The organism is Pedobacter sp. NO84, assembly GCF_059703915.1.
The window spans coordinates 1,672,472-1,730,142 of record NZ_AP046575.1 but is presented as its reverse complement, the minus strand read 5'-3'; the positions used below and the strand labels follow the sequence as shown (position 1 = coordinate 1,730,142).

The 57,671-nt window shown below is 40.9% G+C and carries 40 protein-coding genes (1 of these 40 cut by a window edge); 26 read left to right on the top strand and 14 right to left on the bottom strand.

The genetic code is table 11. The features are described from left to right. Positions 1–201: 201 nt before the first annotated feature. From AC6H0V_RS07420 to AC6H0V_RS07405, 4 genes are all read left to right on the top strand, one after another. Entirely contained in the window at positions 202–1,032 is an 831-nt protein-coding gene (locus tag AC6H0V_RS07420) for a LiaF transmembrane domain-containing protein (protein ID WP_497563088.1), read from the top strand. A 139-nt stretch (positions 1,033–1,171) separates the two neighbouring features. Further along, positions 1,172–2,233, top strand: coding sequence for a sensor histidine kinase (locus tag AC6H0V_RS07415; protein ID WP_497563087.1), 1,062 nt, complete (start codon positions 1,172–1,174; stop codon positions 2,231–2,233). Next, entirely contained in the window at positions 2,211–2,945 is a 735-nt protein-coding gene (locus AC6H0V_RS07410; protein ID WP_497563086.1) for a LytR/AlgR family response regulator transcription factor, read from the top strand. The genes AC6H0V_RS07415 and AC6H0V_RS07410 overlap by 23 nt, the downstream gene beginning before the upstream one ends. Before the next feature lie 200 nt (positions 2,946–3,145). Then, entirely contained in the window at positions 3,146–3,841 is a 696-nt protein-coding gene (locus tag AC6H0V_RS07405) for a DUF421 domain-containing protein (RefSeq protein ID WP_497563085.1), read from the top strand. A 44-nt stretch (positions 3,842–3,885) separates the two neighbouring features. Here AC6H0V_RS07405 and AC6H0V_RS07400 read toward each other — a convergent pair whose 3' ends face one another. The 4 genes from AC6H0V_RS07400 to AC6H0V_RS07385 all read right to left on the bottom strand — a co-directional run bounded on the left by AC6H0V_RS07400 (position 3,886) and on the right by AC6H0V_RS07385 (position 10,659). Next, entirely contained in the window at positions 3,886–7,116 is a 3,231-nt protein-coding gene (locus tag AC6H0V_RS07400) for an error-prone DNA polymerase (protein ID WP_497563084.1), read from the bottom strand. An 8-nt stretch (positions 7,117–7,124) separates the two neighbouring features. After that, complete coding sequence (locus AC6H0V_RS07395; protein WP_497563083.1) at positions 7,125–8,621, bottom strand: Y-family DNA polymerase; 1,497 nt, start codon at positions 8,619–8,621, stop codon at positions 7,125–7,127. Further along, entirely contained in the window at positions 8,621–9,355 is a 735-nt protein-coding gene (locus AC6H0V_RS07390; RefSeq protein WP_497563082.1) for an ImuA family protein, read from the bottom strand. The genes AC6H0V_RS07395 and AC6H0V_RS07390 overlap by 1 nt, the downstream gene beginning before the upstream one ends. Before the next feature lie 218 nt (positions 9,356–9,573). Beyond that, entirely contained in the window at positions 9,574–10,659 is a 1,086-nt protein-coding gene (locus tag AC6H0V_RS07385) for a PAS domain-containing sensor histidine kinase (RefSeq protein WP_497563081.1), read from the bottom strand. Between the two features lie 341 nt (positions 10,660–11,000). On the opposite strand from AC6H0V_RS07385, the gene AC6H0V_RS07380 reads away from it, so the two are divergent. The 6 genes from AC6H0V_RS07380 (at position 11,001) to AC6H0V_RS07355 (ending at position 15,580) form a co-directional block, all read left to right on the top strand. Then, positions 11,001–11,864 carry an STAS domain-containing protein gene (locus AC6H0V_RS07380; RefSeq protein ID WP_497563080.1) on the top strand — a complete coding sequence of 288 codons (864 nt, stop codon included), beginning with the start codon at positions 11,001–11,003 and terminating at the stop codon, positions 11,862–11,864. Between the two features lie 12 nt (positions 11,865–11,876). After that, positions 11,877–12,284, top strand: coding sequence for an STAS domain-containing protein (locus tag AC6H0V_RS07375; protein WP_497563079.1), 408 nt, complete (start codon positions 11,877–11,879; stop codon positions 12,282–12,284). After that, the gene (locus AC6H0V_RS07370; protein ID WP_497563078.1) at positions 12,265–12,678 is read left to right on the top strand and encodes an anti-sigma regulatory factor; all 414 of its coding nucleotides are present in this window, start codon (positions 12,265–12,267) and stop codon (positions 12,676–12,678) included. Before AC6H0V_RS07375 ends, AC6H0V_RS07370 begins: the two co-directional genes overlap by 20 nt. Continuing rightward, complete coding sequence (locus tag AC6H0V_RS07365) at positions 12,671–13,681, top strand: ATP-binding protein (protein WP_497563077.1); 1,011 nt, start codon at positions 12,671–12,673, stop codon at positions 13,679–13,681. Before AC6H0V_RS07370 ends, AC6H0V_RS07365 begins: the two co-directional genes overlap by 8 nt. Next, positions 13,678–14,889 carry an ATP-binding protein gene (locus AC6H0V_RS07360; RefSeq protein ID WP_497563076.1) on the top strand — a complete coding sequence of 404 codons (1,212 nt, stop codon included), beginning with the start codon at positions 13,678–13,680 and terminating at the stop codon, positions 14,887–14,889. Before AC6H0V_RS07365 ends, AC6H0V_RS07360 begins: the two co-directional genes overlap by 4 nt. 268 nt (positions 14,890–15,157) lie before the next feature. Beyond that, positions 15,158–15,580: a WecB/TagA/CpsF family glycosyltransferase gene (locus AC6H0V_RS07355; RefSeq protein WP_497563075.1), complete on the top strand. Its 423-nt coding sequence runs from the start codon at positions 15,158–15,160 to the stop codon at positions 15,578–15,580. A gap of 66 nt (positions 15,581–15,646) precedes the next feature. Here the strand turns inward: AC6H0V_RS07355 and AC6H0V_RS07350 are convergent, their stop codons facing one another. The 6 genes from AC6H0V_RS07350 to AC6H0V_RS07325 all read right to left on the bottom strand — a co-directional run bounded on the left by AC6H0V_RS07350 (position 15,647) and on the right by AC6H0V_RS07325 (position 23,268). Then, positions 15,647–16,027, bottom strand: coding sequence for a response regulator (locus AC6H0V_RS07350; RefSeq protein ID WP_497563074.1), 381 nt, complete (start codon positions 16,025–16,027; stop codon positions 15,647–15,649). Positions 16,028–16,169: 142 nt separating this feature from the next. Beyond that, positions 16,170–17,534: a GH1 family beta-glucosidase gene (locus tag AC6H0V_RS07345; protein ID WP_497563073.1), complete on the bottom strand. Its 1,365-nt coding sequence runs from the start codon at positions 17,532–17,534 to the stop codon at positions 16,170–16,172. Positions 17,535–17,639: 105 nt separating this feature from the next. Beyond that, a complete protein-coding gene (locus AC6H0V_RS07340) occupies positions 17,640–17,924 on the bottom strand; it encodes a hypothetical protein (protein ID WP_497563072.1) in 285 nt (94 codons plus the stop codon). 75 nt (positions 17,925–17,999) lie between these two features. Continuing rightward, a complete protein-coding gene (locus AC6H0V_RS07335; protein WP_497563071.1) occupies positions 18,000–18,185 on the bottom strand; it encodes a hypothetical protein in 186 nt (61 codons plus the stop codon). 169 nt (positions 18,186–18,354) lie between these two features. Next, the gene (locus AC6H0V_RS07330; protein ID WP_497563070.1) at positions 18,355–20,202 is read right to left on the bottom strand and encodes a Xaa-Pro dipeptidyl-peptidase; all 1,848 of its coding nucleotides are present in this window, start codon (positions 20,200–20,202) and stop codon (positions 18,355–18,357) included. A 165-nt stretch (positions 20,203–20,367) separates the two neighbouring features. After that, entirely contained in the window at positions 20,368–23,268 is a 2,901-nt protein-coding gene (locus AC6H0V_RS07325; RefSeq protein ID WP_497563069.1) for a hypothetical protein, read from the bottom strand. 508 nt (positions 23,269–23,776) lie between these two features. On the opposite strand from AC6H0V_RS07325, the gene AC6H0V_RS07320 reads away from it, so the two are divergent. Beyond that, positions 23,777–26,599 (top strand): hypothetical protein, encoded by a 2,823-nt coding sequence (locus tag AC6H0V_RS07320; protein ID WP_497563068.1) that lies wholly within the window; start codon positions 23,777–23,779, stop codon positions 26,597–26,599. Positions 26,600–26,601: 2 nt separating this feature from the next. Beyond that, positions 26,602–27,435 (top strand): sugar phosphate isomerase/epimerase family protein, encoded by an 834-nt coding sequence (locus AC6H0V_RS07315; RefSeq protein ID WP_497563067.1) that lies wholly within the window; start codon positions 26,602–26,604, stop codon positions 27,433–27,435. Positions 27,436–27,861: 426 nt separating this feature from the next. Here AC6H0V_RS07315 and AC6H0V_RS07310 read toward each other — a convergent pair whose 3' ends face one another. Next, entirely contained in the window at positions 27,862–29,040 is a 1,179-nt protein-coding gene (locus AC6H0V_RS07310) for a LacI family DNA-binding transcriptional regulator (protein ID WP_497563066.1), read from the bottom strand. Positions 29,041–29,536: 496 nt separating this feature from the next. Between AC6H0V_RS07310 and AC6H0V_RS07305 the strand changes: the two genes are divergently transcribed. From AC6H0V_RS07305 to AC6H0V_RS07240, 14 genes are all read left to right on the top strand, one after another. Further along, positions 29,537–31,969 (top strand): hypothetical protein, encoded by a 2,433-nt coding sequence (locus tag AC6H0V_RS07305; RefSeq protein WP_497563065.1) that lies wholly within the window; start codon positions 29,537–29,539, stop codon positions 31,967–31,969. Between the two features lie 49 nt (positions 31,970–32,018). Further along, positions 32,019–35,081, top strand: coding sequence for a SusC/RagA family TonB-linked outer membrane protein (locus AC6H0V_RS07300; RefSeq protein WP_497563064.1), 3,063 nt, complete (start codon positions 32,019–32,021; stop codon positions 35,079–35,081). 9 nt (positions 35,082–35,090) lie between these two features. After that, positions 35,091–36,875, top strand: a complete 1,785-nt coding sequence (locus AC6H0V_RS07295) for a RagB/SusD family nutrient uptake outer membrane protein (protein ID WP_497563063.1) — start codon at positions 35,091–35,093, stop codon at positions 36,873–36,875. A 23-nt stretch (positions 36,876–36,898) separates the two neighbouring features. Further along, positions 36,899–39,703, top strand: coding sequence for a SusC/RagA family TonB-linked outer membrane protein (locus AC6H0V_RS07290; protein ID WP_497563062.1), 2,805 nt, complete (start codon positions 36,899–36,901; stop codon positions 39,701–39,703). A gap of 10 nt (positions 39,704–39,713) precedes the next feature. Next, a complete protein-coding gene (locus AC6H0V_RS07285) occupies positions 39,714–41,426 on the top strand; it encodes a RagB/SusD family nutrient uptake outer membrane protein (protein ID WP_497563061.1) in 1,713 nt (570 codons plus the stop codon). A 35-nt stretch (positions 41,427–41,461) separates the two neighbouring features. Further along, on the top strand, positions 41,462–42,688 hold the full coding sequence (locus AC6H0V_RS07280) for a M14 family zinc carboxypeptidase (protein ID WP_497563060.1): 1,227 nt from the start codon (positions 41,462–41,464) through the stop codon (positions 42,686–42,688). After that, positions 42,685–44,394, top strand: coding sequence for a sodium:solute symporter family protein (locus AC6H0V_RS07275; RefSeq protein ID WP_497563059.1), 1,710 nt, complete (start codon positions 42,685–42,687; stop codon positions 44,392–44,394). The genes AC6H0V_RS07280 and AC6H0V_RS07275 overlap by 4 nt, the downstream gene beginning before the upstream one ends. Before the next feature lie 22 nt (positions 44,395–44,416). Continuing rightward, on the top strand, positions 44,417–46,693 hold the full coding sequence (locus AC6H0V_RS07270; RefSeq protein ID WP_497563058.1) for an FAD-dependent oxidoreductase: 2,277 nt from the start codon (positions 44,417–44,419) through the stop codon (positions 46,691–46,693). 26 nt (positions 46,694–46,719) lie between these two features. Further along, the gene (locus AC6H0V_RS07265; RefSeq protein ID WP_497563057.1) at positions 46,720–49,593 is read left to right on the top strand and encodes a hypothetical protein; all 2,874 of its coding nucleotides are present in this window, start codon (positions 46,720–46,722) and stop codon (positions 49,591–49,593) included. A gap of 82 nt (positions 49,594–49,675) precedes the next feature. Beyond that, positions 49,676–51,736 carry a hypothetical protein gene (locus tag AC6H0V_RS07260; protein ID WP_497563056.1) on the top strand — a complete coding sequence of 687 codons (2,061 nt, stop codon included), beginning with the start codon at positions 49,676–49,678 and terminating at the stop codon, positions 51,734–51,736. A gap of 74 nt (positions 51,737–51,810) precedes the next feature. After that, entirely contained in the window at positions 51,811–52,632 is an 822-nt protein-coding gene (locus tag AC6H0V_RS07255) for a phytanoyl-CoA dioxygenase family protein (RefSeq protein ID WP_497563055.1), read from the top strand. Between the two features lie 49 nt (positions 52,633–52,681). Further along, a complete protein-coding gene (locus AC6H0V_RS07250; protein ID WP_497563054.1) occupies positions 52,682–54,103 on the top strand; it encodes a sialate O-acetylesterase in 1,422 nt (473 codons plus the stop codon). A gap of 246 nt (positions 54,104–54,349) precedes the next feature. After that, positions 54,350–54,754, top strand: a complete 405-nt coding sequence (locus AC6H0V_RS07245; RefSeq protein WP_497563053.1) for a hypothetical protein — start codon at positions 54,350–54,352, stop codon at positions 54,752–54,754. Continuing rightward, complete coding sequence (locus tag AC6H0V_RS07240; RefSeq protein ID WP_497563052.1) at positions 54,751–56,043, top strand: acetyl-CoA hydrolase/transferase family protein; 1,293 nt, start codon at positions 54,751–54,753, stop codon at positions 56,041–56,043. Before AC6H0V_RS07245 ends, AC6H0V_RS07240 begins: the two co-directional genes overlap by 4 nt. Before the next feature lie 88 nt (positions 56,044–56,131). Here AC6H0V_RS07240 and AC6H0V_RS07235 read toward each other — a convergent pair whose 3' ends face one another. The 3 genes from AC6H0V_RS07235 to AC6H0V_RS07225 form a co-directional block, all read right to left on the bottom strand. Beyond that, the gene (locus AC6H0V_RS07235; protein WP_497563051.1) at positions 56,132–56,668 is read right to left on the bottom strand and encodes a DUF892 family protein; all 537 of its coding nucleotides are present in this window, start codon (positions 56,666–56,668) and stop codon (positions 56,132–56,134) included. Positions 56,669–56,677: 9 nt separating this feature from the next. Beyond that, positions 56,678–57,040 carry a response regulator gene (locus AC6H0V_RS07230; protein WP_497563050.1) on the bottom strand — a complete coding sequence of 121 codons (363 nt, stop codon included), beginning with the start codon at positions 57,038–57,040 and terminating at the stop codon, positions 56,678–56,680. An 88-nt stretch (positions 57,041–57,128) separates the two neighbouring features. After that, positions 57,129–57,671, bottom strand: partial view of a universal stress protein gene (locus AC6H0V_RS07225; RefSeq protein WP_497563049.1) — the 3' portion only. It continues 336 nt past the right edge of the window; the window shows 543 of its 879 coding nt (coding positions 337–879); the start codon falls outside the window, past its right edge; its stop codon occupies positions 57,129–57,131.

Below are 57,671 nucleotides of genomic sequence, written 5' to 3'. Positions count from 1 at the left end.
CCACAGGGTGATGGGAAATGCTGATGGTTCATCCAATCGTAATTGTGTCGGTAAATGTACCTCATTTCTGTTCCTCAAATTAACAAATAATTTTACCGATTAATTAATGCCCTTTACCGATTATTAACTTACACACAGCATAGTTTCATTTGTGAACCTAAAAGTTAAGCTTACATTTGATTATACAAATTGAAAAAGACAATGGAAAATAATAATATGGATAATAATAATATGGTAAATCGCTCGGGCAAGGTTTGGGCAGGTTTGTTTATCATAGGGGTGGGAATAGTATTGCTGCTCAGCAATATTGGCCTTGATTTCCCGCACTGGTTGTTTAGCTGGAGCACCTTGCTTATCGTAATTGGTGTTTTTGTTGGACTTAAACATCGCTTTCAGCACAATGGATGGATTATAATGGTGCTTATCGGCTCTTTCTTTACACTACAAGATGCGTTTAACCAACAGTTTGATTTCTGGCGAATTACTTTACCGATCATTTTTGTAGGTTTAGGATTACTGCTCATTTTTAGACCAAAAAGCCGTTTTAACCACGAGAGACGTTGGAAACGTAGGAACGAACGTTGGAACAGAAGATTTGGTGCCGAACCTTTTCAAGATCCTATAGCTCCACAACCACAGTATACCACAGAGCAAAAAGACTCAACTAGTAGCGAATACACGGCCACGAATAGTAGCGATTACTTGGATTCCGTAAATGTTTTTGGCGGAAGTCACCAAACCATCTATTCTAAAAATTTTAGGGGCGGAGAAGTGGTTGCCGTTTTTGGTGGATGCGATCTAAATTTAACCCAAGCAGATTTTGAAGGGGAAATAGAAATAGACATTACCGCCATATTTGGTGGCTGTAAAATTATCATCCCCCCAGGATGGCAGGTTAAATCTGAAGTAACCGCCATATTTGGTGGATTAGATGATAAAAGAAGTATCCAACCAGCGGTTGAAGGTCAGCGAAAATTGGTGGTAATAAGAGGTATTGCCATGTTTGGCGGTGTAGATATACGAAATTACTAACTACTAGGATTAATAGGATTTAAGGATATAAGATCATAGTTTACCGAATGCCTCACGACCTTGTAGTCCTAATCTTTTAATCCTATTAATCTTAGTCCTTTAATCCTAAAATCATATAATCCTATAAATCTTAGTACTAGTGACGACAACGCCCTTATCAGTAAAGCAGATAAAAATTGTTTCCAGCCTCATTTTAGGATGTTGGATAGCTGGTTGTGCGCTGTTGATTTACTATGCCTTAAATTTTAATTGGCAAATTGCTTTGGCCGATAGCTTCATTAGTAATGGACTGTTGGCCATTGGCTGTATTATATTGAGTAATATGTTAGGGTATTATCAGCCTAAGAACGAAAAGATGTTATTTATTCTTCTTTTAACCGCTGTACTTACCCTTATTATCGTGTTTTCAGCAAATTATGGCTTAAATTTTCTCTTTTCAAGACATAAAGCTTATGCCTTATTTCTCGATTTTTCGACGCCATTTCGAATAATAATCGCCTTTTTATGTTTAACCTGGTGTGCCTTGGCAAATATTTTATGGTACCGATTGGAAGAACAGTCTGAAACCCAAAAAAGATTATTAGCAGCCCAAAACCTGGCCAAAGAAGCCGAGCTTAATAAGTTGCGCCATCAGTTGCAGCCCCATTTCTTGTTTAACAGTCTTAATTCTGTTTACGCACTAACCATTGTTAACCCAACCGAAGCGGGGACCATGATTACCAAGCTTGCTGCTTTTTTGCGTGGAACCTTAAAGCGCGATGATGAAGTTTGGGTAAATGTTGCCGAAGAAATGGAGTACATCCAGTTGTATCTCGATATAGAAAAAGTAAGGTTTAGTCACCGGTTAAATATTGATGTTAAAATTGATGAAAACACGCTTGGCCTTTGTTTGCCCGGAACATTGCTACAGCCTATTGTAGAAAATGCAATTAAATTTGGGCTCTACAATACATCTGCTGCTATAACCATCACCCTTAGGGTTAAATTAGAGCATAATACATTGGTGATCTGTGTAGCAAATCCTTACGACCCCGAAATGAAAGCCAGTAAAGGAACAGGTTTCGGACTAACTGCTATCAGGAGGAGATTATATCTCTTGTTTGCCGATAGCAACCTCCTACAGACCGAAACGCAAAACAATAATTTGTATATTACAACGCTTAAAATACCGCAGAAAGATGATCAAAACCATACTAATTGATGATGAAGCCTTGGCTAGGGATGTGGTTAAACATTATTTAAAATCCTATCCTGAAATTGAAATCGTTGCTGAGTGCAGTGATGGTTTTGAGGGCTTGAAAGCGATTACCCAACATCAGCCAGATTTTATCTTTCTGGATATCCAAATGCCTAAAATAAGTGGTTTCGAAATGCTCGAATTAGTAGAAAAGCATCCGGCAGTAATATTTACTACCGCGTTTGACGAGTATGCAATTAAGGCCTTTGAAGTAAACGCAGTTGATTATCTGTTAAAGCCCATAGAGAAAACACGGTTTGATCAAGCGATGCAAAAGCTTCCCTCTAAATTAGCAAAGGATGAAAGCAGTAATCAATTGTTAGAAACCGCCGCACTTTCGCCCGCCCAAAACAGCAGGATCGTTGTAAAAAATGCAGGAGTGATCAAGATTATACCGGTTACCGAACTGCAGTATATCGAGGCTGATGATGATTATGTAAAACTGAGCACCACAGAAGGCAACTTCCATAAGAACAAAACGATGAGCTTTTTTGAGCAAACGCTTGATCCAGGTCAGTTTATTCGCATCCATCGTTCTTATATCATTAATTTGGCCGAAGTAACCAAAATAGAATTGAAAGAAAAAGACAGCTATGTAGTATTGTTAAAATCGAACATTTGGCTTCCGGTAAGTAAAACTGGGTATGTGAAACTTAAAGCGGCGTTGGGCTTGTAACGATTAGTGAAAAGGTTGTTTTGAACGAAGCTCAGCAATACCAACATTCTGTTGCTACAGCTTGACTTTATTTTTAGCACAGGTTAGGCCGTACCACGCCCAACATACAAAATGATTGAGGTTACGGTTTTTGCTACCAGTCCACCAAACAAATACCTTAAAATGGAGGTTTGATAGTTAACTTAACTAATCAACAATTCATGTTATTATCTATAGATTGGGGTGCATTTTTTCTGGGTTCAGAAGACTGGGAGTTTCTGTTTGAAATCGGACTGCGTACTTTTATCATGTACATTATTATCCTCGTGGGCTTACGCCTATTAGGTAAACGTGGGGTTAAACAGCTTTCGATCTTTGAATTGGTTGTGATCATTTCGCTCGGTTCGGCCGCAGGCGATCCGATGTTCTACAAAGAAGTAGGTTTAACCGTGCCCATGGTTATATTCGGCGTTATTGTTGGTTGTTATAGACTTACTACCTACCTCACTGCAAAAAGCACCAAAATAGATGATCTGGTAGAAGGAAAAGCAACCTATCTAATAGAGGATGGCGAATTTTCTATCGAAAACTTTGGGAAGGAAGGCCTAGCGCACGATGAGTTTTTTTCAGAACTCAGGCAACAGGGAGTTTCTCATTTAGGTCAAATCGAAACGGCAATATTAGAGACATCTGGAAATTTAAGTATCTTTTTTGCAGCGGATGAAGATGTGAAATATGGCTTGCCTATTCTGCCTAAAACATTCGAATCAGGCACCTGCGAAATTGAAAAAGTGGGGAAATATGCCTGTTGCTTTTGCGGAAATGTAGAACAGGTTAGCCCTAAGAAAAAGCATGTATGCCAAAAATGTGAACATGATGAATGGGTGCAAGCAATCAAATCGCTGAGGATAAAGTGATGGCCACAGATGCACAGATTACCTGATTACCCTACATAAGAATCTTATTTAAAATTCCTTCCTCCATGGAAAACTTCCTTTGATGTGGCTTCGCGTAGCTGAGAACGTTTATTTTCACTTGGATAGGGTGCAGATTTTTCATCAGCCCTTGCTAAGGTTAAAATTGGCAACTGATCATCGTTTGTTGAAGTAAGCCCTTTAAGCAGTCCTGTAAAATCAAAACATTTCTGCACGATCACGTGTACCACTTCGCCCTCCCGCTGAAGCTTGCCCTCAACCATCAATAATTTTGAACGGAGGATCTCCTTTCGGTAAGTTTCGAACAGCTTTTCGAAGACAACAAGATTCGAAAATCCGGTTTCATCTTCTATTGTGATAAAACAGACCCCACCGGCGGTTCCAGGGCGCTGGCGGACCAGTACCAGACCTGCCACCTTAACCAGCTTCCCATTTTCAGTTTCCATTATCTCTTTCGACGATTTTACGTTGAACATTTTCAGCTTTTCACGTACAAAACTAACCGGATGTGCCTTTAGTGATAGGGAAGTGGCAGCATAATCTTGCACCACGTGCTCGCCTTTGCTCATTAAGGGCAACTCAATTTGGGATTCCTTATCGCTTTCTGAGGGTTGGCCTTCAAAAAGTGCAATCGGTCTGTCTTTCAACGCTGATACTTCCCATAGCGCCTGCCTACGGTCTAGCCCCATAGAGCGGAAACAATCTGCATCGGCCAACCGTTCGAGCGCCGTAAGCGGTACGCCGGCATCAAGTAAGCTATGGATATTCCGATAACCACTTCCCCGGCCGGCAATAAGTGCAAGCATATCCTCTTCCCTCATTCCGCTTACCTGTCTAAATCCCAATCGTAACGCGCAATAGTTGCCTGCTTTTTCCTGCAAAAAATTATCCCAAAGAGAAATATTCACATCAATTTCCCGTACTTCTACGCCATGGTTGCGGGCGTCAATAACCAATTGGGCAGGCTGGTAAAAACCCATGGGCATAGAGTTGAGGATGGCGCAAGCAAATACATCTGGATAATAGCATTTGAGCCAGCAAGATACATACACCAAAAGGGCAAAGCTTACCGCATGGCTTTCGGGAAAACCATAGCTGCCAAAACCTTCCAGTTGCTTAAACACCCGGTGCGCAAAATCCTCTTTATAACCCTTTGCCACCATTCCTCCAACCAATTTTTTTTCGAATTGACTAACCATGCCATTCATCTTAAAGGTGGCCATGCTCCTTCGCAGTTCATCAGCCTCTGCCGGACTAAAACCTGCTGCTACTATTGCTATCTTCATGGCCTGCTCCTGAAATAGCGGTACACCTAAAGTCTTGCCCAATATTTCTTCCAGTTCCTTTGAGGGATATTCAACGGGTTCTTCCTTATTGCGTCTGCGCAGATAGGGGTGTACCATATCGCCCTGAATGGGCCCCGGACGAACAATAGCCACTTCAATAACCAGATCATAAAAACATTGTGGGCGAAGTCGCGGAAGCATCTGCTGTTGTGCCCGGCTCTCGATCTGGAAAACCCCAATGGTATCTGCATGTGAGATCATTTCGTAAACCTTTGGATCATCTTCTCGGTTGATGGAAGCTAAGGTAAGATTCAGATCGTAGTGCTTTTTAGCCAGATCAAACCCTTTTCTGATACAAGTAAGCATACCTAGGGCTAGTACATCTATCTTTAGAAACCCCAGCGCATCGATATCATCCTTGTTCCACTCGATATTGGTTCGGTCTTCCATACGGGCATGGAAAATAGGGCAAAGGTCGGTTAGCTTGCCACGGGTAATCACAAATCCTCCTGTATGCTGACCAAGCTGCCGCGGAAAACCGATCATCTGCCCCGTGAGGTCTAACACCTTTAATAAAAGCGGGTCTTTGGGATTTAGTCCCTGTTCGGTAATCCGATTACCTTCAAACCATTCGTCGGTAAATTCCCAGATCGATGCCGAAAGCCTGTCGATGGTATCAGTAGAAAGTCCCATTGCCTTGCCTACATCCCGCAAGGCTCCCTTTTGATGCAGTTGGGTAACCGTTGCTACGATTGCTGCTCGGTCTCGGCCATATTTATCATAGATGTACTGTATCACTTCTTCCCGCCGCTCGTGCTCAAAATCTACATCAATATCTGGAGGTTCGTTTCTGGCCGAAGAAATAAATCGTTCAAAGAGCAGGTCGAACTTGGTGGGGTCAACCGAAGTAATGCCCAAGCAATAGCAGATGGTAGAATTGGCTGCAGAGCCCCGTCCTTGGCAAAGGATATGCTGCTCGCGGGCAAATCGCACAATATCATAAACAGTAAGGAAATAAGAGGCATAATTCATCTCCTTTACGAACTTCATTTCATGGTTGATGTTACTGCTTACCTTTTCGGGCAGCGGAAGGCCAAAGATTTCTTCTGCACCTTTCCATGTAAGGTATTCCAGTTCTTCCTGGGGCTCCCTTCCTCCAGAGGTGATCTCTTCTGGATAGAGGTATTCCAAACTGTCTAAGGTAAACTCGCAAAGATTAGCAATCTCCAAAGTCCTTTCAATGGCATCTGGATAGGGCCTAAAGAGCCTTTGCATTTCTTCGATGGGCTTTAGGTGCCGTTCGGCATTCATCTTTAGCTTAAAGCCCGCAGTTTGGATGGTGCATTTTTCTCGCACACAGGTCAGTATATCCTGTAGTTCTCGCCTAACGGGATGGTGATAATACACATCGTTCGTGGCAACCAAGGGAACGCCCAATCGTTTAGAAAGTTGATCCAATCTAAACAGTCGTTTTTGGTCTTGCCCTTGATAGCTGCGGTTGGCAGCAAGATAGAGCGCAGTGCCCAGGGAATCTTTATAGGTTTTTAGATCGATAGGAAAACTGGCCTCAAAATCAAACCCTTTGCCGAGTTCATCTGGTGGGATAGCAATAAAAATAATGCCTTCTTTGTTTTCGAAAACATCTGCTTGATAAAGATAACACTTACCCTTTTCGGCTCGGAGGTTACCCATGCTCAACAGTGCCGAAAGCCTGCAATAGGCTTCTTTATTGATGGGGTAGGCCAATAGGCTTGGTCCATCCAAGAGGTCTAATCGACAAGCGGGAATAATGGAGATATCAAATTTTCTTGCTGCGCTATGGGCACGTACAATCCCGGCCATGGTGTTTACATCTGTAATGGCGATCTTTGGGTAGCCGAAGGCGGCAGCTTGCGCAATAAGCTCCTCCGGATGGGAAGCACCCCTCAAAAAGCTGAAGTTACTGGTAACCTGTAGTTCGCAATAGCCCATTTTAATGTTTATGCAAAAAATCCATGAATGAACCAACTTGAGCCTTCTTCGCTGTAATGGCCCAAGCGAAAGATCCAATAGCGTCGTCCTTTTTCGTCCTCCAAAATATAATAGTCCCTGTGCTCGCCCTTTTCCATCCACCATTCACGCTCAATGCGTTCTGGTCCGTCGGCTTTCTTCACTAGGTGAAGCTCGTCTTTGTATCGAAAGTTCATGGGCGGATAATCGGGAATGGGTGCGGTAACCTGTACGGGTTCTGGCTTTTTGAGCATTTCCATTGGGCGTGGATTGGCTTTTTGCCAGCGTACCTCTGTTTTTTCTTCGAGCGATACAGCGGGCCTCAGTGATCTTTCCGGCCAGTAATGCGCCTGCGGAATATATCTTTTGATCGCCTGTGGCCCTATTTTTCCCGCAAGCCGATCTAATAAGTGCGCCAAGTTCTGGTCGGCAAGCCCAGGTTTTGAGCTCCACAGCTTTTCCTGATGGAGGTGTACCGCTTCTGTTTTGGTAGCAGTAAGAATAAAAAGTTCGATACCCAAGGCAGGCTCGATCTGCGCAATTTTGAGTTCGAACAATTTGGAGAGGTGCTTCATATGGTGTGTAGGCTGGTTGGTTCCGATCTTTATTTCGGTTACCCTGCCATCCAAGCGATATCCTTTCAGTTCTGCCGATCTGATACCCAGACCTTCTTTTGAGAGCCGCTCGCATAAAGCCTCGAGAAGCTTTTGGATAGCGATCTCTATGGCAGTTTTTGTTCGGATCGGTTCCAGGCAATAAAGGCGTTCTTCGTAGGGTGCGGTGATGATGATCGGTGTGATGGTTTCTTCTTCGGTACCCAGCGCCTGACCAAGACTTAGGAGCATTTCTTCGCCAAACCTTCTCCTTAAAACCGATCTGGGCATTTGTATAAACTTACCGATCTTATCCAGGCCAAGCTTGTGCAGGCGTTCAATTATATGTTGCTCTAAACGCAGGGCTATAGGAGGAAGGTGTAACAGGGCGTTATATTGCTGTGCAGATGCGATGAGGGGAGATTTCTTGCCATAGCGTGCAACTGCCCAAGAAGTACCGATGGTATCAGAAACAGCGCCCCGGGCGGTATAGCCGGATTCTTTTAGTTTAGCTAAAATAGTTTCGAGGTACGCTGCCTCACCGCCCCAAAGATGCGAACATCCGCTAGAGTCGAGGATGATCCCATCAGGAAGGTTAATGGAAACTAATGGCGAATACCGGATTGCCCATTTAGCGATACGGGTTAATAATTTTTTGTTAAAATCTAGTTTGTCATCAAAGGCAAGAATATTAGGTACAATGGCCTTTGCATCAGCAAGGATGGAGCCCGAATAAATGCCCTGCTTTTCCGCTTCGCCTGAAACAGCGGTTATCATGATCCGCCCTTGCTGTGGTAGGGTAAAAACATACACTTTATCCTTTAGCTCTGGCTTTTTTGTGGCCAGATAATCGGCTAAAAGGTTAGGAAACCATATCGCTACGAATCTTTTCATTAGCCTGCCTGTTTAGGATGTTCAACAATCGTTTCTTTTTCGCTTTCAACTGTAGTGAACCGATCTTCGGCCCATTCTAAGAGGAACTTCCCCGTATGGCCATTTCGAACCTTGAGCAGGCTTACTTCCCATCTGGGGCTCCCAACGCCCGGTATGCCGTCGATAAGTTCGCTTGGTTGGGATTTAATCTGCCATCTTACCGTGCAGGCAGTGGCCGAAAGGGAACGTTTGGGCTCTTTTCGCAAGACAAATCCGGTTACATGGCTTTTTTCTGTAGCCAGTTGCAAACGGCGGCTCTGCGCAAAATCGATATCAGCAAGTTCTGCGATTACACAGGCCAGCCCCTCACATTTGAGTGCCTCTTCCATCACCCAAAGGATTTCTTTGGCATGGTAAAGGTCTATAAACACCACCTGCTGTGGATCAACCCCAAAGCTTTCTAATGAGGGTGGAAAAAGTTTACGATTGCGACTGATCCATAAACAGCTGTTTCCATTTTCCATCAGCTTCGCCATTAGTCCCGCGATGAAGCCTTCGCTTGCTGCACTATCCTCTGGCTGTTGGGCCAAGAATTCGTGAATGGTTCCGGTTGGGAAAATGGAGTTTGGAAAGCAGGCCTCGAGTTTACCAAGGCTAAAGCCATCGCCATTTGCGATAGGAACAGGTTTAAACCCCTGAACTTCTAACAGCTGTTTGCGCAACTGGGCCAATATTTCCTGTTTTTCTGCTGTCATCGATTACTATGCTTACGCGATTTTTTGCGTATGACTTTAGTAACAACAAAGCTATTACTAATATTGTTAGTAATTACTAACAATATTAGTAATATTATTAACAAATAATTTAATCTTTGGGGAGAAAGTTAACCTAGTTATATGTCCATGCAAACGAATTTGAGCACTTTGGAGTGCCTTTGGTACATCTTTTTCAGTTATGGTATATTAGAAATTTATTAAGCAATTACACTACCCAAAGGGATTTCAACGAAAAAGGTGCTTCCTATTGGTGTTTTTGTTTCGAACCACACCCTTCCCCCATGGGCCTCTGTCATCGTCTTTACGATCCACATGCCAAGACCAACGGAGGTTTCGCCTTCTAGACCTTTCCTTCCTGCTCTGGAATATTTATCGAATAAAATTGGTCTAAGCTTTTCTGGGATGCCTATACCATTATCTTTTACGCTAATTAGAAAGCTTTTCTTTCGCTTTTCTACAGCAACAGCGATTTTTCCATTATCTCCTGTAAATTTAATGGCGTTTGAAACCAGGTTATTGATGATTTGGAGAAACTTCATGCTGTCTACTTCCGCGTAAATCTGCGAGTGCGATTGGGTAACGGTAAATACCTTTTTGATATTTTTCTGAGACTTAAGGTAGATATCCATCGCCTGTCCTACTTCCCATACTACATCAAGTCGCTCTTTAGAGATCTGAACCTTGGCGGTTGAAAGAAATTCTTTTTTTAACAGGGTTTGGATCAGCTCTATATTTCGTTGGCAAATATCACCAATAGTTTTAGTTAATTGGTATAGCCTATTTTTTTCTGGAAGCTCTTTATTGATCTGGCTGGTAAGTAGCTGCACAATGCCCATGGGCGCACGAAGATCGTGAGAAAGGATTTCAAGGTTAGCATCCTTCCACCCGTTTACCTTTTGCATATTGAAAATACTTGCCTTCCTTGCAGTATCATCTTCAGCCATTCCTGTCAAATAGGCTACATTACCTTGTTCTTCAACCGCCGAAACCTTAAGCCTAATCCAGCGCAGCGAACCTCCCTTACTGAGAATCCTAAAATTGAGGAGGCTGTTTTTTCCATGTTTTAACAGTTGGCCGAAACCGCTTGTTACATAGTTGATATCGTCTTCATGCACTAATTTTAGTAGTTTTATTGGGGAGGAGAGAAATAATTTACGTTTCCGATTGGTAATCACTTCGAAGGCGGGGTTTAAATAGCTGAGCTGTCCAAGTGCTACATCGTATACGAAGCAGATCTCATCGGATAGCTCTGTCATTTTGTTGACCAGTACTTCTGTATTCATAGGCAGGTTATGCGGAGGTTAAGGGAAGATAGGGAAATAATTCTGATAAGCCAATGTTTGGATTATCGGAGGCAGCTTTTCTTTGATGAACTTCATTCATTTATTCTAATCTCATTCCTAAATAACCAAACCTCCTTTCACCAACTTCAATTGGCTAGCAGCTGTGGAGATTAAGTCTTTTTTACAGGAAATTAAAAATCATAGAGCTATAGGTTGTACGTGTTGAAGGAGTGCGAAAATATTTCGCAGAGTAAATGTAAATCCATACCTTACCAACCATATTTATTCAACTTGTCAAGTTTGGATCTTATAGTTTAACATTTAACCTGTATCCTTCATCCATGTCACTAAAAACGCATCAATTGCTACAAAAAAAGAAAAAAAACATCCTCGAACTTTGGATGAAGAACCAACTTGAAGACGAAGGTTTACGAGAAGATCTGATCAGTAACGATGAGCTGAGAAGCCAATCGGAAGAGTTAATTACCGCATTAGTAGGTAACCTTTCTGGAGATAATTTCACCAACTTGGATTCCGACGAATGGAGTCCCGTAATCGAAATATTAGGTGGTATAGCCATAACCAGAGCTCGCCAGGGCTTTAGTCCGCGGGAAACAGGAAACTTTGTGTTTTCTTTAAAGGATGCCATCCTGGATGTGCTCCAACAGGAAATTACAGATGATCCGATGCTGCTATTTACAGAAAGCCAAAAGGTAAATAAGCTGATGGACAGCCTTAGCGTGGTAACCTTCGAAACTTTTATAAAAGGTAGGGAAGAAGTAATCCTTAGACAAACCGATGAGATTACTGAAATCTCTACGCCAGTAATCCGTGTGTGGGACGGTATTTTAGCCTTGCCCATTATAGGAACACTAGACAGTGCCCGTACGCAGATCGTAATGGAAAACCTGTTACAGGAAATTGTTGAAACCGGTTCGAGCATTGCTATTTTGGATATTTCTGGAGTACCAGCGGTTGATTCGTTGGTTGCTCAGCACCTTATCAAAACCGTTAGTGCTACGCGTTTAATGGGAGCAGAGTGTATCATCAGTGGTATACGCCCTGAGATTGCCCAAACGGTGGTACATCTAGGTATCGACCTTTCAAACATCATTACAAAAGCAACGTTGGCCAGTGCGCTAGCCTATTCGTTTAAGGTAATGCGGTTAGAAGTAAAGAAAATAAGTTCGGTTAATAAATCTTAATATCAGAAATTAATGGATAAAATTCCTATTCTCCGGATGGGAGCCTTTCTGTTGGTGACCATTCAGGTTGATCTTTACGATCGATTGGCACTAAACTTAGAGGCGGATCTTGTGCAGATGGTTAATAAAACTAGTGCAAAAGGGGTGTTAATTGATATTTCAGCTGTGTCCATTGTTGATTCATTTATGGGGCGGATTATTGGAAATATCGCAAGTATGTCAAAAATACTGGATGCAGAAACTGTTGTTGTAGGGATGCAGCCTGCGGTTGCCATCACGCTTATTGAGCTTGGTTTGCCACTAAAGGGTGTGCATACGGCTTTAGACATGGAAAAAGGGATGAACCTTCTTAAGTCTATGATAGAAATAGACCAAGACGAAGACCTAGACACAGACAACGATGACCTTATCGCTGAGTAAAGATACCATTCAGGTACTCAAAGAAACGGATGTTGTATTTCTTAAAAATCGGATCAAGGAAACCGCTGTAAAGATTAAAATGGGATTGGTTAACCAAACCCGCTTACTTACAGCAGCAAGTGAATTGGTGCGTAATATGATGCGTTATGCCGATGGGGGCGTGTGTATTATTGAGGTAGTTTCGAGCGGTAGGATCAATGGGGTACGGTTAACCTTTTCTGATCGTGGACCGGGTATACCCGATATTGCTGCCGCGATGCGGGATGGCTTTTCTACCGGCAAAAGTTTAGGGCTTGGCCTTCCGGGTACAAAAAGATTAGTGAACGAGTTTGATATCAAAAGTAAAATAGGAGAGGGAACAGTGGTTACAATTTTAAAATGGTCAAATGGTTGATGCAACACACATCAGCTTTACGGCAGATGATCGAAGTTATTTTTCGCTCATCAAGAAAGAGATCCACCGAAAGGCAGAAGAAGCAGGGATGGATGAGGTACGGATCAATCAGCTAGACCTGATCGTTGCCGAAATGACCTCCAATCTTTTCAAATACAGTAATGATGGAGAAATACTTTTAGGGGTATTTTCCAATGGCGGATCTCCATATATTGAGCTGATTAGTATAGATAATGGTCCTGGGATGATGAATCCCTCAAAGATGATGCAGGATGGCATGTCTACCTCCAACACCTTAGGTCATGGTCTGGGCAGTATGAAACGTCTTTCGGATACCTTTGAACTCTATTCGCAGATAGGATGGGGTACCATTGTGCTGTCTAGGGTTTACAATGATCCAGAGAAAGCAAAATTAAAAAATGAGGTGCTTATTAATCCAATCGTGGTTTTTAAGCCTGGAGAAAAAACCAGTGGTGATGGCTTCGTCTATAAAAAAACAGATAACTATATCAAAATGATGCTTGCCGATGGTTTAGGCCACGGGCCCGAAGCAAACCTGGCAGTAAACGAAGCCGCTGCAGCGTTTAAGGTCTTTCCCGATTACAGTCCCGCAGAAACCATCCGTTTTATCCATAGCGCCATAAAAAAAACACGCGGAGCAGTAATAAATATTGTTGGATATGATTATGGCAGAAGAATATGGAGTTCAGTTGGAGTGGGGAACATCGCCGCAAGAATGTCTGGTCCAGTAAATTTTAAGAACCATATGTCGTACAATGGGATAGTGGGGCACAATATTCCGAATACACTTAACGATCAAGAATATCTGGCTGATGAATACAACCAGGTAATGCTCTGTTCTGATGGGATCAAAACACGGATAGAAATGTCAAGATATCCGATGATGTATAAATATGATTTAACGGTACTTGCCGCTGCCATTTATAAAGATCATGCACGTAGAAATGACGATATGTCTGTTGTAATTGCAAAATTAAAATGATTAAGCTGATTTCGATCTCATTGGAAAACGATATGGACCTAGTGCTTGCGCATAAAAGGTCAATGAGAGTAGCGGAGAAACTTGGGCTCGCGATGTCTACCCAAACTACTTTTGCTACCGCCGTTTCTGAAATTGCCCGAACGGTGATAGAACACACTGATCAAGGTGGGCTAGATATTGGGCTCGAACAAAACAAAGTGCGCTACAGTCTTTGTGCTTTAGTTACCTTTGAGAAAAATATTCGATTTACTAATGCCGACGCTGGCTTTTACTATGCCCAAAAACTGGTGCCAGAGTTTAACCTAAGCGAAACAGATCAATCCAATCAGATTGAAATGAAAATAGGCCTTCCGCGTTCTCTCAAATTAGATCCAGGTAAGATAGTGCTGCTCAAAAAATATTTTGAATTTGAAGAGCCTTTAAATGCCTACGAAGAAATTAAGAAAAGAAATGTTACGCTCAATAAAATTGCCTATGAACAGGAATTGGAACTCAAGCAATCGAAAATAGTAGATGAGAAAAAGACCGAATTTATTTCTGTAGCTAGCCATGAGATCAAAACGCCGATGACGGTTTTAAAGGGGTACACCCAGATGGCCCGGTTAACCAAAGAGCCCATCTCGGATCGTTTACGCGGTGTGTTAGAAAAGATTGATCTGCAGGCCAACAAATTGATGGATCTAGTGCAGCAGTTAATGGATATCTCTAAAATCGAAAATGGCAATTTACAATACAATTTAAAGAATGTACAACTGAATGATTTTCTGATAAATCAAGTAGTGGTGATGCAACAGATCCTTCCCTATCATCAATTATTGGTAGAATTAGGTGAGGATGTTGAGGTTAACATAGACGAGCTGCGGCTTGAACAGGTGTTTTCTAATTTGTTAGGGAATGCGGCCAAATATTCAGATAGAAATACAAAGATTATAGTTTCAACAATTTCTGATGACGAAAACAATGTTCGCATCGCTATCAGTGATAATGGCAGAGGGATTTCATCAGAAAACCTTCAATCTATCTTTGATAAATTTTACCGCACCGAAGACGTGTTAAAAACACATGCTGGTTTGGGTATGGGCCTCTTTATTACTTCAAAAATAATTACTGATCATGGCGGAAAGATCTGGGCCGAAAGCGAATTAGGCAGTGGATCTACGTTCTATTTTACCCTGCCATTGGCGATTGACAACTCAGTCATTAATTAAAAGCTCATGTCGCAATTAAACATATAACCCTATAAGCGTTGCGATTGCCTTAATGCCCTTAATTTCTTAATGGTTACATTTACTTATACCACATAGAAACATAGAACTATCCTCTTTTCATCTTCCATCTTCCATCTTCCATCTCCCATCTCCCATCTTCCATCGCACACCTCCCGCTCCGCAAATTCTATCTACAATAAGCATTACGATTATAACAGGGAGTGCGGTATGATACATTCCTACGTTACCTTACCAATGAGATTAATCTTTGCTCTATTGTTTTAGGCAAAAGATTGCGAAACGATATCCTAATGTACAGGTCGGCACTTTTTCGCCGCCATACAAACCAGTTTTTACCATTGAGGATACCAAACAAATGATCCATGCCGTTAACAGTTTCTGCCCAGATGTGTTATTTGTTGGGATGACCGCCCCAAAACAAGAAAAATGGACCTTTGAAAATAAACATGAACTCAATGTTAAGGTTATTTGTACCATTGGTGCCGTGTTCGACTTTTATGCCGGGATAATAGAGAGACCAAGCGTAATATGGGTTAACAATGGATTGGAATGGTTGGGGCGCTTGCTTAAAGAACCCAAGAGACTGGCCAAGAGATACCTTTATTACGGGCCAATTTTTATTTACCTAATGTTACGTGCTAAAATACAACAACGTTTTATCTCGGCATAGAATGATTAAGCCCAATAATTGAAGCTGATCAATAGCTGTTAGCTCTTAAAATTAAAGCCTTCTAGGTTAATCTACTGCCAAAGTATCCATTCCGAGCTGAAACTTCACCCTTGAAATAAAGTCGTTGATATCAAAAGGCTTGGGGATAAATTCCTGTGCGCCACATTCCTCCGAAAGTTCTTTTCCTTCTGAATCTCCAGATAGTAAAATCACAGGAATGTTTTTAGTTCGAGAGTTCGATTTCGTCTCCTTGCAGATATCAATTCCATTTCCATCTGGCAATTGGATATCCATGATAAAAACATCTGGAAGCGTGTGGGAAATTCCTCTCCGAAAGCTTTCAACGGTGGGATAAGAGTTTACAAGCAGGTTTGCTTCTTCTAGTAGGTGAGTGAACAGCTCACGGAGTACTTCATTATCCTCTAAGAGAGATACATTTTTTTTCATTGTTTGAGCAATAGGTTAATCTTCTAACTCTACCAATTGCAAATGGTTTTAAATTCTTTATTTTTCTTAGTAGTTACAGGAATAATCTCTAAAATTTTAGCCTATTCTGCAATTTTTATCGTCCTATTAGCCTACTTTCCAACTATTTATGGTTTTTACGGGCTAAAAATTCACCATACCATTTGCCAGAAGATTTTATAATTCGTTCTTGTGAATCAAAATCAATATAAACCAGTCCAAAACGGGGGTGGTAGCCCTCAGCCCACTCAAAATTATCAGTTAAGGTCCATATAAAATATCCATCTACCTGTAATCCATCTTTTTTAGCTCTTAGAATTTCGGTGATAGAATCTTGTAGGTATTTTAATCTTTCTAAATCCTGCACACTACCATCTTTAACCTGATCCAGAAATGCTGCACCATTTTCGGTGATGTAAATTTTTTTGATTTGAGGATACGCATTAAATTTTTTAAGGATCTGATAAATGGATTGAGGATAAACTTCCCACTTCATAACCGTAATGGGCACATTTCTTTTCTCTGCACTCACCAACTTAGCCTGCAAATATGGAATTAAGTACGAATGCCTAACAATTTCCCTGGTATAGTTTTGCAAGCCGATAAAATCGAAATCAAAGCTCAATCGGTCCTCATCACCTGGAGCAAAGTATTTAACGAGTTTTTTTAGTACTGGAAAGTCGTTCACTGGATAGCCAAGACCAATTAATGGCTCGATAAACAGCCGATTAATTAATGCATCAACTCTTAGTGCGGCACGGATATCACGTTTGCTATTTGAATAAGGTTCTATAGGCGAACACGAAAAAGTGGTTCCAATTTGTGCAGTGGGGAGTAATCGCCTTAACACTTTACCTCCGGTGGCTATACTCAATACCACGTGGTGGATGGAGGGCAAGAAATTTTTTAGTCCCTTTTTACCTGGTGCATGGATGCCTAAGAAGTAACCGGCCCCGGTAAATACCATAGGTTCATTCATCACCATCCAGTGTTTTACGCGATCGCCAAAGTGTTGGGCGCAAATGGTTACATAGTCTGCAAACCAGGATACGATTTTACGGTTTGTCCAGCCGCCCTGTAGCTCAAGACCCTGCGGTAAATCCCAATGATAGAGCGTAATCCATGGGGTTATCCCGTTTTCTAGACAGTAATCGATTACGTTGTTGTAGAAATCTATCCCTTTTTGGTTTACGGATACTTCGCCGGTAGGCATAATCCTAGACCAAGAAATGGAAAATCTAAAATTCGGAATGTTAAGCTTTTTAACCAGATCAATATCGTTTTTGTAATTTGTATAGAAATCACAAGCGGTATCGGCATTCTGGTTATCACGGATAGCTCCTTTTTTGCCCGTAAATACATCCCAAATGGAAGGCCCCTTACCATCGGTGGCGCAGTTGCCTTCAATCTGAAAGGCTGCTGTAGAAACTCCCCATTTAAAACCTTCCCCAAATTGAGATTTACTAACTTGCTGTTCCGGATCAAACATAGGAAACTAAAATATGGATTTTCCTTTAAAATCCAAGGGAGAGCTTGGAGAATGGAGCATGCCCCGAAGGGGTCCCTTTGGGAGAGTTGGGATTGCATTTATTGATTATTCATCCGGCCCAGATCCAATAGACAGGTAATGCTCAAGTTCTGGCTCCCTATACACTTTTTCAAATCCCGGACTTATCTTTTTAATAGATTCCATTAAAACTGCACTATCTGTACAGAATAAAAATTCGCTTAAATCTTGGCCTTTGAGTTTGCGATAAGCTTGCCAACTAAAGCCACCAAAGCTTAGCTGATTTGCATTTTTTGCTGATACCATTGGAAGTGTATGTTGCTCGAACTCAATTCCCTTTTCGTTTGTTAATAAAAACCTTATCCATTCCATGAGTTGGCCACTTACGGCGCATTATAATTTTGTGATACTAAATTTGAAATTGTTTTGGTAATAAATAGCGTTTATTCACTTCTTCACAGAAGACTTCTCGCTATCGGATTGGCTTTCGTGTGTTAATTTGCTTGATTGGTGCTTAAGTTCATCAAGCTTGGCATTTGTTGTTTGCGCTTTTTCCTTTAACCTCCTAGATCTTTCTAAAAGGTCATTAATAGCCTGTAGGTTGGCCTGGTCTATGGGATCGATAGGTTCCATTGGCATAAGAGTTACCTAATATACTAATAATTTTTGGTTAATGGACGTTTTTTAAGCTTTATAGTTGTTGCAAAGGAATAGCCTATAATGTACATTAACCACAAAGTGAGGATGAGACAATTTGGGGCACCTTTTTCCGTCTCTGATACCGAAAAATAAAATTTAAGAATTAGTGTATTGCCTTCTCCAGCGCCGCTAATCCTCCAACCACAGGTAGGGTTAGGGTAGTCCCGTTCAGATCAATCGTTAATTCTGTTCCTGCTTTGGGCCATAGCGTAAATTCCTTATCGCTTGAAAAGATCATTAATGCCAGTTGTTTTCCTGCCGGGATGATCTGATCATCTGGCTGCAGGTTAAATTTTAGGTCATAGAACTTACCCGCAACTAAGGGTGCGCTTTTAGTTAGGGATTTGCTATTTTGAGGATCTGCCCAACCACGTGTAATTACATTGTCTATCAGTTTTACTCCTGTGCCTTCGCTCCAGGGCAAAGCAACTAGCCAAACCGAAAAATTGGCTGCGGGTTTACTGCTCGACAGCTTTACCTTAACCTGCGCAAGCCCGGATAGGTGAAGGGCTTCTTTTAAAACGGGACTAACATAGAGCAAACGGTGTGACGAATTTGCTGTTTTTGCTAACTCACTTCCAGAAAAAGAAACATCATCAACAAGTTTTTCTGCGGGTTGCTTTTCGGGCTTAAGGGTTAATAACGTTCCATAGCCTGATCCTCCTGCGCCGAGATAAAGTTTCACATCAGCAGCCGCGGGATTAGGGTAATCAGCATAGGGAGTAGGGTTAGAGGGAAGGTCTTTCTCTCTTACGATCCAGGCTTTGGGTTCTTTTTCTACCCCATTTTCAATCCCGAACAAATAACGCGTAAACCAGCGGTTCATCATTTTCAAGGGTGGAGGTCCACCATGTCCTGCTTGGTGATAGTAGATTTGTGTAGGTATTCCTTTAGCTTCAACAGCTTTATAGATGCGATAACTATGCTCTGGCATCACGTTCCAATCGTTAAATCCATGAGACATCAGCAGTGCTGCTTTCCAAGGCTTAATGGCATTTAGGTAATCCCTCCCTGCCCAAAAATCATTATAATCTCCAGTAATACGGTCCATTCCCCTGGCCATTTCTCCATCCCTTATGGTTTTATTGGCATAGTCTCTTTTATCTTCAGCCCCGCTGTGGATATAATCATATAGCACATCCACATCCTCACCGAGATAACCCCCAGGATTTCTAATTAAACCGTTAGATCGATAATAATGATAATAGGAAGTATTGGGAGATACGGGGATGATGGCCTTGAGACCTTCAACCCCTGTTGTGGCTGCTGCAACGGGTAAGGTACCGTTATACGAAGTACCTGTCATGCCTACATTCCCGGTACTCCAATATGCTTTAACCTTTTCATTCCCATCAGGTGAGGTATAGCCATTGTCTTTTCCAGAAAGCCATTCTATCACAGCCTTAGGCGCTAATGATTCGTTTATTCCGCCTACGGTAGGAGAGCCCTGTGAGAGTCCGGTTCCCGGAGATGAAGAATGCACCACTATATATCCCCGCCTAACCCATTCTCTAATTAATGAATTTGAAATAATAGGCCTAGTGCCCGTACGGGTTACAGAAGGATGGATGCGAGCTATTGCCGATGCCTCTCCAACTTCGTGTTTAACATCCCAAAACGTTCCGGGCGCTGTGCCGGCCGTTCCCGCATAGTAAGGGCTAGTTTCGTATAAAACTGGAAGTTTTAGCCCCTCAGTTTCGGTTTGATACGGCCGGGTCACATCTACATGCATCCGATCAAGCTTACCATCACCGTCGGTATCAAATGACGTTTCTACCCAAAGATCCTGTCTGATCCACTTTTCGGGTGTTTCGAATGCAGCAACAATTTGAGCTTCACCGTCCTTAAATACAGGGATTGCTTTTTCTTGTGCAATAGCCGAAAAAGAAACTAGTGTAAAGGAAAGCGATAAGAAAACCTTGCTGAGTTTATTTAGGTGAAGTTTGATCATGTTTTTGCCGTTGAGTGAGTAGTGCTAATATAAGAATTTAATGAACACCACCTACACTAGAACTGCTAAGTCATCAAAGGTTAAGCTCGGCTGAGGAATTTAGAGCGAATTTTTTGCCAGGAAATAATTCAATCCTGGCAAGTGGTGTCAAGAATTGGCATCAACTTAATTCACACTTTTATTTTGAAGCGTATAGGTTTTTCCGGTAACAGATTGGTTATTAAAATCAATTGCTGTTAATCGATATTCAACTGCTTCTGCAGGGTTAGCCAAGTGTACATCAAATTCGAACGGATAGGTTATATCTTTTTTAAGCTGCCACTCGCCTTTGCCTACGCGATATTGGAGTGTTACCTGCTTAAAATCTTTCTCCGTTTTATCGGTAAAAATATAGGCATCAGAAAACTGGGGGAAGGTATTGATCAACATTCCTGTTAATGTTCCTAGGCCGTTGCTATTTTCGTCTCTAGTAAAACTCGTTTCGCCGCCTATCACTTTTTGAGCATCCATCTTTGTAAAGAGAGGCACATTGATACTTAATCCATGAATTTTGTATGCAGCCAAGGCTTGTGCATTAATGTCAACGTTAAGTAGTCCGTTTTTAAAAATGCCGCTGCCTGTGGTTCCATTAGCGTAATATACGGTTACCTTATATTCTTTTTCGGGAGTCCAATGGATTACATCAGGATTTAATCGAAGTTCGGTCTGTACCTTTTCGGCAAATGTGTTCATTAATACCACATAGAAATCATTTTTCCCTATTCCCATCACATGGTTTAATGCCGGTGTATTGCTTTGGATCGCATTTGCGGGAAGCCATAGGCGAAGATCGGTGTTTCCAAAAATAGAACCCAGCTTACTTCCGTACACATTACTGGTGAGATAGGCATAGCCAGGTGCGTAAATTCCCGGGAAATCTACTTTGCCATTAGAACGATAATAGGCATCATTTACTAAAAAATCAATAAGTAGCGTGATATGGGGAAAGATGTGGTTATGGAAAAGGTAATTGTATTTAATATCAAGAAAATCATGAGCGGCATAATCTGCAGATTGATAAACGTTGGTATGCAGCGATGTAAAATAATATCCCGGAAAACCATTGTATCGGCCTAAAATTGCATTGTAAGCCGCCGTTTTTAACAGGGTGTCCTGTGTAAGTGCCGCTAGCTTTAAGAACCAAGCGGGATGTTGGGTAAGCATAATCGGCCCATTACCATAGGTATAGGGCTGCTCAGGGGGTAGTCCAACTAACGATGTTTGCCATGCTGGAACCAGTTGCTCGGCGATTTCGGTTGTATAATCAAATCCCGGGATTCCATCTTTGCTATTAATTTTATAATGCTTTTTTGCCATGCCGTTTACCTTTCCGCCTTTATTTACCAATAACAGCGAGTCGGGTGCCATTGGGTTAGAGCGGGTCCAAAGCACCATCTGACGGGCAGCGGTTTGAGCTAGATTTAGGTATTTACGGTCTTTGGTTTCTTCATACATTTCGATCATGTCATATAGCTTTGGAGCAAAATCTGTCATAAATGCTGATGCTTTGTCGCGTAATCCAGGATCGTTTTCAAACGAAGCAGGGTAGGGTTCCCATATTTTCAAATAGGCATCAGCCCCTGCAATAGCTTTCTGAAGATCGTTAGGGTCTTTCGAAACCCGATAGCGATATAAGTAATCCTGCCAAGTTCCTCCGCCAGTTTCGGTATTGAGATTCAGTTTTCTGGTTTTGCCAAAAAGGCGATTCATCTCTGATTGGAAAGCGAAGGTCTGACCATTAGTTAACTGGCTTAAACCACTTAGCTCGCCAATTTCCACACAGGGGCCTTTAAGAAAATGTGAAGGGCTTTGTATCTTTTGTCGCTCATCGGTGGTATACAAGTATTTTTCTCTCGACATTACATAGGCCATGGTAGGAAGTGCTCTCTTGGCATAAATATCTTCATTGCCGGTTACAAGAGCAGTGCCTAATTGATGCAGTGCCGATACTACTTTTACGGTGCCCACAGCATCCTGTTCATAATTGAAACCTTTGAGACTATCCACCCAACCACCAGATTTATCGTTCATGGCAATGCCAATCATATTATCAAGCGTTTGATTAAGGGTAACTGCTGCATTTTTGCGCTCATTTTTATAATGAAAAATGCTCGTTAAGATGTAGTTCATGCCAGCATACCAATCTCCTGGCTGTAGTACATAGCGAGTTTTGAAAGTAAACGGTTTACCTGGCGAAAGTAGGGAGCCATTTCCTCCCAATATTGGAGCAAATACCAATGGTTGTGCCTTACCTTCCGCATTGCGCAACATCAGTCCGAAGCGGGAGTTAGCCACGTTTGCAAAGCGGTAAGGGATTTCGGTAGGATCGGGAGCAATACCTTCTGTAAACTTTTTATTGTTGGTAAACGTAGCAGCGGTGGTTGCAAATTTCTCAGAAGAAAGATAACTTTTCTCCGGAAATCTTTTCCAGGTCCAGATCATGGGTTGATACAGAAAATCCAGCTCATTTGCACTTTGGGATTCAATTCCCGTAAACCCAATTGAATACCATCCTTTAACCAATGGATTAAATCTTGTCTCAATTATAGGGGGCTCTTTGCCTTGAGGCAGCGAAACAACCAGCTCAACGGTTCCGTATGTTTTATCTTTGAAACCGAAAATTAGTTGTTCAGCGCTCTTGCGAACAGTTGTTGCTTTTAAGGTAATTTGCTTACCCACTTTGTAGAAATCAGTTTCATTACCTGTATTTTGATAAAATTCTGCGGTAGGGGTAATTTTCAACTGTTCGGCAGTGGCGTTCTTCATGTCCGTTGGATTATTCCAAGCCACCTGTGGAGAAAGGTTATTGTCTGATTTTTTTTCTGCCATCAACGGATTGTTAATGGACCGCACAATGGTGATTTCCGGCTTCAACGTACGGCTTAAGCCTATTATGCCATTAACACTTATCGTAATGTTTTGCGCATCGGCAACTAGTGTATAGCTTTCATTTTTTATAGTGATAGCCTGTTGTGCAGCGGCAGTGAGCGTGCAGAGGGATAGGAGGGTAAGAAAACTAATTTTCACAATAAAATACAGGTTTGGTTAAGTTAAATCGGCGCTAATCACATCATTAGCTGAGGCGCTATTACTTGCTGGGCTAAAATTATATAGTTTCTAATTATACATTCAGCATTGCAAATATGTAAACATTCTCCTTAACGGGATTGCTTTTCTAAATGGGGATAGACTTTTTTTATATCGCAAGCGATGCCGATATAAAATAACTTAGCCGATGTTATCGATGTTCATCCAAAAACACATTTTAAGAATGCCAATTAAAATGTTTTTAGGACCATAAGGGAGTGGATAGATGGGCGAGGCCATGGTTCTAATTAAAAATTACTCAAAAAAATAAGTCCACCTATCACAAGCGCTTGCGCAAACGTTTTCGATATAAAATCGCCCCGAAAAATCTACACTTAAGTGCTTAATCCCTTCTTTATTGCTACTTTACACGCCATAACTAACCAAAATAAATTTCGTAACTTCTCCAAACTATCTATTTGTATGGGAAATAATTAGGAACAAACAAATGAAAAAATATATTATCCCTGTGGGGTTCATCGCTTTTCTTTTTTCTTCTCTATCTGTATTAGCACAAAAGCGAATTTCAAATTCCGCCTACCAGATTGAAGTATCAACTAACTCATCACTAAAGATTAAGCATTTAATATCGGGGCGAACGTTTACCATCGTACCCCAATTTACGGTGCTGTACAGTGAGGAAGACCCAAAATTGAGCTTTTCGGGTTACGCTTCTAAATTTATGACGAAGGAGATAGGGATTGTACGTGTACCCCATTGGAATGACCCTATTACAAAAAAACCTGTTGCTGATTTTTTCAAGGCCGCGACGCCCTTAGTTGTTAATGCGGCTGAGCTTGCGTTAGAAAATGGTGGGATGAATTTTATCTTTAAAGAAACTGCAATGTTTAAACTCAGTGCAACACTTTCTCTTAAAGAAAATAACGAACCTACTTTAAGCTTTGAATTTATTCCGAAGAAAGATGGATACTATACCATCGGGTTTACTGGCATGCCAGAATTTAGCCCAACAGAGTATGATTCCGTTTGGCAACCACCAGTTTGGCAAGAAAAGCGATTACCAGAAATCTCTTTCTTTTCTACAGAAGACATGTGCAGCAGTTTGCCTGGAACAATGGTAGAAGCAGGCGGACTTACTTATGGCGTGCTTGCTAACCCTTCAATTATCCCTTACCGACTTCCATATCAACCTCAAGGAAAGATTGATCTGGGCGTGGTGCTGCGAAATCAAAAAGGAAATGCCCAGCCGATGCTATTTTCTCCAGTTTTTGGTAACCCTGATTCGAAGATGAGCATCGGGCAGAAATACACCTTTAAAGAAAGGATCTATGTATTTTATGGTCAACAAACTACCGCATATATCGATGCCGTGAAAAATATCTTTGGTTTTAAGGACTATAGAAAAAATGTGTTCGCCAATTTAAATCAAACCATCGAGAACATGATCGATTTTCAACTCGATGATGTGTATAGCCGTTGGAGTGCAGATATGAAGGGTTTCGATTATTCTACCGATGTGGCCAATACGGTAAAAAACGTATCCGGATTACACCCACTCTCGTCAGCCATCATTACTGATAATAAGGGAATCTATGATAGGAGGGCTCTTCCCATGATTGAATATTTGATGTCAAGAGAGAAATACCTGTTCTCGGTAAATAAAAATATTACCCGTCAACAACCATCGAGCAGAATGCAGGGCCCAGCAGTAGAAGTTTCTGAACTTGCAGCACTCAATACTTTTTACAATAAACAATCTCCAATTTTCAACTATTTAGCTGATAGTTTGAGCCATACCTCTAGACAATTAAATCTAACAAAAACCAGTGTTGGAGACGATTGGCCTAATCTAATTGGCCTATATAAAATGACAGGCAATATCGATTACCTCGAAAAAGCGAAGAAAAAGGCCGACGAGTACATCAGCTGGCGAATTGCAAAAAAGCAAACTGATTTTAGCGATTCTGGTCCTAAGCAGGCGGCTCAGTTCTGGACAGACTTTTCGCCATTATGGATGGAGATGCTTAACCTTTATGAGGTAACTAAAGAAAAGAAATACCTTGATGCCGCAGAGGAGGGAGCTAAGATCTACCTTCAATACATTTGGTTCTATCCCACTATTCCAAATGGAAATATAACGGTTAATAAAAATGGAGTAGTTGATTTTAGGTGTATAGAGGCAGTAAGGGATTCCATTCCTAAGATGATTGCCACTCCACAAACCGTTCCGGCCTGGCAAGTATCGCAAATAGGCCTCACACCAGAGGCGAGTTGGACCAATTCGTGGAACCCGGCAATATTTTTGGCCCAATTTGCCCCACATTACCTCAGGTTGGCATATTATACCAATAACGATTTTTACCGTTGGGTAGGTAGGTCGGCAGTGGTTGGCCGTTACACCAATTACCCGGGCTACGATATCGATGGTGAATTTAACACTGTATATGCTCGCCCAGACTATCCACTACGTTTTCAGCATGAGGTTTCGTACAATCAGTTTTACTATAATCACGTATGGCCCCAAATTTCACTGCTGTTTGATTACCTGATCTCTGATGTGTATACTTCTTCAAAAGGAAAGGTTGATTTTCCATCGGAATTCGCTGTCGGTTATGCCTATTTGAAAAGCAATGTATATGGTTTTGCTGGGGGCAGTTTTTACGATGATAAAAATGTAAGATTATGGATGCCTAAACAGGTTCTTCGTATTAATAACGAACAGGTTAATTTTGTTACAGCTTATGGAAATGGCAAGTTCTATATCGCGTTTCTAAATCAAAGTGATGATGAAATTGATTTCACAGCAAATGTAAATCCTGTGTTAGTGCCATTAGACGAAACCAAAAATTACAATGCTAGGGTTTGGAAGCAGAATGAAAATGCCAAAAACGAGGTGGTTAAAAATGGTGTCATAAATCTCCATATTAAACCAAAAGGAATAACTGCAATAGCTATAGATGATGTTTCGATTGTTCCACAATTTCAGCAATCATCAGATCAATCACAGTCTAACAATACCTACAAGTTGTTGGATAGCGAAATTGGTAGAATAAATGCTACTGTAATTTCATATGGGAAATATAGTAATGCGTTTATATGGTTAACCGCCAATGCCGAAAAAGTAAAAAATGTAACATTCAACTACAAATTAAAGAATAGCAAAAGCTGGAAAAAGTTAGTTGATGAGACCTATCCTTTTGAGCTTTCGGTGCCTTTGGAGAATAACACCGATCAAATCGAATGGAACCTTCAGGCCCTGCAGTTAGACGGGAAGGTAGTGAAGATAGATAATGTTAAGTTGAACAATTAAAAATGCAAGTATTGTTTTTTTGCCCTATCTGGGGACTGGTACCTGATTATACCGATCGGATCGATGCCGATATCGCTGAGGTTTTTCATAAAGTAAAGCAGGCTGGGTTTGATGGGATCGAAATGACCGTTCCTTCAGACCAAGAACAAGTGCAGCAGATTTTAGCATTGCTAACAAAGTACGACCTCCAAATTATTGCACATGAGTGGGCCAATGATGGAATTACGGTAGCCAACCTGATGCAGGATTTCGAGAAAAACATCTTACGGGCCGCATCGGTTAAGCCGCTATTTATTAATTCCCATACGGGGAAGGATTATTTTTCTTTTGATTCGAATTGTAAAATACTGGAAAAGGCGTTTGCACTTGAAAAAGAGACAGGAATTAAGATTAACCACGAAATACACCGGGGCCGGTTCAGCTTCCATTGTTACACCATGCAAAACTATTTGAAGGTCTACCCAGATCTTACACTAACCGCCGATTTTTCGCATTGGTGCAACGTTTCAGAAAGTTTGTTAGAAAATCAAAAGGAGAGTATGGTACAAACTTTTAGGCATTGCAAGCATATCCATGCCCGTGTAGGCCACACCCAATCGTGCCAAGTGTCTGATCCGGCGGCGCCAGAATGGAAAAATGCCTTGGCAGCTCATTTAAAATGGTGGGACCATATTTACGAATACAGTAAAGCCAATGGCGAGGAAAGATTAACCATTACACCAGAATTTGGCCCGGCTCCTTATATGGCTACCCTTCCGTATTCCAATGAACCAATTGCTGATCAATGGGCTATCAATTTATGGATGAAAGAACTGCTTAAAAAGCGGTATGCTTAAAAAGATTTGTCGCCTGAGGCTCTCGAAGGCAGAATAAGCTTAAAAAAGTTCCCAATTGCTTCGAGAGCCTCAGCATGACAATTTTCTTTGGATCGAATCCCAAAGAGGTGCCTTTAGGTCTTCGACTACGCTCAGACTGACAATTGGGGGGATAATTCGTTTAATCTATAGTTTAATCTTTTAATTTTGTCACCCTGAGCGTAGTCGAAGGGCGTAAATGGTCTCCGAATACGCTCAGACTGACAATTCGGGTGGAGTTACTTGAGCCTAGTTTAATCTTTTAAGTTTGTCACCCTGAGCGTAGTCGAAGGGCGTAACTTTGAGCCTACTTTAATCTTTTAAGTCTGTCACCCTGAGCGTAGTCGAAGGGCGTAAATTGGTCTTCGACTAGGCTCAGACTGACAGCTAGAATAAGAAAGCTAAGCTTTATACATCCCCTTTTATCTTTCTCGTAGAATCTCTAATGATCAAATTTCCTTTTACAATTTTTGTTTTTGCCTCATGTTCTTCACCATCTATGAGCTGATCAAAGAACAATTGTGCAACGGTTTCTCCAATTTTATAGGTTTGGGGATTGAATGAAGTAAGTCCGGGTTCAATAATTTCGCCCATGGGTTCGTTTCCAAAACCTGCAACAGCTACTTGTTCCGGGATTTTTATGCCCTTGCTTTTAAGGTGAACGATGGTTTTAATGGCTCCAATATCTGAAATAGAAAAGATGGCATCTACGGTTTTATCGGTTTCTAATGCTTTATCTACGTGTTCGAGTATAGATTTAATAGTAAGGTCTGTATTGGACACCAGTGCAGGATCAAACACTTGCCCGTGTTTCTTCAAAGCCTTCATGTAACCTTCCTGTCTTTTCTGACAAACGCTTAAATGCTCTGGTCCCGAAATCAATAAAATGCGTTTACAGCCTTGTGTAATCAGGTGTTCGGTTACCATGAAGGCTCCATTCAAATCATCGAGTAAGACCTTAGAGGTATTAAGCTCATCACAAACCCGATCAAAATGGATAATCGGAATACCACTTTTTAAATGAAGTTTGATATGGTCGAAGCTTTTGGTCTCTTTAGAATGGCAGATAAGTAGCCCATCAACCCAGTTGGTCATAAAAGCATGGGTGTTGGCCACTTCCGTTTTGTGCGATTCTTTAGATTGGCTAATCATCACTTTGTATCCTGCCGCAGAGGCTACATTTTGGATCCCCGTAAGTATGGATGAAAAAAAATAAGTTTCTATGTCGGGAATAATTACTCCTATGGTACGGGTTTCGCGTTTACTTAAACTTTGAGCCAACGTATTGGGCTGATAATTGAGATCTGCAGCAACTTGCTTAACCGCCTGTTTTGTGTTTTTACTAATGTCTGGGTGATCTTTTAATGCTCTAGATACGGTAGAAACCGAAATCCCAATCGCCTTGGCAATATCTATAATAGTAGTAGCATGATTTTTTTTCCTTGATGTCTTGGTGTGTTCACGCTCTTTAAAAATAGTGAAATGATAATTACATTCCTTACAAAAAAAACGTTGTTTTCCTCTAATAAACCCTGCTCTTAGAACAGTTTCTTCTTTAAAACATTTCGTGCATTTAATCCTGGGCATACATTTTAAGGTTACATTGCAATCAATAGCGAGTCCAATATACTTTGGTTAGAAGTGGTTGATTGCTAATATCATGTTTTTAATTAAGGAAAACGAATGGATATCTATCTAAAAACCAATTTTTCTATCTGTTTCATTGGTCTATTTTTTAATAATGGATGCAATTTACCCCCGCTCACATTGATTTAATGTTAATCCAGTGTTATGTTAAAAAATAAAAAACTATCGCAAGCGTTTGTGGAAACGTTTGCGATATAAAATCGTCTTTTAAACTCCATAAGAATTTGACTTAATGACTTATTAAGCCCTAATTTAGCTATTCAGTAAGCAACATAACCAATATAAACTATCTTAAATTTGACGATTTTCTTTTTGTAGTAAATTGTGTATTCGGATACACTGGCGAATTATAAGTGCCTGAACTTATAAGCCCTTTATCCGCCATACTAAATTAATCCAATTAAGAATATGAGTACTGATTTATAATATCGATCGTATGAAAAAACTTGTAATACTATTATTTGTCAGCTTCTTGCTACTTGGGGCCAAATATCAAAAGGCTTACAATGGTCCTCATGTAAATACGACTGCAAATTCTAATGCAAGCGATACTTTAAAAAAGAAAAAATCTATAGTACTACCAGAGCCTACAATGGAGTTGGCAGCGAAGTGGTGGCCAGATTTAACTGATTATTGGACCCCGGTAGGATGGAAGCATCATAGATTTCGGTACAATGTTTTTTACGACGGAAGCATCTATGCGGATCCCTCTTTAAGTAGCACCGCAAAAGCTTGGGTAGGTCAAGGATTACAACTTAAAGTTGAGCCCGGATTATTTATTACCGAAAAATCATATAACACGTTGAGGTCTGAACCATATACTATGGTAGATGATCATCGAACTATTCAAGGTTGGACAAATGACAGTACTCCAGTGCTGTTTACTGAATGGTCTAAAGACGGATTACTCTTGCGAGAAAATATATTTGCTCATGTAAGTGGAAGCAGCGACGTCAAAACTGGCCTCGAGCCACTTTTTGCATGGGTTCGGCTTTCAGTAAGTCAAACTCTTCCAGGCATACCAAAGCCAGCGCGTTACACCTTCTCTCTCCGTTTTAATGCTCCCCATGTGATCACTAAAATGTTTGTGCGTAGCAACATAAGAATGGATCAGTCTAAAGCCGCTTATCCCCGAGCGCTAAAGGCAGGAGGAAAATACAGTAGTGAGAAAGGCTTATACATATTAGAAGATGATGGAAAAGTGAGGTTAGCTGTAGCACCAGGAGTGGCTTCGAATGTTGATGCAGGCTTTAGAGAAGGCGACAAAGAGGGAAAAGATCCCCTTCTATATGTTACGATGGACGCTAAGGCTGGGCAATACGTGGATATTTTAGTACCCATGATTCCTACAGCTCGAGATATTTTAGATCAGGAGCTTGCCATTGGTTACAACAAGGCGCTGATTGAATCCGGTCCATTTTGGTCTAAGCGCCCAGCGTCAGCAGCAGTAATAAAAGTGCCGGAAGAGTTCATTAACAATACGCTGAAACAGTTTGAACGTTTTTCGGAAGTTATTTCAGAACGTGTGCCAGAACAAGGTAGAAATATGTCTTTAAGTGGCTCACTCCAGTATGTTAAAGCTTGGGCAACTCCAACAGGGAAATTGGTGGCAATGTATCTCGATCCTCTTGGCTATCATGATCTGGCCGCCCAATATTTACAGCCATTTGTGGATGCTCAGGGAACTCGCCCAGCTCCAAGTACTTTCATTCCCAAACATCCAGGATTTCTAGGATCGCCCGCTGCATATACATCAATAGACTGGATGGCTGATCATGGGTCGCTATTGTTCGCAATTTCTAATCACGCCCTGCTAATAAATGATGTAAATGAGAAAAAGAAGTATGTTGAAAGTGTAGTAAAGGCCTGCGAGTTTATTCAGTTTGCTCGCCGCATTAAAGGTCACGGGGGCTACGAGGGCATTCTTCCCCCAGCACGCTACTCTGATAAAAGTGATCAGACCCAAAGTGTTTGGAGCGATGGCTGGACTTATAAAGGACTTACAACTGCAGTAAGATTTTTAAAACAAATTAATCACCCTAGAGCAGAAGAATTTGAAAAAGAAGCCGTTCAATATAAAGCTACGTTTTTAGCGGCCTTCCGTAGCGAATGCCAAAAAACAGAAAAGTGGACAGATAATGAGGGAATAGTACGTCCTTTCATACCTTCAAGTTTGTTTGGTTCTGTAGAAGAATCAGCAAGACACGGATTTTATTTGGATACTGGACCTCTTATATTAGTTTTTGCAGGTTTAATGGATGCCAATGATCCCCTCATGCAAACTACATTGAAATGGTTTAGAGAGGGTCCAGTGCAAAACTTTGCGAGGTTTGGTGCTTCTTATAATCAAATTCCCTTTCTCACTCATGAAATGTCAAGTTGTATCCCCGGTTACAGTTGGAATAATTTTATCAATCATCAGCTGGGCGATAGGTATCATTTTCTGGAGGGGATGTATAGCCAATATGCTGGTGGAATATCAAGGCAAACCAAAACCATTTGCGAATCTAGAGGGGGGATTACCGGTAGAATAACGCATGCAGATATGCCTTTTTACTTAACCAGATTAGCGGTGGTAGACGATATTGTGGCAGAAAATCAGTTGCACCTCTTGCGCATTTGCCCATTAACTTGGGTATCACGTGATCAGGAAACGGTTTTTAAAAACATGCCCACCATCTTCGGGCCTATCAGCCTCACTTGGAAACTTTCGGAAAAGGGCGACGCTCTATCTCTAAGCTACACCCACCAATTTCATCATATTCCAAAGCGTACTGTTCTTCATATTCCTCCAGTGGCCAACCTTAAATATGTAGTGGTAAATGGAAGAAAACATTCAATAGATAATAAAATGGAAATTATATTATAATCAGCAAGATGGTAAATCAATTTAAACAAACAAACCAAAACAAATGTATATGAGAATTAAATTTTACCTCATCCGTGCCTTTTTGATTTTTGTACTGTGCCAAGGTTTTGTAACTGCACTCCAGGCTCAAAGTACAATTACCGTTAAAGGTGTAATTCTGGACGAAGAAAAGCTGCCGCTACCGGGCGCCAGCGTAATGGTTAAAGGAAAACAGGTCGGTGCAGTTACCGACGCAAACGGAAAATTTTCCATTTTGGCAGGACCAAAAGATATCTTGGTTATTTCCTCTATTGGTTTCGAATCAATAGAAGAACCCATTAACAACCGTCAATTGATTAATTTATCATTAACTGCCAGTAGACAATCACTTGGTGAAGTAGTTGTGGTTGCCTATGGAACACAGAAGAAAATCAGTGTTACAGGAGCTCTAACTACCGTTAAGGGCGACGAATTGGCCCATTCTCCAAATGCAAACCTTGCTCAAACCTTAGTAGGTCGCACGTCGGGCTTATTAGCACAACAATCAACCGGACAGCCGGGAAATGATCCGGTAAGTTTGCGGATCAGGGGCTCAAGTACCTACAACGCCAATAGCGCACCGCTAGTGTTAGTTGATGGTATTGAAAGACCATTTAACAGCATAAATGCAGAGGAGGTTGACAATGTTACCATTCTGAAAGATGCATCAACCACGGCTGTGTATGGGATAAGAGGGGCGAATGGGGTAATCCTCGTTACTACCAAAAGGGGAACCAGCGGAAAACCTAAGGTGGGCTTCACCAGCAATCTAGCGCTTCAAACGCCAACGAGGTTGCCAGAATTTGTAAATGCCTACGACTATGCCGTACTCTACAACGAAGCGCTTTACAATGATAATCCCAATCAAACACCGTTATTTACTGCTGCCGACCTTCAAAAGTATGCAGATGGCAGCGATCCAATTTTTCACCCAGATATTGACTGGTTGGATCTTATGATGAAAAAAACTGCACCCCAGTCGAAAAACACCTTAACGGTAAATGGTGGCGGACAAGCCGCAAAGTATTTTATATCGCTTGGTTATCTAGATCAAGGAGGGCTGTGGAAAGAATTCAACAAGCAATATGGTTATAGTAACAATACTTTTTACAAGAGGTATAATTTTCGCTCTAACGTAGACTTTAATATCACGAAATCTACGGTTTTCGGACTTTCACTTGGTGGATTCGCCGACAAGTATCACACCGCAAGTAATCCTTTCAGCGGGATACAAAACACGCCATCAGGTATCACGCCTGGACTGGTAGGCGATAAGATCATCATCAACAGTACCGTTACTGGTCGTAATGCATTGGTTCCTATCTCAGGAGGATATGATGAACGTTTTGTGAATCAGTTCAACGTAACAGCCGATCTTAACCAGAAACTGGATTTTGTTGTTAAGGGACTTACTTTTCGCTCTAAACTGGGCTACGATTCGGATTACCGGACATTGTATGGACAAAATATCACTAGGGTAACTTATGCACCTTTAAAGGTGGTAGTAAATGGAGTGGAAACGGTGGTGTATCAACCTATACAAGACCAGTCTATTGGCGGGATCACCACGCAAACATTCGACAGTCGTTCAAAACGGATCTATTTTGAAAGTGCGCTTCAGTATAACCGAACGTTTGGCAAACACAACATCGGCGGATTAGTACTTTACAACCAAAATAAACAATATTGGCCATCAGCGTCTTATACTGTAGAACTGCCAGAAGTGCCAATCGGCTACTTGGGCGTGGTAGGAAGAGTAACCTATAATTATGATTACAGATATTTAATTGAGGCATCTTTAGGAAGAAACGGCTCTGAAAATTTCCCTGAAGGCAACAGGTTCGGTACTTTCCCAGCAATTTCTGCAGGTTGGAATGTTACGAGAGAGCCTTTTATGGAAAAGCTTTTAGGCAAAAGTAAAATACTTACGCTTCTTAAATTCAGAGCATCGTATGGCGTAACAGGAAATGATAAAATCATCGACGGTAATAATATTTATCAACGCTTTATGTACTTCCCATCTGAATATAGCTTCGTAAGTAACAGGGCGCAATTTGGCGAGGACATTAAACAATACCAAGGCGTAGTAGAAGGCCAACTGGGAAATCCAGAAATTACATGGGAGAAAGCGATTAAGCAAAATTATGCTGCCGAAGTGAATTTGTTCAAAGACAGGCTTTCGTTGAAGTTCGATTATTTTATCGATTACCGTAATAATATCCTTTATCAAAAGCCTACCATCGCGCACGTTGCGGCTGCTATACAGGATGTGTACAATATTGCTAAGATTAGGAACAAAGGCTACGAAGCAGAAATTGGCTGGAACGGAAAAGCAGGTAATGTAACGTATTATGCAAGTGCAAACTATACCTTTGCACGAAATCGTGTAATCGAGAATGGAACTCCAGAATCGGTACAAAACCAATTAGGCAATTCGCTTAATCAAACCTACGGGCTCATAGCCAATGGATTTTTCAACACACAGGCAGAGGCCGATGCATGGCCACTCCAATATGCCTCTAAATCCACTCCCGGAGATGTACGTTACATGGATGTGAATGGTGATGGCAAGGTAGACCAAAATGACTTTGTACCAATAGGTAACCCAACATACCCTGAAGTTAACTACGGAATATCGGGCGGTATGTCTTATAAAGGTTTCGATATGAGTGTATTATTCCAGGGAGCGGAAAACGTAAGTCGCGCATACAGCGGATTTATGCAGCGCCCAGCCAATCAATACGGAACCATCTGGGAGGTAGTAAAAGCAGAGCGATGGACACCAGAAAATGCTGCTAATGCAACCCGTCCGAAATTAACGGCCACTTATGCCAATGCAAGCAATTATACAAATTCAACGCTTTGGATGCACGACGCTTCTTATATCCGTTTAAAAAATGTCGAATTAGGGTACAAGTTCACGAATGGCTTTTTGAAAAAGGCAGGTGTTTCTAGCGCACGTTTCTACGTGAGCGGGCAGAATTTGGTTACTTGGGATAAACTCAAAGTTGTGGATCCAGAACAAGAAGCCTCAAATAGCTTCTCTTACCCACAGCTTCAAATATTTAACGCAGGTATTAACGTACAATTTTAAATCAGTTATATGAAAAAATATTATTCAGCTACAGTTTTTTTACTGCTGGGTTTAGTAGTAATCCTATCGGGATCCTGCACCAAAGATTTCCTTGAAAAACCCTTTTCCTTAACCTTTAATGAGGATTCGGTATTTACCAAATATGAAAATGCTCAAAAATTGGTAAATGACATGTATACGCTCAGACCGTTTTATTTGGTGCTCTCGGTAAATACGGTGCCGCAAGCCAGATTAAATGGATCTTTATTGGAAAGTGGAACCGATTTTGGTGGTAGTTTAAGACTCAATGCAAACTATTTCGCCCATAAAATGAACTTTGGCACCATCCAGGCCGAAGAAATGAGCAATGGTATTGCTGGAGAAGACATTTATGCAGACCATTACAAAACCATAAGGAAAGCATTCACTCTGCTTGATCGTATTGATGAAGTGCCAGATGCTCCACCTGGACAAAAAGAGCGCATTAAGGCCGAATCCAAAACCATGATTGCGTTCCAATATTTCGAACTTATGAAACGTTACGGAGGAGTTCCCCTGGTTACCAAAAGATTGGATCCTGCAAAAGATGATATAAATATTGCCAGATCGCCCTTGGCGGATGTGTATTCCTACATTATCAAATTACTGGATGAGGCCATAACTGTACCCGAATTTGCAGCACGATACGATGCACTTGATTTTGGGCGATTAAATAAAGCTTTCGCATATGGCTTAAAAGCCCGCGCTGCATTATATGTGGCCAGTCCGCTGTTTAATACAGCTACGCCCTATATGGATTTCGGTGCTAATAACAAACTCATCTGTATGGGTTCAAATGACCCTACACGATGGGACACAGCAGCGAAATATGCAGATGATGCCATTAAATTCTGTGAAGCAAACGGATATGCCATTGTTAATACCTCGAACACCAATTTAAATTATACCATATCGTACCAATATAGGCCAAATCAAGGAAATACCGAGGTAATGTGGGGTACCATAAAAGTTAGTAATCCGAATATGGCTTATTGGAACCCACGTGGAACACCGTTCGTGGGTGGATTTTCATCTAATCTGGTTAGTTTGAACATGGTAGAAAAATATCAGAATAAAGATGGTTCTTATGTAAATTGGAACAATGTGATTACTACTCCGGCTAACGATCCGACTGCTCCTTACAAGAACTTGGATCCGAGATTTAATCAATCGGTGATGTATAACATGCAAGAAGTATATCCAACCGCATTCTTCAGCTTCTACGAACACGAAACGCCATCCTTGGCCGGAACTAACAGTACCAGTAAAGCCAGTTCGCAATGGGCACATCAGGTGCGAAAACACGTTTATGGTTATGAAGATCGTACCATTACCCAAAAAACCTGGACCCCGATGTGTTCGATTATGCGTTTAACAGACTTGTATATGATTTACACAGAAGCAATGAATGAATCGCTTTCTGCACCAGATTCGCGCGTGCTTTCGAGAATAAATGTAATCAGAAATCGTACTGGAATGCCTAACATCCCTACCGGGCTAACTAAAGAAACGATGCGCCAAAAAATACAAGACGAGTGGGGGATCGAGTTTGCTTTCGAGGAATATCGCTATTTCGACCTAAAACGTTGGAAATTGGGGAATACATTTAAAGGACCTATTTACGATCTTAAAGTGAAGAAGTTTAATAATAATACGTATACCTACACCAAGTATAAATACGAAGACAGACCGTTTTACGATTGGTACTATCTGCATCCGTTCCCACCATCTGAGGTGAATTTACAATATGGTTTAATTCAAAATCCAGGATGGTAATCAAGCTCTTATCTAAGAAATTTATGAAAAAATTAATTTATAAGCAACTCCTACTCTCAGTTATACTTTCGGGTGCCCTCCAGCAGGCGGTTGCTCAGGAAAAAGTTACTTCGAGTGCCGATTCATCAGCGACGCCAAAAACAAACGTTGCTTATGGTCTAGCAGATAAACGTAATCTTACGTATTCCATTAGTACTGTTTCGGGAAAAGAACTAGAAGGAACTTCAGTTTTTATTACAGGGAACAGTCTTTTTGGAAAACTCCCAGGCCTTACCGTTATTCAGCGAACAGGCGAGCCCGGTAATGATGCTCCCACATTTTATTTGCGGGGGAGAAGTACCACCAAAACCAATACGCCTCTAATTATTGTAGATGGAATTGAACGCGACATAAATAACATTCAACTCGTTGATATTGAAGAAGTATCTGTCTTAAAAGATGCATCTGCAGCCGTAATCTATGGAATTAGAGGAGCCAATGGCGTAATTCTGGTTACCACAAAAAGAGGTAGAGAAGGAAAACTCCAGATTAATGGGAGTGTAGAACAAAGTCTCATGTCGCCAACCCGTACTCCAGAATTTCATAGTTCTGCCGATTATGTAAAATTATATAACCAGGCATTGGCAAGTGATGGATTAGCACCATTATATACCCAAGCGCAAATAGCAGGTTACGAAAGTGGCAACCCGTATTTCTACCCAAATGTAGATTGGCGAAAAGAAGTAACCAAAGACTACGCAATGGGCACAAAAGCTAATTTTAACGTGTCCGGTGGCGAAAAAGTAGCCCAATATTATGTGTCATTGGGATATTTTAAGCAGGGTGGAATTTTTAAAAATACAGACACTAATGAAGGATATGACACAGGTCTTGATGTGGATAACGTTTCGTTCAGATCTAATCTAGACCTCAGCATAAATAAAAATTGGAGCTTTGGACTTGATCTAAGCGGCCGTATTTATCAGAAAAATTCGCAGATCCAAGCTACAGCTACATCATTTGATAATATGTACAAATACCCATCGCACTTATTTCCTGTATTTGTGCAGGATGGTGTATATGGTGGAACTGCTATTTATCCTGCAAATCCGGTAGGATATGAAAACGGACGCGGTTATAGACAAACTAATAATCGCTCGATCATGTCATCGTTATTTACCAAATATGATTTTAGTGATTTGATAAAAGGGCTTTCCGCGGGCATGAAATTTTCGACCGATAATTTTTATAGCAACCAGGAAGGATACAGTAAGAGTTTTGCGGTTAGGGAGGTGTTAGGCATGGATGCTAGTGGAAATCCGGTTTTAAGTCCACTCATTGGTACTAACACTAACTTAACCACATTAAGTTCATCTGGTTACCCAACAAGTGATGTTCAGAATAAACGCAACACGTTCGAAGGAACACTAAACTATGCTCCATCGATAGGTACGTCTAACTCGCTTAATGCCCAGATCATCTATCATGAAGATAGGCTGAGAATAGGAAGTGAAAGCCCTTACAACAACCAGTTTATAGCGGGCCGCATCAATTACGGCTATTTAAACAAGTATTTTATAGAAGCTGGTGCTTCATATAGTGGTACAGAAGCATTCCCGCAAGGACATAGATTTGGATTTTTTCCAGCTGTTTCTGCAGGATGGATCATTTCTGAAGAAAGCTTTTTAAAAGAAAACCACTCGGTTAACTTTTTAAAGCTCAGAGTGTCGGCAGGTAAGGTTGGAAATGCAGCTGTAGGCGAACGATTTAGCGACAGGCGCCAATACATAGCCGATGATGGCTATAATTTTGGAAATGCCAATACAGCTCAGGCGGGACTATATCCTGGTGTTTTGCCCAATGGTAATTTTACTTGGGAAACAGCCACCAAATATGATGTAGGCTTAGACGCCAAGTTATTTAACATTTTAGATCTTTCATTCACTTATTTTTATCAAAAAAGAACGGATATTTTGGTACCCGAAGCCAGTCTGCTTCCTGATATTATCGGTGCCGACCTCCCGAACGTAAATGCCGGTAAAACACGAAATTCTGGTTTAGAAGGAGTTTTTTCAATCACCAAACAAAATCAGAATTGGGGATATACGGCGAGCTTCAATGCAAGCTATGTAACGGATAAAATTCTTTACTTTCCAGAATCCGTACAGCCATCAGCTTATTTGTACCAAACAGGAAATAGGATCAATCAACCATTTATGTTGGAAGCTTTGGGTTTCTTTAACTCGAATGCCGAAATTCAAAGTAGTCCTATCCAAACCTTCGGAACGGTTAAACCAGGAGATATTAAATACAAAGATCAAAACAATGATGGACGTATCGATGCATTTGATGAGGTACCGCTTGAAAATTCTACGCTCCCTAAATGGGACCTGGGTTTCAATCTGGGGTTTAACTTTAAAGGGTTTGACATTCGTGCATTTTTTCAGGGACAGCTTGGCCGAAGCGTTTATTTAGGAAGTGAACCTTTCTTATTTTGGCCGCTCACACAAAATGGAGCACGGATCAGCACTTATGCCAATCAATTTTGGACTGAGCAAACGCAAAGTACCGCAGATTATCCTCGCCTTACCACGCTTGAAAATAATAACAATTACAGAGAATCTTCTTTTTGGTATGTTAATGGCGACTTTTTGCGCCTACGAAGCCTTGATTTAGGTTTTAGTTTACCCCAAACATTGATCAAGCATGCCCATTTAAGCAAAGCAAGGATCTTTTTAAGAGGAACGAATCTATTTACGTTAGATCATTTAAAATATACAGATCCAGAGGTTTTATCAGACTATCCTGTCATGAAATCATACAATGTGGGTATTAGTTTACAGTTTTAAGATTTTAATTATGAACAATAGTAAAAAAATAGGATTGGTATTGGTATTTATGCTCTCGCTAAATGCGTGTAAGAAAACCGAACCAGATAATCTCACTTTTCTAGACGATAAGGAGATATATAATAACATTACCAAAATAAGGAGTGTGTTAAATACCGTTTATAGCGGATTACCAAATGGTTATGCTGATATAGGTGCCTCATGGTTGGCTGCTGCCTGCGATGAAGCTGAAGAGGTGAACAATTCCGAATCGATCCAAAATTTTAATATTGGAAATATTACCCCATATTATAATCCTGATGCAGTTTGGGATAACTCTTACGAATCAATCAGAGATGCAAAGGTGTTTATCAATTCAACCGATACGATTACCTGGAAAGAATGGCAATATTCTAATCCTACCGAATACAATATCAGGGTTAACCTCATCAAACAATATAGGGCTGAAGCCAAGTTCTTAACCGCTTTCTTCTATTTCGAACTGGTGAAACGCTATGGAGGTGTTCCCATTGTTGACGAAGTAATTAATAAGGATAGCGAATGGGTTTCTCGTTTTCCCAGAAAATCTTTTTCAGAATGCGTAGACTTTATCGTTGCTAATTGCGATGCAGCAGCAGCTGTACTTCCTGCTACTTATGATACAGGTAATTACGGACGGGCAACATCCGGCGCAGCCCTGGCATTAAAAGCAAGATTGTTGTTATATGCAGCGAGCGACCTCTATAATCAGCCCTCGAATACTGATCCATTGCTGGGTTATGTTGGAGGCGACCGTTTAGCGAGGTGGCAACGCGCAGCAGAGGCCAATAAGGCGATCATTAGCTTTACACCTGCTTATGCGTTTCAATCCACTTACCAGGCAATTTCATTGTTGGGATCTACTAAAAGTACCGAAGTAATCTTCGAACGCAGATACGGCGCCAGCAATACCTTCGAAAAGCAAAATACGGCAATCGGCTTCCCTCTGGGACAAACAGGAACATGCCCTTCAGGTAATTTGGTAGATAGTTACGAAATGACAGATGGTACCGATTTTGACTGGACCAAGCCTGCACAGGCAGCTGCCCCATACACAGGAAGAGATACGAGATTGGCAAAGGTTGTGGTAACCAATGGTTCTAAATTTGGAAAGATAGCAGCTACAGTTGAAACATTTGTAGGAGGCGTAAACGGAAAACCAAGGGATCGTGCAACAAAAACGGGTTATTACCTTCGTAAATACATGAATGAAGCCCTAGATCTTCAACTTGGAGAAACGGCCACTAAACAGTGGGTTTTTATGCGCTTATCTGAGTTTTATCTTAACTATGCGGAGGCAATGAATGAATTATATGGCCCCGCAGGAGTTGGACCAGGAACACTTAATATAACGGCCCTCGCTGCATTGAATTCGGTTAGAACCCGTGCCGCAGTAGCAGCCAAAGCGATAGCTGCGGGCTCAACACAAGCTAAAATGCGTGATCTTATCAGACGTGAAAGAAGGGTAGAACTCGCTTTCGAAGGACATAGATACTGGGATGTTCGAAGATGGATGATTGCAGATCAAGCAATCGGTGGGAAGCTAACTGGAGTTGATATCGTTAAGAATTCGAGCGGTACGGTGGTGTATACACCCATTACTGTGGAGACGAGAGTGTGGAACGACCGCATGTATTTTTATCCTATCCCTCAAACCGAAGTTAATAAATCTGGTGGGGTAATTGTGCAAAATAAAGGTTGGTAATTTACCAGAAATAGATCTTTTTCTAAACATCCCAAATGAGAAAAACCCTGTTCCTTTTGTTGTTGATTTTGGGCGTATATAATTCATACGCCCAAAAGAAAACAGTTACCGTGGATGATGATTTTGCGGGAGGTAATATTGTTGTCGATGCCATCAAAGGCGATTCAGTGTTTCTACATCAAGATCTGTTTGAGACAGAAGGGAACTGGTTTTACTGGAATTTTCGCATCCGAGGGGCAGCGGGCAAAAAAATCAACTTTCAATTTACCCATCCATGGGGGAAAGATGTGGCATCGTTAAACGTTATTGGTGTAAAAGGGCCGGCAATAAGTACCGATGGAGGTAAAACATGGAAGTGGTTGGGAATGGAGGCTGTTAATGGTAAATCGTTTACATATAGTTTTTCCACTACCCAGAATGATGTACAGTTCAGTTACGGTATGCCCTATACCCAGGCTAATCTCTCTAGCTTTCTTAAACAGTACAAAGGCAACGAATACCTGAATGTGGGTAGTTTAGCCCTAACAAAGGAAGGCAGAATAGCTGAAAAACTGCACCTTGGGAATATTCATGGAAATCCAACATACCGCTTGGTATTAACTGCCAGACACCATGCATCAGAAATGATGGCCAATTATATATTAGAAGGACTGATCAAGTTTGTGCTTGAAGATAATAACCAAGGAAAGTGGCTTCGTGATAACGTAGAATTTTTAATCATTCCATTTGTAGATAAAGATGGCGTTGAAAATGGCGATCAGGGAAAATTAAGGTTCGGACGTGATCACAATAGAGATTACTCTGATGCCAGTATTTACGCAACTACTCAAGCGTTAAGAAATTTCCTTCCAGTTTGGTCGAAGGGAAAGCTCGTTGCAGCCATTGATCTCCATTGCCCTTACATCAGAGGTGTTGTACATGAACGAGTGCATCAGGTAGGGCATCAAATGGATAGTTTATGGCAGGGACAGGTTAAATTTTCTGGTTTTCTGGAGAAGGCTACACAACAATCTGCCATACCGTATTACGCAAAAGACGACATGAAATTTGGTACCAGCTGGAATACCGCAGTAAATTTTACAGCAGGCAAAAATTTTACGGATTGGATCTCATCCCTTAAAGAAGTTAAATTGGCAACAATCATCGAATTCCCCTACGCTTTAGCATCAGGCCATACGGTTGATCAGCAAAGTTCACGGCTTTTTGGCAAAGATCTTACAATCGCAATAGTTAATTATTTACAGGCTAATCCCCAATTATGACTTCATACTTAGATTTTATTGTAATATTCATTTTTTCGGCCTTCATATTAGGTATTGGCTTACTGTTTTCTAGAACAGGAGTAAATATGAAGTCGTTTTTTGCGGGTGGTGCTGCTGTGCCCTGGTTTATAGGAGGATTATCATTATTTATGAGTTTCTTTTCTGCAGGTACATTTGTGGCTTGGGGTTCAGTTGCCTACAAGTATGGTTGGGTTTCAATTACTATCCAGTGGACGATGGCTTTCGGGGCGCTTGTAGCCGCACTATTTATCGCCCCTCTTTGGAAAAGAACAGGGAACCTTACCGCTGCAGAATACATTAAGGAAAGGTTGGGGCAGGGAGTTCAAAAATTGTACATCTATATATTTATGGGCGTATCGCTATTTATCAAAGGTGCGGTATTGTATCCAGTGGCTAAATTGGTAAGTACTTCATTGGGCTTCCCACTTGCCGAAACTACTATCGTTTTAGGAATGATTATGATTGCCTATACAGCCGCTGGAGGTCTTTGGGCGGTAATGGTAACTGATATTTTGCAATTTGTAGTACTAACAGCAGCAGTGCTGATCATTCTTCCTCTCGCGTTAACAAAGGTGGGCGGAGCCGATATGTTTATTGCAAAGGCCCCAGAAAACTTTTTCTCGGTACTTAACGGCGAGTATACCATTTGGTTCTTAATCGCTTTTGGCCTATACCACATTTTTTATATTGGAGGAAATTGGACCTTCGTACAACGCTACACAAGTGTGGATAGTCCGGCTGCTGCCAGTAAGGTTGCCTACCTATTTGCTGCACTGTATCTTATTAGTCCGGTAATATGGATGTTGCCACCGATGATCTATAAAGTAATAGATCCATCTCTAACGGGATTAGACACCGAAAATGCCTACTTAAAAGTCTGTCAGCTTGTACTTCCTCCCGGCTTAATGGGTTTAATGCTTACTGGAATGTACTTTTCTACTTCGGCCACTGCCAATACCACTTTAAATGTAGTTTCAGCGGTGTTTACCAATGATATTTACAAGAATGTAGTTAACCCTAAAGCCTCCGATAAACAACTAATGAAGGTAGCTCGCCTTTCTTCTTGGGGTCTTGGCATATTAATGATCCTAATTGCACTCGTTGTACCTAAAATGGGTGGAATGGTTGAGGTGGTACTTACTGTAGCTGCGATAACCGCAGGTCCGTTGCTTGCCCCACCGGTATGGGCACTGTTTTCTAAGCGCCTTTCTGGATATGTAACAATTCGAATTACGCTGATTACCCTTTTAATTAACCTGTTCTTTAAAATGATTTTGCCCGCAATAAATGGATTTAAGTTAAGCAGGGGCGAAGAAATGATGATCGGTATGGGTATTCCCGTGCTATTGCTTTTTTTAAATGAACTTTTTCAACGCAATAAAATTAAGGAAAGCAGTGATTTTATCAATTACCTCGATCTAAAAGCTGCTCGTAATGCCATCCAAACTACAACTGCGGCAGATGCTCAGGAGGTGATCCAAGCTAAAAAACAGAATCATTTCGGGTTAAAGATTATTGCCTTTTCACTGTTTGTTACCGCTATGATATTATTGATATTGAGCTTATTAACACCTTCTGGTCAGCTAATTACTGCAATAGTAGGTTTGGGGATCCTTCTAGTAGCAACAATTCCTTTGATGGCATCGCTAAAAGTAAAAAAAGAACTGGCCAAATTAACTGCTTAAAGACTTATACAACATAAAGAATATGATTACAGAAATGCCTGTTACTAAAAGGCAAACAAGAAAGATTGAGCTAAGTGGCGATTTAACCGTAACGGGAGGGGGGTTGGCAGGAGTGTGCTGTGCGATAACAGCAGCTAGAGAGGGATTAAAAGTAATTTTAGTGCAGGACCGACCTGTATTGGGTGGAAATTCATCAAGTGAAATACGACTGTGGGTACTTGGAGCTACCTCGCACATGGGAAATAATAACAGATGGGCCCGTGAAGGTGGGGTAATCAATGAAATCTTACTCGAAAATGCTTTTAGAAACGAGGAAAGCAACCCGCTTATCTTCGATACTATTTTATTAGAGAAAGTATTTGATGAAAAAAATATAACACTGTTGCTAAATACGGCAGTTTATGACATAACGAAAAAAGAAAACGGTGATATCGGATCTGTACATGCATTTTGCAGTCAGAACAGTACCAGTTATTATATCTCTTCCCCTCTTTTTTGCGACTCATCAGGAGATGGCATCGTTGCCTTTCTTGCCGGCGCAGCATTTAGGATGGGAGCGGAGGCCGAAAGTGAGTTTGGAGAAAAATTCTCCCCATCGGTTGAATATGGCGAACTACTAGGCCATTCGATGTATTTCTACACGAAAGATACTGGTAAGCCCGTTACATTTATACCCCCTAAATTTGCATTAGCAGACATTACGCAAATCCCTAATTACAGAAAGTTTTCTGCGCAAGACCAAGGCTGTAACCTTTGGTGGCTAGAATACGGTGGAAGACTGGATACCATCCATGATACGGAAAAGATAAAGTGGGAATTATGGAAGGTTGTATATGGTGTTTGGAACTACATAAAGAACTCAGGTAAATTTCCAGAAGCAGAAAATATGAGCCTTGAATGGGTTGGAACCATTCCGGGAAAACGTGAAAGTAGACGTTTCGAAGGTGATTATATGCTAAAACAACAAGACATTATAGAACAGACCGATTTTGATGATGTGGTGGCATTCGGTGGCTGGAGCATCGATCTTCATCCCGCTGATGGGGTATTTAGCGAAAAACCTGGATGTAACCAATGGCACAGTAAAGGTGTTTATGGAATCCCGTATCGTTGTTATTACAGTAAAAACATAAATAATTTGTTTATCGCAGGTCGTATTATTAGCGCCACCCACGTAGCATTCGGTTCGAGTAGGGTAATGGGTACCTGTGCACATGGGGCTCAAGCAGTGGGGATGGCGGCAGTTTTATGTAAAAAGTATGGTCAGAGCCCAGCCCAAATTGGCAGGCAGCATATAGATGAACTTCAAAACGAACTGTTGAAAGCAGGGCAGCACTTGCCTGGAATGGCTTTACAGGATGAAGATGACCTTGTGCTAAAAGCGACTAAGATTGAGGCTGAATCCCTTTCTCTTACTGAAATTCCTTCGGCAGACATATGGAGAAATATCATCCATTCGGCCGCACAGATGCTACCGGTAAATGGTAAAATGCCATCCATACAAATTAACGTTTGTGCAATTAAAGAAACAATCCTAAAGGTAGAGTTAAGAAAAAGCTCAAAATGCTTTAATCATACCCCTGACGTAACGCTAGAAGTTCGGGAAATTTCTTTGAAAACGGGCGTACAAGAAATTCAAATAGATTTTGATACCACTTTTGACGAAGCTTGCTACGCTTTTGTTTGCTTTTTGAAAAATAGTGATGTTAAACTTCAATACAGCAAAAAAAGAATTACAGGACTACTTTCTGTATTTAATAGTACCAATCCTGCCGTATCAAATTATGGAAAACAAGATCCAACCGAAGATATTGGAGTAGAAGATTTTGAGTTCTGGTGTCCAGGGCGTAGACCAGAGGGACAAAATATTGCAATGAAAATTAGCCCAGGAATAGCACTTTTTCATGCCGAAAACCTCCGTAATGGAATTCAACGGCCCGTAGCTTCTCCTAACGCCTGGGTGGCAGATCTAACTAATAGAGAACCAGAACTACTAATTGGGTGGGATGATGAAGTTACCATCAAAAGAGTTGAGCTGAGTTTTGATTGCGATTTTGATAATCCGTTAGAAAACGTGCTGATGCGACAACCCAGTGCTGTGCAGCCGTTTTGTGCAACAGAGGTTGTAGTGTATAGCAATGGTAAAGAGATTGGAGCAATTAGAGACAATCATCAGGCAAAAGGAAAAATAGTGCTAGAGGAAGGCGTAACCACAAAAGAATTAAAACTAGTGGTTAAAAATAACAACGAAAATGCTCCTGTTTCACTATTTGAAGTGCGTTGCTACAGTGAATACTAATAATTATAGGGTGAAATAACGAAAATATGAACTTTTCAAAAATAAGCTTTTCTATACTTTTCTTAACCGCAATGTTTTCTGTAAAAAGCTTCGCTTGGAGGGAGAGCACCGTAAGGCCTGCCCAGATTAAACCATCCAATAACCTGGTAAATGCCCAGTATGAGCTTGAACTTAAAAAAGATGCTACAGTTTTGGTAACGTTTAAAAAGAATAGGCGAAGCTATCTGCTTTCTCCAAATTTTACCATCATGAAACGCGTGGAAAATCCATTGCTAAAATATGTGAACCGGTCTGATAAATTTGCACCTAAAACCAATAATAATTTTCTTCGCCTTGCGTATTGGCAAAAAGAGAATTCGACAGAAACAACAGCAGATTTTTATGAAGCTACTGCACCAATTGCCTTAGTAGCAACATCGGGAAGAGTAGGTACTAATAAAATCGAATGGATTTTTCCATCGAATACAGAGTATACCTTAACTGCTTCAATTTCGATCTCTCCTACGGTAAATGAACCGGTGATCGAATATCATTTTATACCTAAAGTAGAAGCCTATTATTCTATCGGCTATACCGGAATGCCTCAACTTGCTCCAGAAGCGGCAGATGCCATTTGGCAACCTTGGGTGTGGCAGGAGAAAAGATTCCCGGAAAAATCCTTTTTATCAACCGAAGACATGTGCGGTTTACCGGGTACGATGGTTGAGAAAGATGGAATGACCTATGGGGTATTGGCAGATCCTACGGCTATTCCTTATCGATTGCCCGATCAGCGCACCGGTAAAATTAAATTCGGTGTTTTGGTACGCAATCAGAAAGGACAGGCACAACCTCAAATTTTTGCTCCTGTACTTGGAAATAGCGATTCGAAACTGCAACCCGGTCAAGATTATTCATTCCGGTTCAGGGTATTTATATATCAAGGTAAACAACCAGACGCCTATATAGCCGCCGCTAAAACTATTTTTGGATTTAAGGATTACCGACAAAACGTATTCGTTAATATTAATCAGACCATAGAAAATATGATTGATTTTCAAATGGATGACGTTTTTAGTAGATGGAGCCAAGACTTGAAAGGTTACGACTATTCAACCGACGTAGCCAACACCGTTAAAAACGTTTCTGCTTTACACCCGTTATCTACCGCTATCATCACAGATAACCAAGGCATTTACACCAGAAGGGCGCTACCGATTACCGAATACCTCCTATCCAGAGAGAAATATTTGTTTTCAGTAGATAAAAATATTACGAGGCAACAACCCTCAAGTAGGATGACAGGCCCTGCCGTAGAAGTATCGGAACTTGCAGTACTCGATCTTTTTTACCACGGAAAGAGCACCATATTTAGTTATCTGGCCGATAGTTTAAGTCATACTACCCGCAAATTAAACCTAAACAAAGACAGTAAGGGTGATGATTGGCCAAATCTGCTATCCTTATACAAAATGACGGGTAAGCCAGAATTTCTTACTTCCGCAAAACTGAAAGCCGACGATTATATCAATACGCGCATCAAGACACTCCAAACAGATTTTTCTGATGCAAGTACAGATAAATCGGGCATTTTCTGGACCGATTTTTCTCCGCTATGGATCGAGATGCTTAGTCTTTACGAAACTACAAAGGAGCAGCGATACCTTGATGCCGCGGTAGCTGGGGCCAAACAATACATGCAGTATACCTGGTTTTATCCCGTTATACCCAATGGGGATATTACAATTCATAAATCGAATGCTCCAACTTATTTAGCCGACGAAGCCGTAAGAGCAAAAATTCCTCCCATGGCAGCAGCGGAGCAAACGATACCTGCCTGGCGAGTATCTCAAATTGGATTAACGCCCGAAGCTTCTTATACCTTCGCCACCAATCCTGCGATATTCTTAACCAATCAAGCTCCGCACCTGCTGCGCCTAGCCTACTATACGAAAGACCCGTTTTTCCGTTCTGTAGCGCGATCTGCTGTGGTAGGAAGGTATTCTAATTATCCTGGATATGATATAAATGGTGAGTTTAGCACCATCTACTCTAGAGTAGATTATCCGCTCCGTTTCCAACATGAGGTTTCCTATAATCAGTTTTACTACAACCATGTGTGGCCTCAGATATCAATGTTGTTCGATTATCTCATTTCTGATGTGTATACCACTTCGAAAGGGGCCATCAACTTTCCTGCCCAGTTTGCTGCAGGCTATGCTTACTTAAAAAGTAATGTGTACGGACAACAATCCGGACAATTTTACGGTGATGCCAATGTAAATCTATGGATGCCAAAACAAGTGATTAAGGTAAACAATGAGCAGGCAAATTACATTACCGCCTATGGTAACGGTAAATTTTACATCGCATTATTAAATCAAAGCGATCAGGTTCAAGAAGTAGAAGTTAGTATTAACCCAGACATGGTTCCCGTTAACCTTAATGGCACTCATATAGCATCTATTTGGTTAGACAATCAAAAGAGCACTTCGGCCCAAGTAAAAAACGGAAAGATTAAAGTGAAGGTAAGTCCCAAAGGAATTACTGCCTTAGCTATAAACAATATTCACGTGGTTACCCAGTTCCAAAAGCGTGCCACTACAACGGATGCAGTTGTTGGAACTCACAATTTTCAGATTAGTAATACATCACTTGGCAAAGTGAAGGCGGCGTTATTCTCATTGGGCGAATTAGAAAATGCCTATATCTGGTTAGAAGCATCAAATGAGCAGTTAAAAGAAGTCACTTTTAACTATCGGGTTGGCAAACAAAAAGAGTGGGCCAAATTTACCGATAATTCCTATCCTTTCGAATTCTCACTTCCCCTAAAAAAAGGAGAAGCCAGCTTGGATTATTGGGTAGAAGGAATAACAATTAACGATAAGAAAGAAAAAACAGACAGCGTAAAACTCCAATAATAATTGCATTGCGGTACCGGATTGCCTTTTTGCTACATATTATTTAGTAATGAATCAAGTAAACTAAACTAATAAATGTAACATGAAACAAAAAAAATTAAACACCAAACTTTTCAGTGGGTCAATGCGGCTTATTGGAAAAGATGCTTTCCGGAAGATTACCAGTTTCCCGAAAATTGCGGGAGCACTTACATTAACTACACTTATCGTAGTTGTATTGTCCTGTCAAAAAATAGAACAGATGCAAATGTCTGGAGGCAATGGCTCTAAGAAAGACGTTGCAACAGCGCAAACTATGGGTTTTAGTAACGACATTGCTGATGCAGGGGATGCAGGTGATGAATTTATGATCCCCGTACTCGGAGATACCCAAAATTATGAGGATTATGAAAATGATCCAGATGATCAGGATTGTCAAACTAGAAGTTCGATGCAGTCTATGATCAGTTGGATTGTATCAAACAAAACTTCCCAGAAAATTAAATATGTAGTGTCCGTAGGCGATATTACTGACAATTATGGAAGCCGAACTTCAGAATCTGATGACCAATGGGTACGCGCTAGAACTGATTACGACCCTTTGTTCGCAGCCAACATACCTTTTGGCGTGGTACCAGGAAACCATGATGTAGACTATGCTGCCGGCGATACCTATGGCACTCCGGGCCACACACAAACAGACTTTCCTACACACCCCTATTTTTACACCTATTTTAGTCGCTCGGTGTATGTAAATGATAAGCATACGACCTATAATAAAGAAGGTTTTCCTAACCCTTCGTCCAACCAAAATCACATCGATGTAGTAAATATGGGGCCATCAATCGGCGATGTGGCTATTATATACCTAAGATGGCAACACTGGCAAGCCGATGCTGATGATGCCATAAACTGGGCATATGCTAAGGGAAGTGCAGCACCCTATAATACCATGAAAAAAATTATCGTAACACACTATGTAGTTACAAATTCTGATGCTGATGATGATGGAAAGAAAGATTGGGGACAACAAGGATATTGGGAGAATCATCATTTTAGCCAATCGCAAAAAATTTATGACAAGTTTAAAACTGATACTAACTTTTTCATGATGCTAGGCGGTCACGTTGGTGGCGATGGTTGGAGACAGGATACCTATAACGGAAAAACAGTTAAATCTTTTACAACAGATTATTCTGGAAGCTGCACTGATGGAGGATATAAGTATTTGCCCGGACTACTTAGGACAATGAAGTTCTCTGCAATTAATGACCGCATTGAATTTAAAACTTTCAGTCCTACTACAAATCCGCCCTATCCAAGCCCTTATACTGGCTATACCACCTTTACACGTCCTTGGTTCCATAACTTCACTACCAGCCGTACCAACGATTATGATAATAATGGAAATTCAGAACCAGTATTCTATGACAACGGAACCTGGACAATTTATGGCATTACCGGTACCACTTTTGGTACAGGCACCGATATTGCCGTGCCAGGAGACTATGATGGTAATGGTAAAACAGATATTGCCACATATACCCCTGTTAGTGGCTTGTGGAAAGTACAAGGAGTTTCTGGAAGTGTAACTTTAGGAACAGTTGCAGGGGATATTCCAACCCCAGGTGATTTTGATGGTAATGGTACAACAGATTATGCCTTTTACAGACCGGGTACTAGAATTTTCTATTACTATAAACCAAGTGGCTTCGTTGCATCTACTGCAATTGGAGTAACGGGCGACATTCCGGTGCCAATGGATTATGATGGAGATGGAAAGGTAGATTACGCAACCTTCAATCCAACAACCGCCCTTTGGACCATACCCGGCGTAGTTACCAGCGCTTACGGTGCCAATGGTGATATCCCAGTACCGGGAGATTACTTGGGAAAAGGAAGAAATTCTAGAGCTGTATATAAGCCAGGTACTCACGAATGGTATGTTTCTGGAATAGCAGCTCCGTTTATCATTGGCGTAACTGGCGATATTCCCGTGCCCGGAGACTACAACGGCGACGGGAAAACCGATATTGCTGTTTATCACCCAGCCGATGGTAAAATACAGGTTCTTAATAATGGTGTTTCAACGTATTTAAGTACGGGAGTTCTCAATGGCAAGCCTTTAAATCTGCCATATGCGATCAGAAAATTCTTTTTCTAAAAACAAAATTGCAGGACGTCCTTAATGGTCGTCCTGCTTAATTTAAATAGTGAATACTTATACATAAATAAAAAATGACGGCTACACTAAGCATCTCCCAAGTAGAGGAGTTTAATACAAACGGATTTTTAATTGTCCGTAATTTTCTAAACCAAAATGAAGTTGCAAAACTACTTGAAGTAGCGCTAGAAGATTCGGTGATGAGTAAAAATTCTTACGATCTGAATGATCAATCTGGAAAAAAAACAAAGTTGGCACTCTGGTTTACGCCTGGTGATGATGTGTACGGGCTATTAACGAAAAGCGAGCGGATGGTAAATTCTGCTAATCAACTAATGGAAGGTACATCTCCAGTTTGCCATTACCATTCGAAATTGATGCAAAAGGAGCCAAAGGTTGGTGGAGCTTGGGAGTGGCATCAGGATTATGGCTATTGGTATAAAAATCAATTTCTTTTCCCAGATCAGATGTTATCCGTAATGACGGCCATTACCAAAGCTACCAAAGAAAATGGATGTCTTCAGGTAATAAAAGGATCACATAAGATGGGAAGGGTAGAACATGGAATTACAGGAGAACAAAATGGGGCTGCCCAGGTATATGTAGATCTAGCACTAAAAACAATGGAACTAGTTTATGTAGAACTTGACCCAGGAGATGTGCTTTTATTCCATTCCAACATCCTTCACCGATCGGAGGCTAATCTTTCAGAAAAATCAAGATGGTCGTTGATTTCCGCCTATAATAGGCAATCTAACCCTCCTTACAATGAACAATCCAACTCGAGTATTGTACCCTTAGAAACCGTTTCTGATCAGGCCATGATGGAAGCAAAAGCAGGGCTTACCGATAATAACTCTTTCCTGTCTAAAGAGAGTGATGTAAGTCTTAAGTAATTAGCTAATTAACTACCGCTTCAGTTCAATTAAAAAAAAATATTAGATAATGAAAAAACGCCTGCTTCTTCTTCTTTTTATAGCTTGTTTCGTTCAAGCTAACGCTAAGATTGTGCTTCCCCATATCCTGGGCTCAGGTATGGTAATGCAACAAAAATCGCTGGTCTCGCTCTGGGGGCAAGGATTAAAAAACACCCAGACTTCTATTCTCACTTCGTGGGATAAAAAGGTATATACCGTAAAATCCAATGCAGAGGGAAGGTTCTTGATTAACGTTAATACGCCATCAGCAGGCGGGCCTTATCAAATTACATTTAATGACGGTACTAAATTAATATTAACCGATATCCTAATTGGTGAGGTGTGGCTATGTTCTGGTCAGTCTAATATGGATATCCCCATCAAAGGCTATCTAAATCAGCCCGTGTTTAATGCGGCAGAGATTTTATCGGATGCAGGAAATCCTCAGATCAGAATGTTTAGTGTTGACAAGAAGTTAGCTATTAAACCTATGGATGATGTGGAGGGATCGTGGAAGCATGATGATCCCACCAACGTTAGTGATTTTAGTGCAGTTGGCTATCAATTTGCTAAGATGTTGCAAAAAAAATTGAACGTTCCAGTTGGCGTAATTCAATCAACATGGGGAGGTACCAACATTATCGGATGGATGAGCAAAAGTGCGATGCAAGGGTTTAACGATTATAAAATTCCTGCAGATACGGTTAAAAAATTGGTTCCTTCGCAACCAACTACGCTGTATAACGCAATGATCCACCCACTAGTTAATTATAAAATTAAAGGCGTATTATGGTACCAGGGTGAAGCAAACAGAACCAAACCAAGTACCTATAGCGATCTGATGCTTAGCATGGTTTCGGATTGGAGAAAGACTTGGAATATGGGCGACTTCCCGTTCTATTTTGTGCAGATTGCACCCTGGAAATATCCTTCAAATGCTTTATTGGTGCCCTATTTACAAGAAGCCCAAGCTAAGGCTACTAAAATTATCCCCAATTCTGGTATGGTTACTACGATAGATCTTGGAAGCGAAACCACCATTCATCCTCCAGATAAGACAACGGTAGCCAAAAGATTATTTTATTTGGCGCTGGCCAATACCTATCAGGTAAAAGGACTATACTATCAAAGCCCTACGTATAAAAACATAAAATTTGACAAGGATACAGCGAAATTGCTTTTTAATAATGCGTCTCGAGGGCTATATGCCAATGAAGAAGCGTTGACCAATTTTGAAATTGCCGGTAACGATCAGGTTTTCTATCCTGCTAAGGCAAAAATTACAAAAGATGGAATTGATGTATTCGCTAACAAGGTTAATAATCCTGTTGCAGTGCGATATGCGTTCAAAGATTGGGTAGCGGGTAAGGTTTATAGTGTCGAAGGTATGCCCTTGATCCCTTTTAGGACGGACGAATGGCCATCACCTCCAGAAAAGGTGTATAAATAAGTTTTGCCAACTGCAACTGATAATCCAAAGTTATAAACATATAAGAAATATAAGAACATATAAGTATTTAGCAAAACTTCTAATGTGGCGAGGGCATCCCTTGGGAATTGCTCCCAACAACAAACTCCCCGCTGTAAACCGTAAACTGAAAAAGTATCATTTTAATTAGTGACCGCTATCACAATTCTGTAGCCATATTTTGCTCAATTTTGTACTAGTTGTTTCACTAAGATAAATTGACCAGCCATGGAAACCATATCAGAATCCTTATTATCAACAGAACTACAGGAGTTATATTTACAAAATAAAGATTGGATGTCGCAAGTGATGTTTTTGGAAGACGAAAGTCGCTTCTTTCAAAAACTTTTTGTTAAACGCTTATTTTTTATTGGACAGAGCCATAGCGCAAAGGAAGTGGATCTCATTAGCGAGAGCTTATTATCGTTAGAAAAAAGAACGATACGTTTAAAAAGTCTAGTGGTTCAGCATCAACAACTGTTGGGGAGTATTTTAAAAGACCCAGCCCACATTATCGGCATAGAAACGATTGAAGAACATGCTGATATTACCGAAAAAATTCAAGAATTACTGTATTTAGATCGGGTATTAAAAAGCGAGCTGTTTACTTTAGTCGAAGGACAGACGGTATGATCAGTCCTATCTATACCTCAGAAGATCATGCACTTGAGCAAGTAAAATCTGGCGACCGCGTTTTCATTCACGGTGGAGCGGCAACTCCTGTCTGCTTGATAAAAGCACTGCAAAGAAAATCCCATCAGCTCAAAAATATTGAACTGGTGAGCATTACTACCTTGGGGGATATTGATTTTGACAATGAGGAGTTTAAAAATACCTTTTTTTTCAATTCACTTTTTGTTTCGGCAGCCACGAGGAATATAGTAAATAGCGAAAATGGTGACTATGTGCCCATTTTCTTGAGTCAGATCCCGCAACTTTTCCGCAGAAATATGTTACCAATAGATGTGGCATTGATCCAGGTATCGCCCCCTGATACACATGGCTATTGTTCGTTGGGCACCTCGGTTGATATTGCAAAATCTGCCGTAGAAATGGCTAAACATGTTATTGCCCAAGTTAATCCACTAATGCCACGTACACACGGTGACGGGTTTGTACATATCAGCAAGATTAACTCAATGGTGTGGTACAACACCGATCTTCCGGAAGTGGATTATAATAACCAATTAAATGATGTCATTGAAAAAATTGGTTTCAACGTAGCTTCTCTCGTAGAGGATGGGGCAACATTACAAATGGGTATCGGCGGTATTCCAGATCAAGTACTCAAAAATTTAAGAAACCACAAAGACTTAGGCATCCATACGGAAATGTTTTCAGACGGTGTTATTCCTCTAATTGAAAGTGGAGTAATCAATAACAGTAAAAAGAAACTAAATATCGGCAGGTCGGTTACCTCATTTATTACAGGAACCCGTAAGCTTTATGATTTTGTAAATGATAATCCCGCAATTCGGGTTATGGATATCAGTTATGTGAACGATACCAGTATTATTAGACAAAATCCTAAGGTAACCGCAATTAACAGCGCCATTGAAATAGATCTTACCGGACAGGTATGTTCAGACTCGATCGGAACATTCCAATATTCGGGCATTGGCGGGCAGATGGATTTTATTCATGGGGCATCGTTATCCGAAGGCGGGAAGCCAATTATTGCCATACCATCACAAACCAATAAGGGAATTAGTAGGATTGTACCCTTTTTAAAAGAGGGCGCTGGTGTAGTAACCACTAGAGGACACGTACATTGGGTAGTTACCGAATATGGGATGGTAAATCTATTTGGTAAAAGTTTAAAACAAAGGGCGAAGGCACTTATCGATATTGCCCATCCCAACCATAGAGAAACACTCGAAATGGCCTATCATAAACGGTTTAAGGAGATTATTTTGGTGTAAAAGTTTAGTTGCTGTGTTTATCAAGTAATGACCTAACTTATTTTGTCGTCTTTCCCCAAGCCCCATGCTCCACGCCCTATGCCATCCGCTACTTAGGCGACGCAGTAATGTACTTGCTGGCAATCAATAAGAAAAGAGTGCGATCTGCCTTGGCCTCCTCATAGTTTTCTTTGAGGAGGTTAGAAATTTGCTTGCTTTTTAACTTAACAGCGGTCATTTGTAAGATTTGAAATGAAGCCATTTCAACGCTCTCAATATTTTGAAGATAGAACAAAATGGAAAGATCGCGGAGTTCTTTATCATGACTTTGATGTTGTATTGCTTCAAACGCATCCTCAATTAAGCCGCTAAGTCCTTTTGAATTGCAATCTGAATAACTCGCGTCCATCATCGTATAGATAATCTCCATTCTGGAAACTTCTTTCTCAACATGAATAACGCTTTCTTGGATTGCTGATTTAAGGTCAGAATAATGAGCTTCTTTTAATAACACCGGCAGGCGGGAAATTAAATGCAGTTTAGCGCAATAGATCTTGTCTAAGTGTGAAATGAAAAAGGTCCTTAACATTTCCTTGTCGGAACTGATGGGGTCATTATTGCTGCTTACGTCGTTGTTTTCGCTCATTTTGTATGTTTATTCCATCATATCTCTCACTTTATCCTTCAGGGCACTAATCTCAAAAGGCTTGGATAAATAGCCATCAGCCCCACAATTCTTAGCTATCTGTGCAAGACTCAATTCTGCTGAAAGTAGAAGAACAGCTAGCTCACTAGTTTGGACCAATTGTTTGAGTTCAGAACAAATTTGACCGCCTGTCTTTTCAAACCCTGTAATCCTTACATCCAATAGTATAAGATCTGGATGCAATAACCCTATCTCATCAGCAGATAACCCTTCTCTTCTAGCAATAATCTCATACCCTTCGTCTTGAAAGATAATATCTAAAATTTCTAAAATATCAAGGTCATCCTCGATAATTAGTATTCGTTTCGGCATAAATATAATTAATTTAGATGAGATTGATGTATAAACACAACAACACTGGTATTGTTTTGCATGTAGAAATTAAACTTTTGCCGTATTTTCATGCGCTATGATCATCCTTGTAAATGCCTTCGGGAAGCACCAATAACGGAAGCGCAATTTTTTTGGCAACATGTTGAGTATGACTTCCATGAACCAGTTCTGCAAATATCCCCTTGTGTCTGTGTACCATAGCCAGCACATCTATCTGCGCTTTTTCTGCAAACCAGATTAATCCATCATTGATGTTTTTTTGCTGAACATATCGGTAATAAATCTTCGAGTAATTAAGTTGCCCTTCCACAGTTTTTAAAAATCGGCTGGTCAAACTAGTTGGGACATGAGACTCTGAAGGCAGACCATCAATATGGGCTAACAACAGCTCCGGCTCAAACATACAGAATAGCCGAGCAGTAGTGTTGATTGATTGTACATCGGCCCAATTAAGATCTGTTGCAAAAGCAATTTTTTTAATTGCACTGAAGCGCGCCTTTCTTGGAACCAATAAAATGGGTATTACAGCATGTTCTATCTGTTCACGGCTGTTACTGCCCATTATAAACCGTTTAATCTCTCCCGCTCCAGAAAGTCCCATTACAATAAG

Bases quoted from the DNA above. Each gene is read 5' to 3' on its own strand.
- AC6H0V_RS07365 (WP_497563077.1), top strand. From the start codon at position 12,671: ATGGTTGATGCAACACACATCAGCTTTACGGCAGATGATCGAAGTTAT.
- AC6H0V_RS07270 (WP_497563058.1), top strand. From the start codon at position 44,417: ATGATTACAGAAATGCCTGTTACTAAAAGGCAAACAAGAAAGATTGAG.
- AC6H0V_RS07230 (WP_497563050.1), bottom strand. From the start codon at position 57,040: ATGCCGAAACGAATACTAATTATCGAGGATGACCTTGATATTTTAGAA.
- AC6H0V_RS07305 (WP_497563065.1), top strand. From the start codon at position 29,537: ATGAAAAAACTTGTAATACTATTATTTGTCAGCTTCTTGCTACTTGGG.
- AC6H0V_RS07350 (WP_497563074.1), bottom strand. From the start codon at position 16,027: ATGAAAAAAAATGTATCTCTCTTAGAGGATAATGAAGTACTCCGTGAG.
- AC6H0V_RS07280 (WP_497563060.1), top strand. From the start codon at position 41,462: ATGAGAAAAACCCTGTTCCTTTTGTTGTTGATTTTGGGCGTATATAAT.
- AC6H0V_RS07405 (WP_497563085.1), top strand. From the start codon at position 3,146: ATGTTATTATCTATAGATTGGGGTGCATTTTTTCTGGGTTCAGAAGAC.
- AC6H0V_RS07335 (WP_497563071.1), bottom strand. From the start codon at position 18,185: ATGGAACCTATCGATCCCATAGACCAGGCCAACCTACAGGCTATTAAT.
- AC6H0V_RS07410 (WP_497563086.1), top strand. From the start codon at position 2,211: ATGATCAAAACCATACTAATTGATGATGAAGCCTTGGCTAGGGATGTG.
- AC6H0V_RS07235 (WP_497563051.1), bottom strand. From the start codon at position 56,668: ATGAGCGAAAACAACGACGTAAGCAGCAATAATGACCCCATCAGTTCC.
- AC6H0V_RS07340 (WP_497563072.1), bottom strand. From the start codon at position 17,924: ATGGAATGGATAAGGTTTTTATTAACAAACGAAAAGGGAATTGAGTTC.
- AC6H0V_RS07310 (WP_497563066.1), bottom strand. From the start codon at position 29,040: ATGCCCAGGATTAAATGCACGAAATGTTTTAAAGAAGAAACTGTTCTA.
- AC6H0V_RS07250 (WP_497563054.1), top strand. From the start codon at position 52,682: ATGAAAAAACGCCTGCTTCTTCTTCTTTTTATAGCTTGTTTCGTTCAA.
- AC6H0V_RS07295 (WP_497563063.1), top strand. From the start codon at position 35,091: ATGAAAAAATATTATTCAGCTACAGTTTTTTTACTGCTGGGTTTAGTA.
- AC6H0V_RS07275 (WP_497563059.1), top strand. From the start codon at position 42,685: ATGACTTCATACTTAGATTTTATTGTAATATTCATTTTTTCGGCCTTC.
- AC6H0V_RS07245 (WP_497563053.1), top strand. From the start codon at position 54,350: ATGGAAACCATATCAGAATCCTTATTATCAACAGAACTACAGGAGTTA.
- AC6H0V_RS07320 (WP_497563068.1), top strand. From the start codon at position 23,777: ATGAAAAAATATATTATCCCTGTGGGGTTCATCGCTTTTCTTTTTTCT.
- AC6H0V_RS07400 (WP_497563084.1), bottom strand. From the start codon at position 7,116: ATGGGCTATTGCGAACTACAGGTTACCAGTAACTTCAGCTTTTTGAGG.
- AC6H0V_RS07395 (WP_497563083.1), bottom strand. From the start codon at position 8,621: ATGAAAAGATTCGTAGCGATATGGTTTCCTAACCTTTTAGCCGATTAT.
- AC6H0V_RS07380 (WP_497563080.1), top strand. From the start codon at position 11,001: ATGTCACTAAAAACGCATCAATTGCTACAAAAAAAGAAAAAAAACATC.
- AC6H0V_RS07375 (WP_497563079.1), top strand. From the start codon at position 11,877: ATGGATAAAATTCCTATTCTCCGGATGGGAGCCTTTCTGTTGGTGACC.
- AC6H0V_RS07360 (WP_497563076.1), top strand. From the start codon at position 13,678: ATGATTAAGCTGATTTCGATCTCATTGGAAAACGATATGGACCTAGTG.
- AC6H0V_RS07370 (WP_497563078.1), top strand. From the start codon at position 12,265: ATGACCTTATCGCTGAGTAAAGATACCATTCAGGTACTCAAAGAAACG.
- AC6H0V_RS07260 (WP_497563056.1), top strand. From the start codon at position 49,676: ATGAAACAAAAAAAATTAAACACCAAACTTTTCAGTGGGTCAATGCGG.
- AC6H0V_RS07290 (WP_497563062.1), top strand. From the start codon at position 36,899: ATGAAAAAATTAATTTATAAGCAACTCCTACTCTCAGTTATACTTTCG.
- AC6H0V_RS07420 (WP_497563088.1), top strand. From the start codon at position 202: ATGGAAAATAATAATATGGATAATAATAATATGGTAAATCGCTCGGGC.
- AC6H0V_RS07315 (WP_497563067.1), top strand. From the start codon at position 26,602: ATGCAAGTATTGTTTTTTTGCCCTATCTGGGGACTGGTACCTGATTAT.
- AC6H0V_RS07240 (WP_497563052.1), top strand. From the start codon at position 54,751: ATGATCAGTCCTATCTATACCTCAGAAGATCATGCACTTGAGCAAGTA.
- AC6H0V_RS07390 (WP_497563082.1), bottom strand. From the start codon at position 9,355: ATGACAGCAGAAAAACAGGAAATATTGGCCCAGTTGCGCAAACAGCTG.
- AC6H0V_RS07300 (WP_497563064.1), top strand. From the start codon at position 32,019: ATGAGAATTAAATTTTACCTCATCCGTGCCTTTTTGATTTTTGTACTG.
- AC6H0V_RS07255 (WP_497563055.1), top strand. From the start codon at position 51,811: ATGACGGCTACACTAAGCATCTCCCAAGTAGAGGAGTTTAATACAAAC.
- AC6H0V_RS07345 (WP_497563073.1), bottom strand. From the start codon at position 17,534: ATGTTTGATCCGGAACAGCAAGTTAGTAAATCTCAATTTGGGGAAGGT.
- AC6H0V_RS07330 (WP_497563070.1), bottom strand. From the start codon at position 20,202: ATGATCAAACTTCACCTAAATAAACTCAGCAAGGTTTTCTTATCGCTT.
- AC6H0V_RS07385 (WP_497563081.1), bottom strand. From the start codon at position 10,659: ATGAATACAGAAGTACTGGTCAACAAAATGACAGAGCTATCCGATGAG.
- AC6H0V_RS07285 (WP_497563061.1), top strand. From the start codon at position 39,714: ATGAACAATAGTAAAAAAATAGGATTGGTATTGGTATTTATGCTCTCG.
- AC6H0V_RS07265 (WP_497563057.1), top strand. From the start codon at position 46,720: ATGAACTTTTCAAAAATAAGCTTTTCTATACTTTTCTTAACCGCAATG.